The following is a 57,671-nucleotide window of genomic DNA, read 5'->3' as shown; positions in this document are numbered from 1 at the left end:
TTTACTGCCGGGATGGAGACCTGAAGCACATTGTCAAAACGCGGATGGCGGATACGGCGCCGTTTGTCCGACAAACCGTGCAGCCTGACCGCGGCAGGCAGCTGGAGAGCATTCTGATGGTTCTGGCAGTTGTGATATCGATTGTGCTGTCCGGAATTGTCTGTGTGTCCACCGGAGATGCCGGACGCCTGATCTATGTGCTGGCGGCGACGATGACCGGTGCATGCCAGGTCGCGCTGCTGTCGGCGGTGTCGATGGGGCGCTGCAATGCGGCACGCCATATGATGAAGGGCGGCACGGCACTGGATGGGATGCGCGGTGCGTCGGCACTGTCCGCTGCGGAGGCGGTCGTGCTGACAGATGATGACCTGTTCCCGGCGGGCTCAGTCGCACTGGAGCGGCTGGAGCTGCGCAGCCAGCTGAATGACGCGACTGCACTGGCGTATGCGGCAGCGCTTGCAGGCGATTCCTCCCTCGGGCATATGCTCGCAGAGGAGGTGCGCGCCCGCTATGGCGCACCGCTCGTGGCACACCATGTCGTGCGCTATACCGGCGGCGGGATCAGCGGCCAGATCGGCGGTCTGGAGATCCTGCTCGGCGGCGTGGACTTTATGGCGGAGCGCGGCATTCTGGCGGGCGAGGTGCCGGAAAATGGTCTGGTTCTCGCCGTGGAGGGCGAGGTCGCCGCAGTGCTGGCTGTGGACTATCAGGTTCCGGCGGTGCTGTTCAATGCCATGCAGGTGCTGACCGAACGCCATATCCGCATTCTGCTGCATACGCGCAACCATCAGGTTACGCCGCAGCTGGTGGAACGACTGTATGGTCTGCATGAGGGCACAGTCCTGCTGCCGGAGCTGGAGACCGACCGTGCGCTGCGCAGCCCGCGCTATGTGGCGGGCGGCACGCTGTGCGGCATCATGCTGCGCGACGGTCTGGTACCGTTTGCCGACTGCGTTTCGACCGCGCAGGGACAGAACCGGCTGTCGGCTGTCGGCGCAGTCATCGGCATCGGCGCGGCGCTCATCTGCATGCTGCTGATGGCGTATCTGTGCTATGTCTTTGTTCCGACTGATGCGCGTCCGATTCGCGTGCTGCTGTATACGATTTTGTGCTTTGTGCCCATTTTCTTCCTGGAAAGCGGCGTCGGGCGCGACTGAAAACGACACAAGGAGCGGAATTCCGGCAGGAATCTCCGCTCCCTGTTTTTTTGCCGTTTTTGATAGAAATGTGCAAAAAAAGCACAAATATATGATATAAAGAGAAACAATGTGAGAAAAATGCAGAAAATACGCACATAAACTGGGCAAAATATCCCATGCTCAGCGGCACGCTTAGAAAGATTTCACAATTTTTTGTTTGCAATAGCGGATAAAATAGTATATAATTACGAACAGAGGCGGTCGGATGACCGCTGGAAAACCCTTGTAAGGAGAGTGGAATCGTTGAACGTATATTCTGTAGATAAAATCCGCAATGTCTGCGTGATGGGGCATGGTGGAGATGGCAAGACCTCTCTGATTGAGAGCATGCTTTATATGACGAAGGCAACCGATCGCATGGGAAAGATTGCAGACGGAAACACTGTTTGTGATTACGATCCGGAGGAGATCCGCAGAAAATTCTCGATTTCCACCACCGTTGCGCCGGTTGAATATGGCGGCTGTAAGATCAACATGCTGGACACCCCGGGCTTCTTCGATTTCGAGGGCGAGGTGCTGAGCGCACTGCGCGTGTGTGAATCCGGTCTGATTGTTGTCCCGGGCAAATCCGGTCCGAGCGTCGGAACGGAAAAGGCATGGAAGCGTCTGGCGGACGCGGGCAAGCCGTGCATGTTCTACATTTCCAAGATTGATGAGGAGCATTCCGATTATTATACCTCGCTGCACAAGCTGCAAAAGGCGTTCGGCCCGAGTGTCTGCCCGATCGTTGTACCGATTTTTGAGGGCAACCGCGAGACCGTCGGCGTTGTCGACTGCGTTGTCCGCAAGGCATACCGCATGGAAGGCAATGAGCGCGTTGAAATTCCGATTCCGGAGAACATGGTTGAGCGCGTTGACCAGCACCGCGCCGCGCTGTGCGAGAACGTTGCAGAACTGTCCGAGGATCTGATGGAGCGCTATTTCGCAGGCGAGGAATTCTCTGACGAAGAGCTGATTGCAGGCCTGCGTCAGGGCGTGCTGGAGCGCGTTATCATTCCGACCTTCTGCGGCACCGTTGCCACTGGCATCGGTACGATTGCACTGCTCAAGGGCATCTGTGATTATATGCCGTCGCCTGACCAGGGCGCCGTTGAGGTCTGCGAGGAGGGCGACGATCTGGTAGAGATTGCCTGCAATCCGAACGGCACGCCGTGTGCCTTTGTATTTAAGACCACTGCGGATCAGTATGGCCGCTTCAGTTATTTCAAGGTCGTTGCCGGCTCGGTCAAGCAGGATATGACCCTGCTCAACCACCGCATGGACGGCATCGAGAAAATCGGTCATATCTATTCCATCTGCGGCAAGAAGAGCACAGAGGTCAAGGAAATCACCTGCGGCGATATCGGCGCGGTTTCCAAGCTCGCAACCACCAAGACGGGCGATACGCTCTCCATGAGCGTCCGCGCGGTCAATCTGGACGGCATTCCGTTTGCTCCGGCATGCTATTCGCAGGCCATTTCGCCGAAGACCAAGGGCGGCGAGGAAAAAATTGCCGCAGGTCTGGCCAGACTGGCGGATGAAGACCCGACCTTTACGTTTACCGTCAATAAGGAAACCCATCAGAGCATCCTGAGCGGTTCGGGCGATATCCATCTGGATGTCATCTGCTCCAAGCTCAAGAGCCGCTTCGGCGCGGAGGCAGTGCTGTCCGCACCGATCGTGCCGTACCGCGAGAAGATTCGCAAGAAGGTCACCGTCGAAGGCAAACATAAGAAACAGTCCGGCGGCCATGGTCAGTATGGACATGTCAAGATGGAGTTCTCCCCGTATCCGGACGGCGATTTCCTGTTTGAAGAGCATATCTTCGGCGGTTCCGTCCCGAAGAACTTCCATCCGGCCGTGGAAAAGGGCATCCGTGAAGCCATGGAGCACGGCGTTCTCGCCGGTTACCCGATGGTCGGCCTGAAGGCAGACCTGCTCGACGGTTCGTATCATGACGTCGATTCCAACGAGCTTTCGTTTAAGATGGCGGCAAAGCTGGCCTATAAGGCAGGCATCCCGCAGGCAAACCCGGTTATCATGGAGCCGATCTGCTCGATGAAGGTTTACATCCCGGATTCCTACATGGGCGATGTTATTGGCGATATCAACAAGCGCCGCGGCCGCATCATGGGCATGAACCCGACCGATGACGGTCAGGAAATTGTCGCAGAAGTGCCGATGGCGGAAATCAGCGATTACGCGATTACGCTGCGTTCCATGACGCAGGGCAGAGGCTCGTTTGTCTCCCAGTTTGAGCGCTACGAGGACGCACCTCCGGCGGTTCAGGAGAAGGTTATTGCCGCTGCGCAGGCAGACGCATAAAAAACATACAGACAGAGCAAGCCCCGCCGCAGACGGATTCTGCGGCGGGGCTTCTGGTTCGCACGGGTTTTTACTTGGAAAATGGGAAAAGGCACCTCAGACCGGCTGAGGTGCCTTTTCGCTGTATTTGGAATGGTATGGAATAATGGAACCTTACAGACCCTTGATGAGATTTGCCATCTCGATGCCGGAGCAGGCGACGTCATAACCCTTGTTGCCCGCCTTGGTGCCTGCGCGCTCGATAGCCTGCTCGATGGTGTCGGTGGTGACGACGCCGAACAGAACCGGAATGCCGGATGCGAGGGAAACCTGTGCTACGCCCTTGGCGCACTCGTTGCAGACGAGATCATAGTGGGACGTGGAGCCGCGGATGACAGCGCCGAGGCACAGAACCATGTCATATTTGCCGGACTGTGCCATCTTCTGTGCGATCAGCGGGATTTCAAATGCGCCCGGAACCCATGCGATCTCGATGTCGTCGGTGTCGACGCCATGGCGTACCAGTGCGTCCTGTGCGCCGGAAACCAGCTTGCCGACGATGAACTCATTAAAACGTGCCGCAACAATGCCGACCTTGAGGCCGGTGCCGATTACATTTCCTTCTAACAGCTTCATAGTAGTTTTTCCTCCTGTATCCTGTAAACCTGAAGTTACTTGTATTCTGTCATGTGATCCATGCGCTCCTGCTTGGTCTTGAGATAGAACGCATCGACCGGATTGGCAGCGATCTGAATCGGGACACGCTCTACAATTTCCAGACCGTAGCCGGACAGACCGTGGATCTTGGTCGGGTTGTTGGTCATCAGACGCAGCTTCTGTACGCCGAGGGCAACCAGCATCTGTGCACCCATGCCGTATTCGCGCATATCCGCCGGGAAACCGAGCTTGATGTTCGCGTCTACGGTGTCGTAGCCCTGCTCCTGAAGCTCATAGGCACGCAGCTTGTTAATCAGGCCGATGCCGCGTCCTTCCTGACGCAGATACAGCAGCAGGCCGCGGCCTTCTTTGTTGATGGCCTTGAGTGCTGCGGCCAGCTGTTCGCCGCAGTCACAGCGCGCCGAACCGAAGGTATCACCGGTCAGGCACTCAGAGTGTACACGGCAGAGCACCGGCTCACCATTTGCGATATCACCCATGGTCAGGGCGACATGGTGCTCACCGGACAGCTTATTGACAAAGCCGTGAATCTTAAAATGTCCGTATTTGGTCGGCATATCGGCGCAGGCAACTTCCTCAACCAGAGATTCTTCCTTGTCGCGCATGCGATAGGCGATCAGGTCAGCGATGGAAATCATGACCAGGTCGTGCTTTTTCGCAAACTGGATGAGTTCAGTGGTGCGCATCATGGTGCCGTCTTCGCGCATAATCTCACAGCACAGGCCAACCGGTGCCAGACCTGCCAGACGGCACAGATCAACCGTTGCTTCGGTGTGGCCTGAACGGATCAGGACACCGCCTTCCCGCGCGCGCAGCGGGAACATATGTCCCGGACGGCGGAAGTCGGTCGGCTTTGCCTCCGGATTGACGGTCATCATTGCGGTCAGCGAGCGCTCCACGGCGGAGATACCGGTGGTTGTCTTGACATGGTCGATGGAAACCGTAAATGCGGTTTCATGGTTGTCTGTATTTTTCTCGACCATCTGCGGCAGGCCGAGCTTGTCGCAGTAATCGCCGCTCATCGGCATGCAGATCAGGCCCTTGGCATGCGTTGCCATGAAATTGACATTTTCCGTGGTTGCGAACTGTGCGGCGCAGACAATATCGCCTTCGTTTTCACGGTCGGGGTCATCGATGACCAGAATATTCTTTCCGGCACGGAGCGCATCCAGTGCCTGTTCAATGGTTGCAAAATCAGCCATGTGTGTGTCCTCCTCTGTTATAGAAACCCGTTTCCGGCGAGAAAATCCACCGTGATGCCGCCGGACGGCGCTTCCTCCGCCGCCGGTGCGGGCTGCATGAGCTTTTCAATATATTTGCCGACAATGTCACATTCCAGATTGACGACATAGCCGGGCTTGCGGGTGAGCAGTGTGGTTTCCTGTCCCGTATGCGGGATGATAGAGACCTTGAAACAGGTGTTGTCGACATAAGCAACCGTCAGGCTGATGCCGTCAATGGTAATCGAACCCTTTTCAACGATATAGCGCAGGATATTCGGTGCGGCAGCGACGGTAACCCAGACCGCATTGCCCTCCGGCGACAGATCGGTAATTGTGCCGGTGCCGTCGACATGTCCGGCGACGATGTGCCCGCCGAAGCGCCCATCCGCTGCCATGGCGCGCTCCAGATTGACGCGCGATTTGGGACGCAGTGCGCCGAGATTGGTGCGGCGCATGGTCTCCGGCATGACATCACCTTCAAAGCCGTCGGCAGTCAGCCGCACGACAGTCAGGCATACACCGTTGACTGCGATGGAATCGCCCAGCTGGGTGCCGCCGAGCACGGTTTTGGCACGCACGCCGAGCACAGTGCTGGTTGCCGACTGGCGCAGGCCGGTGATTTCACCGACTTCTTCGACAATTCCGGTAAACATACGTTCAGTCCTTTCGGATACGGCCTTCGATGAGGATGTCGTCATCCAGCCGTGTAATGGTGAGATCGTCCAGCGTCAGCGCATCTGCCATGCGCGCAATGCCGGGACCTTCAACCGGACCGCGCGCTGTGGCGCCTCCGATCAGTTTGGGCGCAATATACGCCTGCACGCGGTCGACCAGACCGAGGCGCAGCGCTTCGCCGTTGAGAGTGCCGCCGCCCTCAAGGAGCACGCTGTCCACCTGCTCCTGTCCGAGATAATCCATTGCCGCCGCCAGATCGACGTGTGTGCCGCTTTCATCCGGCAGGGGGATGACTTTTACGCCTGCATCCTCCAGCGCTGTCTTGCGGCGCACATCGGCGTTTGCACAGAAGACCCACGTGGGGATGTCCTTTGCCGTGCGCACCAGCTGGCTGTCCAGAGGGATGCGCAGTGTGCTGTCACAGACAAGGCGGATCGGATCGACGCCGGGTTCGATGCGGCAGTTGAGCATCGGGTCATCCGCGAGCACGGTACCGATGCCGACCATGATCGAGCTGAGCCATTTGCGCGTCTGCTGTACCTGTGCGCGAGCTGTTTCACCGGTGATCCATTTGGAATCGCCGGTATAGGCGGCAATGTGCCCATCCAATGTCATTGCATATTTCATGACGACATACGGCTTTTTTGTTGTAATATAGTGGAAAAACACCTCATTGATGGCGTGGCATTCGTCCTCCAGCACGCCGGAGTCACATTCGATGCCGGCACCGCGCAGAATCTCCAGGCCCTTGCCCGCGACCAGTGGATTCGGGTCGAGACAGCCGACGACAACGCGCGCGATTTTATGCTCCAGAATCGCATCGGTGCACGGCGGGGTGCGTCCCCAGTGGCAGCACGGCTCCAGCGTCACATAGATAGTCGCTCCGGTACAGTCCTCCGTACAGTGTTTGAAGGCATTGCGTTCGGCATGCAGGCCGCCGATGTGCTCGTGCCAGCCCTCGCCGATGATGCGGCCATCCTTGACAATGACGGCGCCGACCATCGGATTGGGGGAGACATGTCCCATGCCGCGTTGCGCCAGCTCCAGTGCGCGGCGCATGCAGCGAATATCGGTTGTTGTAATTTCTGCCATTTGTATCAGCTCCAAAGCAGCAAAAAAGCCCCGTTTGTGCAGGCAAACAGGGCGCGGAAATAAAAATGCCTGCTTCACAATCCATGCGAAACAGGGCGACGAAAACAGGAGACATGAACCATGTCTCAAATAGTTTCTTCTTCCATCCAGACTGTAACTGTCGGCTCCGGAATCAAACCGGATCAGCCGCGGGGAAAGCTCCCAGCGGGTCGCGGGCTGTACCGCCGGTAGGGGGTTGCACCCTGCCCTGAAGAACTACATCTTTTGTTGACGAAAACAGTATACTACGGCGCGCGGGAAATTGCAAGAGTTTCGTCAAATGTTACAAAAAAATATGCGCACCGGGCGCGCGGTTTGACACCGTGTGGAAAATGTGGAAAAATATCACGGAATATACTATGAGTTCCGTGTTGTCACACCGAATCCGGCAACGGAGAGGAGGTGCGTGCATATGGAATGCGTGAGGCCGTTTGTTCCGTAATCAGCATAACACAAACGGTACACAGGCTGTGTGAACATACAAGCACGCTTTGGCGGAGCAGCGCTAGAAATTCCGCTCTGCACCACGCACACGCAGCAGCAGCTTGCGCGAAAAATCCACCGGAATGACAGTCAGCGCGAGCAGTGCCGCCGCACCCAATTCATACAGCGAAAGCGGTGTCGTGCGGAACAGAGCGCCGCCAAAATAAATCAGTGCGAGCTGCACGACCGTAACCGCGCCCATGATGAGCACAAACAGCGGATTTTTGCCGATGTGTGCAAACAGGTTGAGCCGATGTGTGCGCGCGTTAAACGCATGGAAAATGCCGCAGAAAATAAACAGCGCAAAAAATGCGGTCAGGAAACGCAGTGGATCATAACCATAGCGGAAAAACTGCCGCACCGGCTGTGACCACAGGAACAGCGTGCACAGCGCAATCGTGTAAGCACCGGTCGTGACGATTTGTCCGTTCATATAGTGGTTGAGCACCGGCTCGTCGCGCCGCTTGGGCGGCTCACGCATGTACTCCACGAGCGGCGGTTCACCGGAAAATGCCAGTCCCGCGAGGGTATCCATGATGAGATTGATCCACAACATCTGCATGACAGTCACCGGTGTGTCAATACCGATGAGCGGCCCGATGATGGATACACCAACGGCACACACATTCATGGTCAGCTGGAATACAAGGAACTTGCGGATGCTTTTGAAAATGGTGCGTCCATACAGCACGGCGCGCGCAATCGATGCGAGATTGTCGTCGGTAATGACGATATCACCCGCTTCGCGGGCGACTGCCGTGCCGCTGCCCATCGCAAAGCCGACATCCGCCAGCTTGAGCGCGGGCGCGTCATTGACGCCGTCGCCGGTCATACCGGCGACCATGCCGGCGCGTTGGGCTGCCTGTACGAGCCGGACTTTATCTGCCGGCATGGCCCGCGCGATCACGGCGAGCTGCGGCAGACGCTGCGTCAGTTCGGCATCACTCCATGCGGCAAGCTGTGCGCTGTCGATGACAAGGTCGGTGTCAGATGCCAGCAGCCCACACCGCCGGGCAACGGCCTTCGCCGTATCCGGATGGTCACCGGTCAGCATGACGGTGCGGATGCCTGCTGTGTGCAGCTGGCAGACGGCTTCCGGCGTTTCCGGCCGCACCGGGTCGCGCAGGACAATGAGTGCGGTCAGCGTCAGACCGGACGGAATGTGGTCGGCGGTCACTGTGCGGTCTGTTGCCGCCATGGCAATGACACGCCCACCTTCTGCGGCCTGTTCGCGCAGGATGCGCAGTGGAATGTCGCGCGACAGGCTGTGTACCCTGCCATCCGGGGAGAGGTACTGCGCGCAGCGGGGCAGCAAAATCTCCGGCGCACCGCGCACCAGTGTCAGCGCCCGCGCAGGCAGGCGGACTGCCGCATATTTGCGGCGGGAATCAAACGGGACTTTATCTCCGACCTGTTCCGGCGGCTCGACAGCTGCCATTGACAGCACTGCGCGCAGCAGGGCGCGGTCAGTTGTGTTGCCGCCGGAGACCGTACCTGCGGAAAGCGCCGCGCCGGTGTTGCAGCGGCAATCGGCAAAAATTCGGCTGTACAACGCGGGTGCACCTGCGCGCACAGCGGGAATGCCGTCAAATCGTGTCCCATCCCCTGCAAACACCATGTCAGCTGTCATGCGGCCACAGGTCAGTGTGCCGGTTTTGTCCGTGAACAGGATGTTCATACTGCCTGCGGTTTCAATACCGGTCAGACGGCGCACGAGCACATGGTCGCGCAGCATACGAACCATATTGGACGACAGCACGACGGTAATCATCATCGGCAGACCTTCCGGCACGGCGACAACCAGCACAGTGACCGCCAGCGTGACCGCATGCAAAATGTGCTGGAAAATTGCCGCCGGGCCCTGCATCAGTCCGCCCTGCACGAACAGAGACAGCGAGAGGTCGGATGCCGCGACGAGAATGGCGGCACCCATGCCGAGTCTGCTGATGGTGCTCGCAAGTGCCTCCAGCCGCACATGCAGTGGGCTTTCACGCGTGTCTTCCTGCATCTGCCGCGCCATGCTGCCATACATCGTCTTGCTGCCGACAGTGGTGACCTCCATCATGCCCTCACCGGACACGACGACACTGCCGCGAAACAACAATCCGGTCTGATCGGCTGCGGAATTTTCCGCCTGCGGACGCTTGCGGATTTCATGGCTCTCGCCGGTCAGTGCCGACTGGTCGACCTCGAGACTGCCTTCGCGCAGAAAACCATCTGCCGGGATGCGCTCACCTGCCTGCAATAACACCAGATCACCGCACACGATATCATCGGCCGGTATGGTGTACAGCTGTCCGCCGTCGCGGCGTACACGACAGGTGACAGCGGCGGCTTCCGCCTGCATGCGCCGAAAGGCCGCATCACTGCCGTATTCCGACAGCGCGGAGACAAAGGTCGCCAGAAAGACCGCAATGGCAATGCCTGCTGTTTCAAACCACGGCGCGCCGCGCAGCATAAAAATCACATTGATGGCAAGTGCGATCAGCAGAATACGAATAATCGGATCGGCAAACCCTTCCAGAAAACGCGACAGCAGGCTGCTGCCCGCCTGTTTTTCCAGACTGTTTGCGCCGTGCTGCTGCCGCGACAGGCGAACCTCGCCTGCACTCAGCCCGCCGCTTCCGGTCATAGACATCCCTCCCTTTGTCCCTACCATATGCGGACAACAGTCGGGAAAGACGCCGAAATAGGAAAAGAATGCAGGTGTGGAAAAATGTCCGGACAGTCAGGTTCTGCATTCCTTTTCCGTTTTTGAAATCATTATAAAAAGCAGAATCATAAAAAAAGCAAGATATACGGGCATGAGTTTCAGGCTGATATGAGTTGCAATCAGGCCAAAAAGCGGAGGCATACATGTTGAGCCGACATAGGCGCTTGCCATCTGAATACCGATAATACCTTGAGAATTTTCCGCTCCGAAGTTGTTTGGAGTGGAATGGATAATGCACGGATAGACAGGCGCACAGCCAAGCCCGATGATTACAAAGCCTGCTACAGATATGATATTGACTGGAATTGCAATCAGCAGCACACCGAATAGTGCGATCCCGACTCCGAGACGGATCATGGTATGATCCCCCAGCTTATCCGAAAGAAAGCCGGACAGGAATCTTCCTGCCGTAATACCGATAAAGAACAGAGCGCCGAATGCTGCGGCTTCGTCTTTGGCAGCGCCTCTTACGCCTTCGAGATAACTGCTTGCCCAAAGCATGGTTGTCGCTTCCGCTGCACAGTATGACATAAATCCGATCAGAAGATAAGGCACGCCTTTGATCTGCAATGCACCTGTTATCCCAAGCAGTTTGCCATTGTTTTCTCCGGAGGTCGATGGCTTATTGATTTTCCATAACGGCAGCGTCATCAACAGCACGGCGGCAATACCGAACTGGAGATACGAAACGATTCGATATCCATTGGTCCATACACTGTGCGTCAGTGCATAACTCATAATATATGGACTGATGATCGTTCCTACGCCCCAGAAACAATGAAGCCAATTCATATGTCTGGAATTATAATGCAGCGCAACATAGTTGTTCAATGCAGCGTCAATGGCACCCGCACCTAATCCATAGGGGATTGCCCACAAACACATCTGATAAAATGCTGTTGATGTAGAAAAACCAAATAAGGCAATCGCGGTAAGAAAAACACTGATTACAGTGACCGCTTTGGTTTCGATTTTTTTTGTAAGCCGTTCCGACATCAGACTGGATAGAATGGTGCCTCCTGAAATAATCATGGATATCAAGCCCATGTACGATAATGGCACTTCAAAGGCAGTTCGTATCGTAGGCCAGGCTGCGCCCAGCAGAGAATCAGGAAGTCCAAGGCTTATAAAAGCGAGATAGATAACAGCCAATAAGAATAAATACATGTTGCCGCTCCAGTCAATCCGAAATTTTCATGTGTTTTTTATAGAATATAAGAATATCAAAAACAGAGGAGAAAATCTACTGCTTTAAAAGAAGAAACACCCGAAAAATCAGTAGATCTTTCGGGTGCCTTAGTCATTTGAGCGCGCGATTGGATTGCGCGAACCGGGTTATCCTCGGATTTCCAGATATTCGTCGTAAGTGCACTGCTTGTCCCAGACGCCGGTTTCATTGATTTCAATGATGCGGTTGGCAATGGTCTGGGTAAATTCATGGTCGTGCGATGCAAACAGGACATTGCCCTTAAAGTCAATCAGACCGTTGTTGACTGCGGTAATGGATTCCAGATCGAGGTGGTTGGTCGGCTGGTCGACAACGAGGACATTTGAGCCGAACAGCATCATGCGCGCGAGCATGCAGCGCACCTTTTCGCCGCCGGACAGGACGTTGACCGGCTTGTATACATCATTGCCGGAGAACAGCATCTTGCCGAGGAACGAACGCAGTGTGGTTTCCAGCGTATCGGTCTGGGAATATGGTGCGAGCCAGTCGAGCATGCTCTCCGTATGGTCGTTGAAGAAAGCGGAATTGTCCTTCGGGAAATACGACTGGCTGGTGGATACGCCCCACTTGAACGAGCCTTCATCCGGCTCCAGTTCGCCCATGAGAATCTGGAACAGCGTGGTAGCTGCCTGTTCGGTCTTGCCGACGAAAGCGATTTTGTCGCCGCGTGCGACGCGGAATGACACGTTATTCAGAATTTTCTCGCCGTCGATGGTCTTGGAAATGCCCTTGACCTCAAGAATATCCTTGCCCGGCTCACGATCCATTGTGAAACCGACGAACGGATAGCGGCGGGAGGAAGCAGGCAGCTCGTCAACCGTCAGCTTGTCAATCAGCTTTTTGCGGCTGGTTGCCTGCTTGGACTTGGATTTGTTCGCAGAGAACCGGCGGATAAATTCCTGTAATTCCCTGATCTTTTCGTCCGCCTTTTTCTTCTGGTCGTTCAGCGTGCGCTGGACGAGCTGAGAAGACTCATACCAGAATTCATAGTTGCCGACATACAGCTTGACCTTGCCGTAATCGATGTCGACAATATGCGTGCAGACATTGTTGAGGAAATGACGGTCATGCGATACAACGATGACCGTGCCTTCATAATCTGCAAGGAAATCCTCCAGCCAGCTGATGGAATGAATGTCCAGATGGTTGGTCGGCTCATCGAGCAGCAGGATATCTGGATGGCCGAACAGCGCCTGTGCCAGCAGGATCTTGACCTTTTCCGCGTCGGTGCGGTAACGCATGCCGCTGTACAGGATGTCATCCGCCTTCAGGCCGAGACCCTGAAGCAGGCGGCCTGCTTCGGTATCGGAATTCCAGCCGTCCAGCTCGGCAAATTCTGCTTCCAGCTCAGCGGCACGATTGCCGTCTTCTTCCGTAAACGGGTCTTTGGCATACAGTGCGTCCTTTTCCTGCATGATCTCATACAGGCGCGGATTGCCCTGAATGATCGTGTCCAGAACAGTGAATTCATCAAAGGCAAAGTGATCCTGACGCAGAACAGACATGCGCAGGTTCGGGTTCATTTCAACGGTACCGGTGGACGGCTCAAGGTCACCGGACAGCATGCGCAGGAACGTCGATTTGCCTGCGCCGTTTGCACCGATGACACCATAGCAGTTGCCTTCGGTGAATTTCAGATTGACGTCGGAAAACAGGTTTTCGCCGTCGAAATTGATACTCAGATGGTTGACAGTAAGCATGAATCCTCCAGAAAATAAATGCGCGGGGTGGATAAGTGCGGATTAGGCGCTATCTGAAAACCAAGAAAATGACGAATATTTCGCAAAGGCGAGACTGGTTCAGGGCAAAAGCACGCTGGAATCCGTTCGGATTTCAAGTGTTTTTAACAAAGAAACAGTCCGTATTTGTAGAAATAGTCAAAATTTTCGACTTTTCAGATAGGCTCTAGAAAATCAAATCGATGACAATGCCTGCGGCAACGGCAGCGAGATAGGTGCAGCCGATGATTTTCAGGGCATCGCGGCGGCGCGGCGATTCGCGCACCAGCAGGACAAAGCCAAAGCCTGCGCCTGCGGACAGGCCTGCAATGGCAGCGCCAAAGCTGATCGTACCCGACAGGAACAGCTGCGTCAGCAGGACGGACACGGCACAGCCGGGGAACAGACCGATCAACGCGCACAGCGCGGGCTGAAGAATGGTACCGCCGAGCAGCAGGGAGGACACGGTATCCTCACCGATGAGATAGATAATCGTGTTCAAAATCAGCATGGTGGCAAGCAGGAATACCGTCGTGCTCACGGTGCGCGAGACAGCTGCACCAAAGATGGTCTGTCCGTTGCAGCAGGAGCAGCCCATATTGACCTCATCCATATCGACCTCATCATCCGGCAGCTCGTCCGGATTCCATTTTTTGCGGAACAGTGTAAAATAAAACAGATAGCCTGCGAGGATAGCGACAATCAGCTTGACGCCGATGAGCTCCAGCACGGTTTTCCAGTTCCCGCCGCCTGCGAGCAGCACCGGGATTGCCTCATCCGAGGTGGACAGGTAAACGGCAATCAGTGTCGCGGGGGGCAGGAAGCCGCGGCAGTACAGCGCCGAGCAGCCGACGGAAAAACCGCACTGCGGGATTGCGCCGACCAGCGCACCGATAATCGGTCCGGCGGGCTCCGTACTCGTGACGATACGTGTCACGGTGTCCATGCGCGTTTCCATCCAGCCAATGGCGAGATAGACGACAAATAAAATCGGGATGGTTTTGACCATATCCAGAATACAATCGAGCCATACTTCCAGCACAACAGGTCACTCCTTTCCTGTATGGATCCGACGTGCGGCAGCAGCCGCACGGATTGATTGTTAGTTGACAGTAAAAATCAGTATACCATAACCAAAAATAAAAAAACAGATGCAGGATACATAAGAAATCGCAAGTTTTCCGGCGGTTCTTTCATCTTTGCTGCAATGGGTGGTAATCTATGGCAGAACAGGGGCGGAAAAGAGGGTGAGAGGCGCGGCGGACAGACCGTCCCCACAGTTTGTGCAAGACACAAAAAGAGAGCCGCCGGAACCTGTCCGGCGGCTGCCTGCTGTGAAAAAATTACTGGTTGGCTGCCTGGCGCTGGCGCTCCATCAGCTCGCCAAACGCAAGCACGGTTTCCACTGCACCGTCAATGCCGATCGAGCTGGTGGAAACACACAGATCATAGCTGGATGCATCGCTCCAGCGCTTGCCCGTATAGTAGTTGAAATAGCTGGCACGCTTTTTGTCGCGCTTGAGGATGGCATCCTCAATGCGGCGTTCCTCCATGCCGAGGTCATTGACCGCGTGATGAATGCGGAAATCGATATCTGCCGTGCAGAACACACGGACGACATCCTTGCGCTCGCGCAGGACATAGCTGCCGCAGCGTCCGACCACAACGCACGGGCCTTTATCCGCTGCTTCGCGGATAATTTTTGCCTCTTCCATAAACAGCTTATCGCTCATGTTGAGGTCGGATGAATGGGTCAGCGAACCGGCAGCGGTATAGCTGCCCATGACGAGGGAATACAGGAAGCTGTTGGTCGGCTTCTCGTCGAAGCCTTCAAAAATCTTCCGGCTGACGCCTGCGTTTTTCGCCGCCATGTCGACGATCTGGGAGTCATAAAATGGAATGTTCAACAGCTGTGCGAGCTTTTCTCCGACGATGTGTCCGCCGGAGCCGAATTCACGTTCAATCGTGTAAATGGTAGAAGTTGTCATGGGAGTATCAGCCCTTTCTCCATTTCCGCCGGAACAAACCAGCCGGCGGAAGTTTTCTCTGTAACATTATAATATCGTATTATAACACATTTTTTTGGCTGTGAAAAGAACGGAAAACCGCACAGAACGTGCGGGAACGGTTTTGGATGTATTCGCGTGCATTCGTTCGACAGAAAAAACCACCAAATTATTGAACAAATGCATGGATAAAAAGTATCACGTTTCACGAAATGGGCGGAAAAACACACCGGTTCCCCGTTTTTTTATGCCGGAAATATTGAACAAAACAGGGCGTTGTGGTATAATGAAACCCGTCATAAAGCGTATATTATAGTTGCAGAAATTTACATATTTTCTGCTGCGAGACAAGGAGTGTCATGATGAAGCAGACATTTGATGAAGCCGCATGGTATACCATCGCGGCAAAAGTCGGAGGAAAGGTGATCGAGGTTGAGAACGCCTCCGCCGACAACGGCGCGCTTGTTTGCCTGGCAGATGTTACCGGCGCAGACCAGCAGCTGTGGTCGATCCGCCATATCGACGGCAAGTATTACAAGATCATCAACAAGAATTCCGGCAAGGCGCTCGACATCATCAGCATGGGTGTTGTCAACGGCGCAAACCTGCATCAGTGGGAGTTCGTTGACGGCGACAGCCAGATGTGGTTCTTCGAGGAGAAGGAAGACGGCGCGGTTGCAATCAAGTCCGCACTGTCCGCCAAGTGCATTGATGTTGTCGGCATGAATGCAGAGATCGCCGGCGCACGCCTGCAAATCTGGGTTGACGTCAACGGCGAGAACCAGAGCTGGATTCTGACGGCTGTCGAAGCACCGAAGGCAGAGGAACCGGCAGCTCCGGCCTCTGAGGAAGCGCCGAAGGCGGAAGAGGCTGCTCCGGCTGTTGAGGAGGCGCCGAAGGCAGAGGAAGCTGCTCCGGCAAAGAAGACCACCCGCAAGAGAACCACTTCCACCACGAAGAAGACCACGACCACCCGCAAGAAGGCAACGTCTGCTGCAAAGAAGACGACCACCAGAAAGACCGCTGCCAAGAAGACAGCTGCCGCTGCGGACGGCGCGGAAAAGCCGAAGCGCACCCGCAAGACCAAGGCACAGCGCGAGGCTGAGGTTGCTGCAAAGGCGGCAGAAGAGACCAAGTAAGTTTGGGTATCTGACAGATTCCCCGATGCACCCTGCGGGGCGTGCCGGGGAATTTTTTTGTCAGAAAGCTTGTAACCGCGCTGTCATTGTATTGCACCATGCGCTATGGTACAATACTATCATCAGGGAAAGGAGTGCTGTAAGATGATTTACAATGCATCTGCACGAAAACAGTATAAAGCACAGGCGCGGGAGGATATCCGTGCGCGGTTCTGGCCCACCATGCTGACCGTCGTGCTCGAAGTGGTTCCTGTTGTGCTCATTTCGATGATTTATGAAGTCGGAACACAGGCGATAAGCGGGGACATCAATTCGGCAAATATGGGGCTGTATTTCAACTGCATGCTGATTTATCTGCTTGCAACGGTATTGATTGCGGTACCGCTCGAGTTCGGCGCAAAGCATTATTTCGTCGCGCAGGCGCGCGGGCAGGAGGCATCGCCGATGCTGGTGGTGTCCTGCTTCATGAGCGGTAAAAAATATCTGACTTCTATCAAGCTGGCACTGGGCATTCTGCTGTATTCACTCGGCTGGGTCGTACTGCTGAGTGTTGCCATTGTTCTGATTGCTCTGTTTGCATTGATCGGTTCCGCACCGTTGGTCATGATCGGAGTTGTACTGCTTATCCCGCTCTCGATGCTCATCACGGTCAAGGTACGCCGCTATGACGGCGCGTATATCTGCATGATTGATACGCCGGATGCGAGCGTGATGCAGGCCATCCGTTCGTGCGCACCGATTTTCAAAAACCACAACTGGGAGCTGATGGTGTTTGACCTCAGTTTTATTCTGTGGCTGCTGTTCGGCGCCGTTACCTGCGGCATCGGCATGATCTATGTGGATGCGTACACTGAAATTGCCTTTGTGCACTATTTCGATGCGCTGTGCGGCAGAACAGCACAGCCGAATCCGCCGGATCTTTCACAGCTGACCGAATGAAAATAAAAGGAAAGGGCAGTCTGAACAAAATCGTTCAGACTGCCCGTTTTATTATGCCCAGAGAATCAACAGTCCAAGGGAGAGTACAAAGCTCACGGCCATACTCATCGAGCTGAGTGCGGCAATCATCGAGTGCCGGCATCCGCAGGCGAGACCATAGGCGACCGAAAGTGTCGTGACCGGTGCGACCAGGCACAGACACAGGGTTTGGCGTGTAATGAGGTCGAACGGTGTCAGCAGGTATACTGCCGCTGCCGCCAGCAGGCAGAGCACATAGCGGATGCTGAGAATGCGGAACACCTCGCGGATATCCTCACGCGGCAGATGCCATTCAAAAATCAGGCCGAGTGTGAACATGGCCAGGAAGGTATTGCCCTGTCCGAACAGCGCGCACATGTCGAAAAATGCATCTGGCAGGCGGATGCCGGGCAGATAGAGCACAAGCATGATGAAGTATGCCAGAAATGGCGGCGAATGGAACAGCTTGCGCAGGATATCGCGCAGGGATAAATGACCGTCACCGCCGGTCAGGGAAGCTGCGGCGGAATAGGTAATGCCTGCGCCCATCGGATTGTTGCCCGCATCGAACATGCACAGGCACAGCGTCGCGGAAGCGGGCAGAAAGCCCTGTACAAACGGCAGCGCAAAATTGCCGATATTGTATGACGGGACATTGAGCACATACAGGGCACGCGTGTCGCCGTCACGGCGGGCGGACAGCAGCCAGCCCGCAGCGAGCAGAAGCAGATTAAAGCCGAAGCCGATGAGAAGTGCAAATAACAGCGATGTGTCAAAGGAAAATGTGCGGAAGCCGGAGATCAGTGCCATCGGCATGGTGATATTGATGATAATTTTCATCAGAATCTGGCTGTCTTCCTGCTGCAACAGATGACTGGCCTTTGCAAAATAGCCGAGCGCAATCATCAGCACGAACGCCAGAACCTTAAACAACACGGTTGACATGGGGAGCGTCCCTCCCTAGGAGAAAAAGTATATTTTTTATTGTACTGCGCAAATGCACAGTCGGCAAGGGGGATTTGCAAAAGTTCGGGCAGTATTGGCAGCTGACTTTGTAAAGGGATTGTGACATTTGCGTGCGCAGGCTGTTCGTCTGCCGCCGGATGTGGTACGATGGAGAAAATACAGCAGGGAGGCGGCGTGCATTTGAACAGAAAGAAAATGCGGTGGATTGCCGCAGCAGTGCTTGCCGTGCTGGCAGTGGGCGTGCTGTACCGCTGCTGTGCAAAGCCGGGCTATACCGCGGAGCACTTCAATATTCCGACATACCGCAGTGAACATGACGAGGACGGTGACGGCGTGGACGATCAGACCGATGTGTTACAGGGCGCAAAGGATTATGTCAAAACAAAGCCGAAATACAAAAGCGAATATTATGAGGGCGGCTACCCGGATGATGGCTATGGCGTGTGCACGGATGTGGTCGGGCAGGCAATGCGCGCGGCAGGCTATGACCTGCGTGAGCTGGTGGATGCAGATATTCGGAAAAATCCGGCGGCATATGGCATTGACCGCCCGGATGACAACATCGATTTCCGGCGCGTGCCCAATCTGAATGTCTATTTTCAGCACACAGCCATTTCCCTGACGACGGATGTGTCCGACATTGCACAGTGGCAGGGCGGGGATATTGTTGTATTTCCCCGGCACATCGGCATTGTGTCCGACCGGCGCAATGCCGATGGCGTGCCATATGTCATCCATCATGCAAGTCCGGCACAGCGGCGGTATGAAGAAGATATCCTGTCGAACTGGGATACCGTCACCGGGCATTATCGGGTCAGCTGACCGGAAAAAACTTCCGGATATACTGTTTTCCGCTTTCTCTCGATTTTTTATTGTGTTAAATCGGCAGAAATGATATAATAGCATCAGAAAAAGCTCACGGGGCAGAAAAACAGCCCCGAAATCATCTGAAAGGGGCAATTTTTTATGCCGGGCAAAATTGTATTGGGCGCGCAGTGGGGCGACGAAGGAAAGGGAAAGTATATTGACATCTTTGCTTCACAGGCTGATCTTGTCGTGCGTTCTCAGGGCGGCAACAATGCTGGCCATACCGTCGTAGTCGGCGACGAATCATATAAATTACAGCTCATTCCGTCGGGCATCCTGTATCCGAACTGTGTCAACATCATCGGACCGGGTGTCGTTGTCAATCCGAAGTCCATTCTGGGTGAGATGGATGGCCTGAATGAGCGCGGGATTTCTACCGATAAGCTGTATATCGATGCTCGTGCACACTGCATCCTGCCGTGGCATCTGGAGCTGGACGCGCTGAGCGAAAAGGCGCGCGGCGGCGATGACATCGGCACCACTAAGAAGGGCATCGGCCCGACCTATATGGACAAGTCGGAGCGCATCGGCGTGCGCATGCACGACTTTGTCGATCCGGAGCGCTTTGAAGCGGTTATGACTGAGGCGTGCGAGCGCAAGAACAAGGTCATCACCGGCGTATACGGCGGCGAGCCGATTGACATCAAGGCAGTTCTCGAAGAGTACAAGGTCTATGCAGACCGCCTGAGAAGCCATGTCTGCGACACCTCTGTTCTGACCTACAATGCCATCAAGGAGGGCAAGGAGGTTCTGTTCGAGGGCGCACAGGGCACGCTGCTTGACCTTGATATGGGCACCTATCCGTATGTCACCTCGTCCCATCCGGTTTCCGGCGGCTGCTGTGTTGGCTCCGGCGTCGGCCCGACTGCAATTGACGAGATTGTCGGTATCTGCAAGAGCTATACCACTCGCGTCGGCAAGGGTCCGTTCCCGACCGAGCTGTTCGACGAGACCGGCGATTATATCCGCAATGCCGGCGGCGAATTCGGCACTGTTACCGGCCGTCCGAGACGTACCGGCTGGTTCGACGCAGTCATCGCGCGCTATGCGGTTCGCGTCAACGGCCTGACCGAGATGGTCATCAACAAGATTGACCCGCTGTGCGGCCTGCCGAAGCTGAAGGTCTGCGTTGCCTATGATTTCAAGGGCGAGCGCATCACCGAGTTCCCGGCAAACTTTGCAGATCTGGAGCACTGCACTCCGATCTATGAGGAGTTCGACGGCTTCACCGAGGACATCACCAAGTGCAAGACGTTTGACGAGCTTCCGGTCAATGTAAAGAACTATATCAAGGAGCTGGAGAAAATCATCGGCTGTCCGGTTCGCCTGCTCGGCGTAGGCCCCGGCCGCGATCAGGTCATTTCCATCGACAAGTAATTTTGCAGAATATGCAGGCAGATGCAGTTGCATCTGCCTGTTTTTTATACCTGTAACGGATGGCCTGAACTTGTGTCTGCACAGCGCAGACCCAACGTATATCCATGCCGGAGCATACCGCACGCTTCCTCCATCGATCCGTTTTGCCTATATGTGCAAGTAATGACACAAGACTTCTTGCAACTTAGAAAATCATGCTAAAAAGTTACACGATCCTTGTCTATTTATTTGCAAATGAGATGGTGAATTTTGGAAAGATACGGCAAGATAAAAATCAAACTGACAGAGTAGATTGAGAAAAACGGCATCAGCCAGAACAAGCTCAGCCACCGGGAGGAAAAACAGCGGACACAGATGAACCATAGGATTCTTCTTTCGGCAAGACCATGCTGATTTTGTGTTGTATAATAACATATAGGGCTGGGAGAATAAAGTGGCAAAACAGACAATTCGATATTCACAAAATGTGCGGAATTACCTGGCGAATCGCCTGAATGATATGCAAAATACGTCTTTTTGGATGAAAGTTCGCGGCAGAGGGGGAAATGGTTCATCAGGGCATACGATGTGAGAAATGAAAAAACAGAAAAGCTTTGTCATTTATGCCTGATTTATGGTATACTAAACCGAGAGCTGAGCTGGAGCGTACCGGCTTTGCTCTCTTTTGTTTTTGTGAAAGGATGGAATTTCTGTGAATCAACATACCTCGGAAGGCGCTTCGGCGCAGTACCGGCGCATGACGGAAACCCCGGTGTCGCGCCTGATTTTAAAGCTCGGCATTCCGACAACCATCAGCATGCTGGCAACCAGCATCTACAATATGGCGGATACCTATTTTGTCGGCACACTCGGCACAAGCGCGAGCGGTGCAGTCGGTGTTGTCTTTGGCCTGATGGCGATTTTACAGGCCGTTGGCTTTATGTTCGGCCACGGTGCGGGAAGTATCCTCTCGCGCAAGCTGGGTGCACAGGACAGGGAGAGCGCAACGCAGGCAGCTTCTACCGGCTTTTTCTGGTCCCTGCTCTCCGGCGTTGCCATTACGGTGTTCGGTCTGCTGTTTCTGACCCCGCTCATGCGGCTGCTCGGCAGTACGGAAACCATTCTGCCGTATGCGCGCACGTATTCGACGTTTATCTTGTTGGCGGCTCCGGTCATGACCAGCAGCTTTGTGTTCAACAATATCCTGCGCTATGAGGGCCGCGCGATGTTTTCCATGATCGGCATGACCACCGGCGGTCTGCTCAACATTTTCGGAGACTGGCTGCTGATCCGGAAATTTCATATGGGCATAGAAGGTGCCGGCATCTCGACAGCGGTTTCCCAGTGCATCGGCTTCTGTATTCTGCTCAGCCCATTCCTGCGCGGCAAGACACAGAGCAAGCTGTCTTTGCATGCAGCAAGGGACGGCATCCGGATGCTTCCGGATGTCTGTGCGACTGGATTTCCCAGCCTGATGCGGCAGGGACTGTCGAGTATTTCCACCATGGTGCTCAACGGGCAGGCAGGCGTCTACGGCGACGCAGCGGTCTCCGCGATGACGATTGTCGCGCGGATCTGTTTCTTTGTGTTTGCCGTCGGTCTCGGCATCGGACAGGGCTTCCAGCCGGTCAGCGGCTTCAATTACGGCGCAAAAAAATATTCCCGTGTGCGGCATGGCTTCCTGTTTACACTGGGCGTGGGGGAATTCTTCCTCGGCACACTTGCCGTGGTCGGTATGCTGCTGTCATCACATCTGATCGGCTTTTTCCGCGATGATCCGGCGGTCATTGAAATCGGCACGTTTGCCCTGCGCGTGCAGCTGATTGCGCTGTTTTTCCAGCCGTTGGCGCTGTGTGCAAACATGCTGTTCCAGAGCATCGGTGCGAATAAACAGGCGACATTTCTGGCAATTCTGCGCAGCGGTGTGTATTTTATCCCGCTCGTTGTGATCCTGCCGCATTTTATCGGGCTGACCGGCGTACAGATTGCACAGACGATTTCAGATGTCCTGACGTTTCTCACAGCGGTTCCGTTTGTCTTCCGATTTTTCCGCAGACTGCCGGAGGACGGTGAGCCGCCGGCTGTCGGGCGGACATAATATGGACAAAAAGGAGGCTGGATATGCCACAGAAAAGCAGACAGGTCTGGGGGACAGTTGGAAATCTTCTGCTGATTGCCGCACTGTTGGTTTTTATTTTTGGAAATTCCCTGCAAAATCGCGCGCAGTCCACCGAACAGAGCGTGGGCATGCTCAGCGTGCTGTCGGGATTGTTTCAATGGGTGTTTGGCTACAATGGCCTGACGGAACATGTGGTGCGCAAGCTGGCACATTTCTGTGAATTTGCCGCACTTGGATTTTTTACCCAACATCTCTGGGCAGTGCGCCGCCGGGTCAACCTGCATTATGTGCTGCATGGACTGTTTTTCGGTCTGCTGTGCGCGGTGACGGATGAAATGCTGCAAACACTGTCCGACCGCAGTGCACAGGTTTCGGATGTGGTGTTGGATTTTTCCGGTGTCGTATGCGGCAGTGCGGTTTTTCTGCTGTTGTATCTGCTGATTCGCAGGCACAGGCGTTGACATTTCACGGGAAATTTGTTACTCTGATTTCGTAATAGTAACAAAAACGGAGGAGGATAACGTGGGAAGACCTGTTAAAAAAGTACACAAAAGCCAGCAGCAGCGCTTGCAGGAAGCCAAGGTGCGCCGTGAGGAGCAGCAGAAGAAGGAAGACCGCAATACCTATATCATGCTCGGCGTGATTGCTGCGATTTTTGTTGTCGCTGCATTGGTGCTGATTTTCTGATGCACCACATCAATACTGACACGGCAAAAGGGGAAAACGGTTCTCTGTGCGGTGTCGATTTGCGTAAAACAGAAAAAGGGAGTGTGACGCATCACATGAAGAAGCTCATCGAAGAATTCAAAGAGTTTGCCCTGCGGGGTAACGTCATTGACCTGGCTGTCGGTGTCATCATCGGCGCCGCTTTCCAGAACATAGTCACATCACTGACTGACGACATCATTTCGCCGCTCATCGGTCTGGTTGCCAAGACGGATTTTAAGGATATGGCGGCGACGGTCTTTGGCGTATCCATCCGCTATGGCTCGTTTATCACCGCTGTCATCAATTTCTTTATCATGGCGGTTGTGCTGTTCGCCATCATCAAGCTGATGAACAAGGCCGCAAGCCTCGGCAAAAAGCCGGAGGAGCCCGCAGCGCCAACCACCAAAATCTGTCCGTTCTGTAAGTCGGAAATCGCCATCGAGGCGACCCGCTGCCCACACTGCACTTCTGAACTCCCGGAGGCCGCAGAGTAAAATAATAAAGCTGTTCGCCCGGACTTCGCGCACATATCGCCGTGTCCGGGCGCTTTTTTTGCATTTTTTCGGCGGAAACCTTTCATTCAATGTTTGTTTACAAATTTCCTCTTGCATTTTTCTGCCATATGGTTTATGCTATATTAGCACTCGATAGTTGAGAGTGCTAACACCCGCGCGGGATTCGCGCGCTGACCGTGTATTTTTAATTACCGAAAGGATTGACATACTATGGCTAAACAGCAGTTCAAGGCAGAGTCCAAGCGCCTGCTCGACATGATGATTAACTCGATCTATACGCACAAGGAAATTTTCCTGCGTGAGCTGATTTCCAATGCGAGTGACGCCATCGACAAACGCCATTTCCGTTCGCTGACCGATGCATCGCTTGTTCCGGAAAACGGCTATGAAATTCGCCTGACCGCAGACACCGATGCGCGCACGCTGACCATCTCGGACAACGGCATCGGCATGACGAAGGATGAGCTGGAAAACAATCTGGGCGTCATTGCACAGAGCGGTTCGCTGGCCTTCAAAAAGGAAAATCAGACCGAAGATACCGACATCATCGGTCAGTTTGGTGTCGGCTTCTATGCGTCGTTCATGGTTGCATCCAATGTCCGCGTCATTTCCAAGGCGTGCGGTGAAACGCAGGCCTATGTCTGGGAGTCGGACGGTGCGGACGGCTATACCATTGAGCCGGGCGAGAAGGACAGCTTCGGCACCGATATCATCCTGACCATCAAGCCGAATCAGGAGAATGAAAATGGCGACGTTGAGGAAGGCTATGACGAATTTCTCGAGACCTACCGCCTGGCAGGTCTGGTTCGCAAGTATTCCGATTATATCCGTTACCCGATTAAGATGCTGATGCCGCATTCCAAGGAGAAGCCGAAGCCGGAGGATGCACCGGAGGATTATCAGCCGGAGTATGAAACCGTCTATGAGGATGAAACCCTCAACTCCATGGTTCCGCTTTGGAAAAAGGACAAGAAGGACATCACGGAGGATGAGTACAACGAGTTCTATCGCTCCAAGTTCATGGACTATATGAAGCCGCTGCGCGTCATTCATTCGCATTCCGAGGGCCTGACTGCATCGTACACCTCCATGCTGTACATTCCGGCACAGGCACCGTATGACTATTATTCCAAGGACTATCAGAAGGGTCTCCAGCTGTATGCGTCCGGCGTGCTGATTATGGATAAATGCGCTGACCTGCTGCCGGATTACTTCGGCTTTGTCCGCGGCCTTGTCGATTCGTCCGACCTGTCGCTGAACATCTCCCGTGAGATGCTGCAGCATGACCGCCAGCTCAAGGCGATTGCCATCAGCCTCGAGAAGAAGATCAAGTCCGAACTGCTCAAGATGCAGAAGGATGACCGCGAGAATTATGAGAAGTTCTGGGAGGCATTCGGCTATACCATCAAGGCAGGTGCTTATGCAAATTATGGCGCAGACAAGGAAAAGCTGCGTGATCTGCTGATGTTCTACTCCGCAAAGGAGAAGAAGATGATTTCGCTGAAGGAATACCGCGAGGCTATGCCGGAAGGCCAGGAGGAAATCTATTACGCTGCGGGCACAAATGTCGATCTGCTGGATAAGCTGCCGCAGGCCGAGATGGTGCGCAAGCACGACTATGACATCCTGTACCTCACCGCAGACATCGATGAATTCGTCATCAACCTGCTGGCAGAGCAGGATGAAAAGAAGTTCCGTTCGATTACGGCAGGCGATCTGAATCTGTCTTCCGATGAGGAGAAGAAGGAAGCGGAAGAAAAGTCCACTGCTAACCGTGCGATGTTCGACCTCATGAAGGAATCGCTGGATGGCAAGGTCAAGGATGTCCGTGTTTCCTCCCGTCTGGTCAGCGATCCGGTCTGCCTGACCTCTGAGGGCAGCCTGTCCATCGAGATGGAGCGTGTGCTCAACGCGATGCCGAACGGACAGGGCCATGTCAACGCGGAGAAGATTCTGGAGATCAATGCGTCGCATCCGGTCTTCGAGACGCTGTGCAAGCTGTACAACGACGATCAGGATAAGCTGAAGCAGTATACCGAACTGCTGTACAATCAGGCACTGCTGATTGCAGGGATTCCGATTGCAGATCCGGCAGCATTCTCCAATGCAATCTGTGACCTGATGGCAAAATAATTTATCATACAACAGTCACTCATCATATTTTTACAGGGCTTCCCTGCTGCGGGCCGGATCTGTCCGGCTATGCGGCGGGAGGCCCGATTTTTTAGACGGGAACGCACTGCCTTTGCGTATTCCGGCAAAATATGCTATGATATCAGAAAAAATGGGCAGGAGGCAACCGGATGGCACAGGACAGAGAGCAGAAAAACTATCGCATTACATGCATTGAGGACGAAAACGGAAACCGACCCGGAGACATGCACGAACCGACGGAGCCGGAACAGAATCAGCTGGAGCATGATCCGCTCGACGAGCTGCCGGATCTCTCGGAACAGACCGGAGGCTTGCCGATTGTCACATTTGTGCTGATCTGTCTGGCGGCCAGCTCGGTCATGCTGATTGGCCGCATGCTGACGGCAGGCTCGGCACTGGTTGTGGCAGGCTGTGTGGGTCTTGAAGTCATCGTTGCATTCGGTGTGGTTGTTCTCATCCGCGGCATGTTTCGGAAGCTGCGCCGACAGGGAGAGGACGAAAAATGGTATCCCATCAGTACGGCAGTCATGGCGATTGGCATTGCCGTCGGGTTGGTGATCGGTGTTTTCTATTGCCTCTGACTGCGGAGTTTGTAACAAACCCGAAACAAATTCGTCAAAAAGAATTTATAAATTTGTCAAAGGAACGTCATATTCGGACGATATACTAAATACAATCAGAAAAACAGGTTTCGACTCTGTTTTTGTTGATTCATCTCCCTATTACCAGTTTGGATCTCTTCCCATCGATGCGTCAGGTACGAGACGCAGGGAAGCGGATCCGCTCTTTTCCAACTCAGCCCCCCTTTTTCATGTTTTAATACCAGAACCCCGGACAGCAGGCATGCCGTCCGGGGTTCTTTGATTGTGCGGACATACATAAAATGAGTGTGTGTATGCCAGTTTGTGTGCAGAAGCACGAATTGATGCCGCCAAACTTGTCATATTTTGAAGTATGGGGTATAATCGAAGAAAACCAGGAAGGCAAAAAGGGAGGAGACAGCATGTATTGTATCCGATGCGGAAGCCAGCTGAAAGACGGAACCCAATACTGTATTTTCTGCGGCGCGCCGACGGCAGCTGTGAAAAAAGAGCGCCCACGCCCGATAGAAGATGACACCGTTTCGATTCCGGTTGACTTTTTTTCCAGCCGCATGGCACAGGATGGGGAAGATGACTTTACCATTGCAATTCCGGATGATTTTGTCCGCACGGATACAATCCCGCAGGCGGAGAAACCGGATGACATAGGGGATATGGATTTCACGCGCATGGTGACAAAGGAGGATATCCGCGAGGCCATTGAAGAACAAATGCGTGGGAGTATGGAACTGCCGGACGAGGCGGGGGATGACGATTTCACACGCATGGTAGCGAAGGAACACATCCGCGAAGCGATGCAGGAACAGGCGAAGCCGGACGGCGCGGCGGATATGGAAACCACGCGCACAGTTGAGAAACAGGATATCCGCGCGGCGATGCAGGAGCAGGCGAAGCACGACGGCGCGGCGGATATGGAAACCACGCGCACAGTTGAGAAACAGGATATTCGCGCGGCGATGCAGGAGCAGGCGAAGCACGACGGCGCGGCGGATATGGAAACCACGCGCACAGTTGAGAAACAGGATATCCGCGCGGCGATGCAGGAGCAGGCGAAGCACGACGGCGCGGCGGATATGGAAACCACGCGCACAGTTGAGAAACAGGATATCCGCGCGGCGATGCAGGAGCAGGCGAAGCACGACGGCGCGGCGGATATGGAAACCACGCGCACAGTTGAGAAGCAGGATATTCGCGCGGCGATGCAGGAGCAGGCGAAGCCGGACAGTGCAGGCGCTCTGGACTACACGCGCGCTGTGGCAAAGGAGGAGATCCGCGCGGCGATGCAGGAGCAGCAGGAAGAGGAGCTGCCGCAGGTCGATGTTGCGGACATCCCGGATATTCCAATTCCATCGGACTTTATCGCGGATGCACCGGAATCCTTTACCGAAGCAGAACGGCAGGCTGCTGATGAAGACGAGGACGATGCGCCGGAGCAGCTGATGAGCAAGCGCGGCATGCTGTTTGTCATCCTTGTCGTTGTACTGCTGTTTGCGATTGCAGTTGGCGCTTGTGTGACTGTGCTGCGCGGCGATACTGCCCCGGCAGAGGACACCGGTTCCGGCTCGGCTGAGGTTGGATTCTGGTCGCCGGCGGACGGTGAATAAGCCGGATAAAACCGTATGCCATTGCGGTTCACAGGATAGGTAAATATAACACAAAACGATGAATATCATGCACTGCGACGTATATTTCCGGACAGAACCGCGAAAATGGGAGAAAAAAGAAGACACATTGCATCAAACTGGGGCAGGCGAGCCGGTTGACAAGCATGCGGACATGTTCTATAATTAGTCTGAATACAACGATGCAATTTTTGTACAAAGTTGCTATATTCTGGACGGCGGATTCCGCCGCAGGCTCACAGAGTGAGGACATAAGATGGAGGAGCTTAAAATATGAAGAACATATTGTTTGCCGCATCGGAATGCGTACCGTTTGTCAAGACCGGAGGTTTGGCGGATGTTGTCGGCGCGCTTCCTAAATCCCTGGATAAGGAAAAATACGATGTGCGTGTCGTCATTCCGGACTATACCTGTATCCCGCAGAAGTATCGCAGTCGCTTTTCTTATATCGGAAATTTCTATATGGATCTGGGCGGGCTGGGCAATTTCTATGTCGGCATTATGACATGCGAGCTGGACGGTATCCGCTATTATTATATCGACAACGAGCATTTCTTCCACGGCGAAAAGCTGTACAGCGATATCCTGTGGGATATCCAGAAGTTCAGCTTCTTCTCCAAGGCTGTGCTGTCTATGCTGCCGTTCATCGGCTTCCGTCCGGATATCATCCACTGCCATGACTGGCAGGCCGCACTGATCCCGGTTTATCTGCACGAGATGTTCCAGAACAACCCGTTCTATCGCGGCATCCGCACAGTCATGACCATCCATAACCTGAAGTTCCAGGGCGTCTGGGATATCAAGACCATGCGCCGTTTTACCGGCCTGCCGGGACATGTCTTCGTCCTCGGCCGCATGGAATACAAGAAGGATGCCAACATGCTCAAGGGCGGACTGGTTTACGCCGACCGCATTACGACAGTCAGTGAGTCGTATGCCAACGAGATTCGCATGCCGTATTACGGCGAGGGTCTGGACGGCCTGCTCAACGCGAAGGCGGACACCCTCAGCGGTATCCTGAACGGCATCGATTATGACGCTTACAACCCGGCAACCGATCCGCTGATTGCGAAGAATTACGATGTTGCAAGCTTTAAGGAAGGCAAAAAGGCATGTAAGCTGGCCATCCAGCGCGAGCTGGGCATGCCGGAGGATCCGGATGTCATGATGCTCGCTATGATTACCCGCCTGACCGATCAGAAGGGTCTGGATCTGGTCGAGTGGGTTATGGAGCGCCTGGTTGCATCCCATATCCAGCTGGTTATCATCGGCACAGGCGATCCGCGCTATGAAAACCTGTTCCGCCATTACGAGTGGACGCATAAGGGACAGGTTTCTGCGAACATTCTCTTTAACGAGGAGCGTGCGCACCACCTGTATGCGGCAGCGGACGCAATGCTGATGCCGTCCCGCTTTGAGCCGTGCGGCCTGACGCAGCTGATTTCCCTGCGCTATGGCACGGTGCCGATTGTCCGTGAGACCGGCGGTCTGCGTGACACCGTTCAGCCGTACAACTGGTATGAGCAGACGGGCACCGGCTTCTCGTTCGCAAATTACAATGCGGATGAAATGCTCAACACCATCTTCTATGCGGAGCAGATTTTCTATGATGAGCCGGATGCATGGGCAGATATGGTGGAGCGCGGCATGAAGAAGGACTTTTCGTGGAATGCTTCCGCGAAGAAGTACGAAGCGCTGTACGATTCCCTCTGAGAAACAGAATAGCACGAAGCGGCAGACCGTCCGGTCTGCCGCTTTTTTGCGCGAAACAATGGATAAACAATGCCATATCTGCACATACTACCCTCCAAACGAACGGAGGGAACGCAAAATGGATGTTACACCGCAGGAATATGAACAGATGGTGCGTGAACAGTCCAGGCCATCACCGCTGCTGCGCGATATGGTGTGGGCATTTGCCATTGGCGGGGCCATCTGCACGCTCGGACAGGCAATTCTGGAGTTTTGGAAAAAGACCGGGCTGAATGAGAAGGATGCCGCAGCCGCGACCTCCATCACGCTGATTGGTCTTGCTGCCCTGCTGACAGGACTGCATCTGTACGAAAAAATTGCAAAGCATGCCGGGGCAGGCACGCTGGTGCCGATTACCGGATTCAGCAATTCGGTTGCCTCTCCGGCGCTGGAATTTAAGAGTGAAGGGCTGATTCTGGGCACAGCGGCCAAGATGTTTACCATTGCGGGCCCGGTGCTGGTATATGGCATCGGTGCATCCATCGTGTACGGCATCATCCTCGTGTTCCTCGGTGTGTGAGGGAGGTGCGGAGATGAACGGAAAACGGATGGGCATGGCAACAATTCGGCTGGAACGCCCACCGCGCGTGCGCGCCTGGGCGGCGGTCGGCGGCAAAAAGGAAAAGGATGGCCCGCTCGGCGCGGAATTTGACCATGTATTTTCGGATACCATGTGCGGGGAAAAGACATGGGAACAGGCGGAGGTGCATTTGCAGAAGGTCGCTGTCGGCATGGCGGCCAATAAATGCAAGCTGCCGGTTTCTGCCCTAGATATGATCCTGGCGGGCGACCTGCTGGGGCAGTGCGTTGCGTCAAGCTATGCCGCGCGCGGCACACAGGTGCCGTATCTCGGATTATACGGCGCATGCTCGACGATGGCGGAGAGCCTTGCAATCGGAGCATGTATGGTGGACGGCGGCTTTGCCCAGCGCGTCTGTGCCGTGGCCTCCTCCCATTTCTGCACGGCGGAGCGGCAGTATCGATTCCCGCTCGCCTATGGCGGACAACGCACGCCGACCGCACAGTGGACGGCAACTGCGGCAGGTGCCTGCATCCTGACTGCGGCGGCAGATGACTGCGCACCGGTGCGCATCACGCATGTCTGCTTTGGCAAGGTGTGTGATCTCGGTATTACCGATGCGAACAACATGGGCGCGGCAATGGCACCTGCGGCCTATGACACGCTGCGCACGCTGTTCAGCGATACGGGCACATATCCGGAGGATTACGACGGCATTTTTACCGGTGATCTCGGACAGGTCGGCTCGCGCCTGCTGTGCGAGCTGTTTTCCCGCGATCATATCGATATCAGCCCGGTGCACGATGACTGCGGCAAGCTGCTGTTCGACAGCAAACAGGATGTGCATGCGGGCGGCTCAGGATGCGGCTGTGCGGCATCTGTATTGTGTGCGCATCTGCTGCCCCGGCTTGCCGATGGGCGCATGAAGCGCATGATTCTCGCCGCAACCGGCGCGCTGATGAGTCCGACCAGCGTGCAGCAGGGCGAGAGCATTCCGGCGGTGTGCCATGCTGTGGTGCTGGAATCCGGCGGGAAGAGGTGATTGGAAGATGCAATATATCAATGCGTTTGTCGTGGGCGGCATCATCTGCGCACTCAGCCAGATTCTGATTGACAAGACAAAGCTGACGCCGGCGCGCATTCTGACGGCATATGTCGTGCTCGGTGTCATCCTGACTGCCATCGGCATGTATAAGCCACTGGTCGATTTTGCGGGAGCAGGTGCAACGGTTCCGCTGCTCGGCTTTGGTTATACGCTTGCGGAAGGTGTCAAAACCGCAGTGGCGGAGAGCGGGCTGCTCGGCGCCTTTACCGGCGGTGCAAAGGCGGCGGCAGGCGGCATTTCTGCGGCAGTATTTTTTGGGCTGTTGACGGCGCTGCTGTTCCGCCCGGCGGACAAGAGCTGAGGGCTGTTCCGCCCGCGGCGTACTGTTTGGATCGTACTGCCCGGTGTATGGCGCAGGTGTCCTGCTGTTTCTGCTGTGCTTCGGCAGGCTGATACGCAGCCGCTGTTTGAACGTCTGGTGGGAAAGCTCAGCCCGAAGGTGCGCGATGTGCTCGCGACTGTGTGCACATACATCGCCGGACAGCGAACCGCTTGACAGATCGCCGGGATGATGCTATTCTGAGAATAGAAAAAGAGAGACAGACCGGTAACGGTTCGTCCCTAGACTACTGTTACAGTAACCCGTCTGAGGCGAAGCAGGCGGGTTACTTCTTTATCTGAATCATCAGAGCAATCACAGCTACAACGAACAAACCGAACTGAAAGAGGTCGGAGTATGTAACGTAAGCCATGCAATCACCCCCTATTCATCGGGAATTGGGAGCGAAAGAAGAAGTGCCGCTCCCGAAAAAGAGGAGCGAACCGCCACCGTTATGGTATGTCTCTCTCAGGTGTCATTGTAACAGACCCGACAGAATGCGTCAATTGCAGGCAATAGAGAATCCATCCACAAAAAAAGCCGCGAAGTGTTTTGCTTCGCGGCTTTTGCTGACAGGGATCAATATACGCGGATGACCGATGCAATATCGCGCACCATGCTCATGCTGCGCAGGATGGTCAGTGCGTCGCGGATGTGGCGCTCACGCACGGTGTCCGTGATAACAACCAGGTCGGACGAGCCGCCCTTGGATGCTTTCTGGATGACCTGTGAGATGCTGACACCGTTGTTGCCGAGCACACCGGAAACACCGGCGAGTACGCCCGGGCGGTCTTCCACACGCAGGCGGATGAAATATTTGCTCTTGATGTCGTCAATTGCCTTGACCGGCAGTTCTTTATAACAGGTACAGCCAATGCGTCCGGTGCAGCCCATCAGGAGATTGCGCGCAGTGTCGATGATATCACCGGTGACGGCGGAAGCGGTCGGCATTTCACCCGCGCCGCGCCCCATGAACATCGCATCGTCCAGTGCATCGCCGTGGACAAAGACCGCGTTAAATGCATCGTTGACTGTCGCGAGCGGATGGGAATCCGGGATGAGCATCGGATGTACGCGGACTTCAATGCCTTCCGGCGTGTTGCAGGCGACGCCGAGCAGCTTGATTGCTTTGCCCATTTCTTTGGCATACCGGATGTCTGTTGCGTGGATATTGGTGATGCCTTCGGTATAGACCTGCTCAAAGGTCACGCGCGAATGGAAGGCAATCGATGCCATGATTGCCATTTTGCGCCCTGCGTCATAGCCCTCAATGTCGGCGGTCGGATCGGCTTCGGCATAACCCAGTTCCGTCGCCATGGCGAGCGCATCATCAAATTCCATGCCGTCCTGTGTCATACGGGTCAGGATATAGTTGGTTGTGCCGTTGACAATACCCATGATTTCGGAAATTTCATTTCCGGCGAGACACTGCTTGAGCGGGCGGATGATCGGGATAGCACCCGCAACTGCGGCTTCAAACTGCAAATCGCAGTGGTGCTGTTCCGCAAGATCGAGCAGCTCGCCGCCATGTACCGCCATCAGGTCTTTGTTGGCTGTGACGACGTTTTTGCCTGCGGCAAGTGCTTCGGAAATATACGTATGTGCCGGTTCCATGCCGCCCATCAGCTCGACGACAATGGAAACCTCCGGGTCAGACACAATGTCCTGCCAGTTGTCGGTGAGCAGTGCGGCATCCACACCGGGACGCTCTTTGTTGGCATTGCGCACAAGGATATGGGAAATTTCAATCGGTGCGCCTGCAATCTGCGGCATTTCCTGTGCGCGCATGGAGAGTAATTTGTATACGCCGCCGCCGACCGTGCCGAGGCCGAGCAGCGCGATGCGAATGGGTTTGTTCATATGCTTCCATCCCTGCTTTCACGGTTCTGTATGGTACTATTTATGTGCCTCTTTATCATATCGTATTTTTTGTCGCTTTGCAACGGATTTGCTTTGCATCGTGTAGATTCCTGCGGTATCATATCGGTATAGGATGGTGAGAACAGTGAAAACAATTGTTTGTTATGGAGATTCCAATACGTATGGCTATGACCCGACGGACAGCGGACGGTATGCGTATGCTGTGCGTTGGCCGGGCAGGCTGCAACTGCTGCTCGGACGCGAAGCATATTATGTCGTAGAGGAAGGTCTGAATTGCCGCACGACCGTGCACAGTGACCCGTGTTACGATGATGACAAAAGCGGTGTGGCACTGCTGCCCGCGATTATTAAGACACATATGCCGATTGACCTGCTCGTTGTCATGCTCGGATCGAATGACATGAAGCTGCGGTTTCATATGCAGGCGGCGGATATCGCGCGCGGCGCGGCATTGCTCATACAGACAGCAAAGCAGGTGTCTGCTGCCAAGAGCCCCGATGGTATGCCGTGTGAAATCCTGCTGGTTGCACCGCCGCTGATTACCGAAGACCTGCGGGACGGCGCATGTTATGATGAATTTGGAGACCGTGCGATCAGCCTTTCGCGGGAGCTTTCCAATTGGTATGCCACAGTCGCACAGAACAGCGGCGTACATTTCCTCGATGCCGCAAAGCTCGTCACGCCATCTCCTGTCGATGGCCTGCATCTGACACCGGATGGACATGAAGTGCTCGCACAGGCGATGGCGCAAACGTGCCGCGCTATCCTTACGCATTGTTAACAGCCCCTTTCTTGACAGTATCCGGACAAACAGATACAATAAAGAACATATAGGGGGGATCATGCGCGAGGTGATTGGATGGCATATATTTCGTTTGAAAACGTGACGAAAAACTACAAAATGGGTGAAGTGACGATACCGGCATTGTCCGGCGCCAGCTTTGCGGTTGAAAAGGGACAGCTTGCTGTCATCCTCGGCGCCAGCGGTGCAGGCAAGACCACTGCGCTCAATATTTTGGGTGGTATGGAAACCGCCACAGACGGTGCGGTGTATGTCGATGGACGCGATACCACACGGCTGCGCGGGAAACAGCTCATCCGATATCGCCGCGAGGAGATTGGGTTTGTGTTCCAGTTTTACAACCTTGTTCCCAATCTGACCGCACAGGAAAATGTCGAGCTGGCGGCACAAATCTGTCCGGACAGCCTGTCCGCATCGGAAATGCTTGACCGCGTCGGTCTGTCCGACCGCAAGAACAATTTCCCGGCACAGTTGTCCGGCGGTGAACAGCAGCGCGTGGCGATTGCGCGTGCCATTGCGAAAAATCCCAAGCTGCTGCTGTGCGATGAACCGACCGGTGCGCTGGATTACCGCACAGGCAAACAGATTTTGCAGTTATTACAGGACACCTGCCGCCGGGACGGCATGACAGTGCTCGTCATCACGCACAACTCTGCGCTTGCGCCGATGGCGGATGTCGTCATCCGCATGGCGAGCGGCCGCGTGACCGAGATCACACACAATCCCAGCCCGACGCCGATTGCGGAGATTGAGTGGTGAGATTCATGACAAAATCCCTGCGCAAAAATATCGTGCGTGAGATTCGCGGCACGTGGAAGCGGTTTGTTTCGATTGCATTGATGGCATTTCTCGGTGCAGGCTTTTTTGCGGGCATCAATGCAGCGAGCCTTGATATGCAGCTGTCGTGTGACCGGTATCTCGACGAGCAGAACTGCTTTGATCTCGAAGTGCTGTCCACAATGGGACTGACGGAAGACGATGTGGATGCTGTACAGGAGGTGCGCGGTATCCGGGATGCGGTCGGCGTATATTCGGAAAACGTCCTCGTCAGCATCCGGGACGGCGACGAAAAGGTAAAGCTGTTGTCCATCCCTTCGGGGAGCGGGATCAATGCTTTGCGCGTGGTTGACGGCGAGATGGCGGAGCAGGCGGATGAATGCGTCGTCCCCCAGTCACTGCTGGATATCACGGGCAAACAGATCGGCGACACGCTGACCATTACCGAAACACGGGAAAAAGATGAGGGTTCATCGTTTTATCACACCGAACTGACGATCACAGGTGTAATTGAAAGTCCGCTGTATATTTATGGCAGCTCGGGGACAAATGAACGCAGTACCGGTGCGGTGGCGGATTATATGTACGTCCCGCAGTCGAATATTACAGAAGACTACTATACCGAGCTGTACCTGACCGTGGACGGCGCGGCGAAGCTGGATGCGTTCGGCGATGAATATGAATCGCTCATGGAAGCGGAAGAGGTACTCGTCAAGGCAATCGCAGACGAACGCGAGGCGGCGCGGTATGACCAGCTGACCGGTGAGGCGAATGCGGAAATTGATGACGCACAGGCAGAGCTGGATGAAGAAGCTGCCGATGCGCGCAAAAAGCTCGATGACGCGCAAAAGGAACTGGATGATGCGCAGAAGGAACTGGATGACGGCCGTCGTGAGCTGGATGTATCGCGTGCGAAAGCAGAGCGCGAATTTGCAGCTGCACAGAAAAAGATCGACAGTGCCGAGCAGCAGCTCCGCGAAGGCCGCCTTGCGTTCGAGCAGCAATCCAAAGCGGCACAGCGGCAGCGCGCCACACTGGTGGACAAACAGAAGGAAGTCGCTGCACAGCTGGAAGAGCTGCGCAAAACGCGCACAGAGACCGCACAGACAATAGCGGAACTGGAGACCCAGCGCACCCAGCTGGCAGATGCAATCACCCAGCTGAAAGCGGGAATCGAAGCGCTGACCGCGCAGCTGGAGCAGGCAAAGGCGATACGCGAACAAATGATTGCGGCGGGCATGGATATCACAGAGCTGGACGCACAGATTGACCAGATGGAGGTCAGGCTGAATGAGCTTGCGGAATCGTGTTCCGGCTATGAATTACAGCTGGAACAGCTGGATATGGGTCTTGCACAGGCAAAGGACGGCCTTGCACAGATTGACAGCGGCATTCAGCAGGCAGAGGACGGTCTGGCACAGATCAAAAGCGGCATTCAGCAGATCGATGATGCGCTGGCTGCCGGGCGCGCACAGCTCGCCTCCGCACAGGCACAGCTGACGGCAGCCAAACGCCAGCTTGCCAATGCGAAAAAGGAAGCGTATGCGCAAATGAACGAAGCGGCGCGCAAGCTGGTGGACGGACAGGCGGAAATCGATGATGGCAAAATCGAGCTGGCAGCACAGAAGGCGGATTTTGACCGCGAGATTGCCGATGCACAGAAGGAAATTGACGAAGCGCGCGAAAAGGTCGGGGACATCAACAAGCCGACGTGGTATGTGCTGACGCGCGACGGCAATACCGGATTGTCCGGCTTCGATCAGGATTCCAGCAATCTCAAGCGCATTGGATTTACCTTCCCGCTGATTTTCTTCCTCGTCGCCGTCCTCATCAGCCTCAGCTCGATGACGCGCATGGTTGAGGAACAGCGCGGCCTGATCGGTACACTGGGTGCACTCGGCTACAGCACCGGGCAGATTGCGGCAAAATATTTGCTGTATGCAGCGGCTGCATCGATTTCCGGCGCAATTCTCGGCGAACTGGTGTGCTTCCGTGTCCTGCCGGTCATTGTCTGGGCGATTTATGACACATTCTATACGCTCCCGGCATTTTATACGCCGATTGACCCGCTGTATGCAGCCATTGGCATTATAGTCTGTGCAGGCAGCATTGTCGCAGCGACAGCGGCGGCATGCTGGAAGGAGGTTCGCCAGACACCGGCACACCTCATGCGCCCCAAAGCGCCCAATCCGGGCAAGCGTGTGCTGCTCGAACGCATCACACCGCTCTGGAGTCGACTGACTTTCTCACACAAGGTCACGCTGCGCAATCTGTTCCGCTATAAGAAGCGGTTTATTATGACCATCTGCGGCATTGCAGGCTGTTCCATGCTGGTCACAGCGGGATTGGGTCTGCGCGATTCCATTGAACAGCTGTTGCCGCTGCAATATGGACAGGTCATGCATTATGACCTGATTGCCGTGGCAGGCGATGTGGCACCGGACGAATTTTCCAAAATGGCAGACGATATGCAGACGGACAATGCGGTCAGGGACAGCATTGCCGTGCATGCGGAGAGCGTCAAGCTGGTCGCGGACAGTGGAAAGTCATATGAGCTTGAGCTGTTTGCCCCGTCAGACGCCGGAAAATTCCAGCAGTATATCTCACTCATCGACACGCAGAGCGGGGAAACGCTTTCCTGCGGCAATGATATTATGCTGACCGAGCAGATTGCGGAAACGCTGGGTGTCGAGGCGGGCGATACGGTTTCTGTCCGCCGCGAGGATGGTACCAAGGCAGACATTCGGGTGGGTGCTGTCGTGCACAACTATCTGAGTCATTACGCCTTTCTCTCGGCAGAGGGGTACGCGGCGGCCTATGGTGAGACACCGGAGGACAACGCATTTCTCGTCCATACAGCTGAGCTGGACGAGACAGAAACCGATGCTTTTGTCAAAAAGCTGAACAGCGACACGCGCTATACTGCGGTGTCGTCCACAGCGGACGCGCGCAGCGCGACAGATGACAGGCTCGGGCTGATTAACGAGGTCGTCATCATTCTTGTGGGCGCGGCGGCGGCATTGGCAATTGTCGTGCTGTACAACCTGTCCAATATCAACATCAGCGAGCGCATCCGCGAGCTGGCAACCATCAAGGTACTCGGCTTCTATGATCGTGAGGTATACCAGTACAATACGCGCGAAACAGTGATTTTGACACTCCTCGGCACACTGATCGGGCTTTTCGGCGGGCGATGGTTGGTATCGTTTATCCTGCTGACGATGGAAATGCGCGGTATTGTGATTGTGCCGACGGTCGCGCCGCTCAGCTATGCGGCGGCCGCCGTGCTCACGATTCTATTTGCAACGATTGTCAATTTTTCCACCTATTTTTCGCTGAAGAAAATCAACATGGTCGAAGCGCTCAAGAGCGTGGAATAACCCGCTTTTCTTTCCAGAAAGAAAAGCTTGGCAAAAGAAATGTCTGGTGCGCTTCCGCGCACAGCGAACAGCCGGACGGAGAGTTCGGCTGTTCGCCCCGACGAGGGTGAAAAGGGAGGACGCTTGCCGATGTACAGTTCAGGATGTGTGGACTGCAAAAAAGCGCCGTACCCGAAAGGGCACGGCGCTTTGCTGTATTTGTAGATCGTTCGGATAAGCGGGCGCTTACTTGCACTTTGCGAGCAGCTTTTCCCACTGTTCATCGACGTACTTCTGAGCTTCTTCGATCATCCATTCGTTGCCCGGCTTGAAGCAGTGCTTGAAACGGCCCTGCTTGACCATGAATTCTTCAACCGGGAGCTTCTTGCTCGGCATGTAGGTCAGGTGCCATTCGCCTTCCATGACCTCGTAGAGCGGCCAGACACAGGTCTCGACTGCCAGACGGCAGATCTGAGCCATATCCTGCGCCTGGAACCGCCAGCCGCGCGGGCACGGCGCCATGACATTCAGGAAGCAGGCACCCGGGGTGTAAATCGCCTTGTGTGCCTTTTCATGCAGGTCGCGGAAGTTGCCGAGGAAGGTCGTCTGCGCCGCATACGGAATGTTGTGCGCCGCCATAATCTCCGTCAGGTTCTTCTTATTCTGCTTTTTGCCGTAGGATGCCGTGCCGACCGGAGTCGTCGTCGCGTCGGCAAAACGCGGGGTGGAAGAGGAACGCTGGATGCCGGTGTTCATGTATGCTTCGTTGTCGTAGCAGACATAAACCATGTCATGGCCGCGCTCCATCGCGCCGGACAGGGACTGGAAGCCGATATCATAGGTGCCACCGTCGCCGCCGAACGTGATAAACTTGTAATTGTCCTGAATCTTGCCCTTCTTTTTCAGGACATTGTATGCGGCTTCTACGCCGCCGCAGGTGGCTGCCGCGTTTTCAAATGCACAGTGAATATAGCTGTCCTGCCATGCGGTATACGGATACAGGAAGGAGGAAACCTCCAGACAGCCGGTTGCATTGGTGATAACAGCCTTGTCCTCCGGCTCGAGCGCGCGCAGTACGCCGCGCACGGCAATGCCTGCGCCGCAGCCTGCGCACAGGCGATGGCCTGCGACAAAGCGTTCTTCTTTCGATAACTGTTCTTTCAAACTATATGCCATGGTGTTCTTACTCCCTCTGTCCGATGTGGCGGTAAACCTCGCCGGTCTTGCCGGTCTTTACGATTTCGTCCAGCTCGTCGAAGATTTCGGTGCAGTCCTCTACGCGGAAGTCACGGCCGCCCAGACCATAGACAAAGTTGACTGCCTTCGGACGGTTGTCCAGATCGTACATTGCACTGCGGGTCTCCGCGAACAGCGGGCCGCCTGCTGCGGAGAAGCTCTCCGCCTTGTCGAGGATGGCAACTGCCTTGCAGCCGGACAGTGCCTGTGCGATTTCGTCAAACGGGAACGGACGGAATACACGAACCTTTACCATGCCGACCTTGCGGCCTTCGGCACGCAGTTTGTCAACGGTTGCGCGTGCGGTACCGGCGGACGAACCGATGAGGACAACTGCGGTGTCAGCATCCTCCATGCGGTATGCTTCAAAGAAGCCGTAATAGCGTCCGGTTTTGTCGCCGAACTTCTTGCCGACCTCAAGAATGACCTTTTTGGCACGCTTCATTGCTTCGGCCTGTGCCTTCTTGGCCTCCATGTAGTACGGGGAAACGCCATAAGGGCCGACTGCCAGCGGATTTTCATGCTTCAGCAGATAGTTCTCCGGGTTGTATTCGCCGACAAATTCCTTGACCATGGCATCTTCTTCCAACTCGATGTTCTCGACGGCATGGGAGGTGATGAAGCCGTCCTGGCAGACCATGATCGGCAGGCGGACTTCCGGATTTTCACTGATCGGCATCGCCTGAATATAGTTGTCATAGGCTTCCTGGTTGTTTTCGGCAAAAATCTGAATCCAGCCTGCATCGCGTGCGCCCATTGCATCCGAATGGTCGTTGTTGATGTTGATCGGGCCGGTCAGGGCACGGGTGACCAGTGCCAGCGTGATCGGCAGGCGGGAGGACGATGCGACATACAGCAGCTCCCACATCAGTGCGAGACCGCAGGAAGAGGTCGCGGTGATCGCGCGCGCGCCGGCAGCGGCAGCGCCAATACAGGTGGACATCGAGGAGTGCTCGGACTCAACGGTAACAAATTCGGTGTCAACCTCGCCGTTTGCAACATACTGTGCAAAATACTGCGGGATCTCTGTGGACGGGGTGATCGGGAACGCACCCATGACGTCCGGGTTGATCTGCTTCATTGCATAGGCAACCGCCTCGTTGCCGGAAAGTCTTTCACGGATCGACATGGCTTATTCGTCCTCCTTTCCGAACGAAATGGCATGGAACGGGCATACTTTATAGCAGATGCCGCAGCCCTTGCAGTGGTCGAAATCAAAATCAGAGCGCTTGCCATCCTTGACCGGAATGGACGAATCCGGACAGTACGGTGCGCACAGCAGGCACTGCTTGCACTTTGCCGGATCCCAGTGCGGGGTCATGGTGCGCCATTCGCCGGTCTTGGTCAGGACCGCCGTACCCGGCTCATAAATTTCACAGCCCGGAGTCAGATCCTGCCACTTGGACTGTTCGTTGATATCTTTTGCGTGAATCATCCTACTTGTACCTCTTGCATAGACTTGGTCAGAACGGTCATGTTGCCCGCGATGACCTGCGGCTTGGTTGCGAACTTGTGCTTGAACGATGCTTCCATGTTGGAGACGAACTGGTCGGCATCGACAACGCCGGAGACCTTGACGGCAGCGGCGAGCATCGGAGTGTTCGGGAAGTTCTTGCCCAGGATCTCCTCGGAGATGCGGCGCGCATCGATGGTACATACGCGGCCGGGATAGTTGCCCAGCTCCTTGCGTACCTCAGCCGGAGATTTCGGGGTGTTGACAATAATGGCACCCTCCGGGTTCAGACCCTTGGTGACGTCGACGGTTTCAATCAGGCTCTCATCGACGACAACGACATAATCCGGGTCATAAATGTTGGAATGCACTGTGCAGCGCTCATCACTGATGCGGTTATAGGCGGTGATCGGTGCGCCCATGCGTTCCGGGCCGTATTCCGGGAAGCCCTGTACATACTTGCCCGAGCTGAAGGCTGCGTCCGCGAGCAGCAGGCAGGCGGTCTTTGCGCCCTGTCCGCCGCGGCCGTGCCAGCGGATTTCCACTGTGTTCTGCATGAAAAATCTCCTCCATCCAATTCTATTCAATCTTCAATCAAAAAACAAACGTCGAAAAAACAAATAAAAAAAAGCTCCCATCCGTAAAAGGACGAGAGCATAATTGCTTCGTTTCACCACCTGTTACTGCATACCATCATATGAGCTTCCGATAACGGGGAAAACCGGCACGACCTACTTGCCGGGAAATCGGTTTCGGCCTGCGACTCAGGAGTGATTTTCGGACTGTATGTACTGCTGCCGGGCTTGCACTGTCCCCGGTTCGCTGGGAGGTTCCACACAGACGTACTGTCTCCGTCGCTGTCTTTTCAGCGGGATGTTCAGTTGATTGCTTCTAAGTATAGGCGCATTTTGTGTCGAATGCAATGGGGATTCTGCACAAAAAGCAGTTGGAAATTATGGCTAAGGTGTGGGAATGTTTTTGGCAGATTCTGGACTGGGGAAATTTTTTGTTAAATTAGCGTTTTTTCCTCACCGTCCTGTAAGAAATCTGTTACAATAGAATTCAATGTAATGCAATTGACGAAAGGGGAGCCTTCCCGTGAAAGAGAGTATGAAAAAATATTTCGGCTGGGGTGCGATGGTTGTCGTTGTCGGCGCGCTGACGCTGTTGATATTTTTTTGCATTTATAAGTTTGAGGAGCTGGCAGAGGGCATCTCCCGGCTGATTTCCATTCTGATGCCGGTCATCCTCGGCATTGGCATCGCCTATGTGCTTTCGCCCGCCTATAACTGGCTGCGGGGAAAGCTGCGCCGTCTGTTGCATCGGACGTTTCGCTGGCGCGGGCGCCGGGCGCTGTATTGTGCGGATATCCTTGCGATGGCAGGAACCTTCCTCGGCGCGGGCGCACTGATTGTCGGTCTGCTGGCGCTGCTGATCCCGCAGATTATCACCAGCGTCACGAGCTTTGCCTCCTCTTTGCCGACCAATCTCATGCAGGTCTCCCAGACGCTCCAGTCGCTGCTGGCGAGCAATCCGACCCTGGAGCAGAATGCGATGTCGCTGTACGCGCAGGCGGTCAGCTACGTCGAAGAATGGATTCAGACATCGCTTGCGCCGTCCATGCAGGAGACTCTGAGCTATGTGTCCGTCGGCGTCATGAGTACGGTCACCTTTGTAAAAAACCTGTTTATCGGTATTATTGTCGCCATTTACCTGATGGCGGGCAAGGAAAAATTTCTGCGCCAGCTGACGCGCTGCCTGTATGCCGTGCTTGGTGCGCATTGGGGCAATATCGTCATGGATTATGCGCGCTATGCACATCAGATGTTCAGCGGATTTATCGGCGGCAAGCTGATCGATTCGTTCCTCATTTTCCTGATCTGCTGTGTGGCGCTGCCGATCATGAATATGCCGTATGCGATGCTCGTCAGTGTGATTATCGGTGTAACCAATATTATCCCGTTTTTCGGGCCGTTTATCGGCGCGATTCCGTCTTTTGTCATCATCCTGATCGACAACCCGATCAAATCGCTTTATTTTCTCATCTATGTACTCGTATTGCAGCAGTTTGACGGCAACATTCTGGGGCCGAAGATTCTGGGCAACTCCACCGGACTGTCCAGCTTCTGGGTGCTGTTTTCCATCCTGCTGTTCGGCGGCCTGTTCGGTTTTGTCGGCATGATTGTTGGTGTGCCGCTGTTTGCCATTTTGTACCGCATTCTGACGGACATCATTTCCCGCCTGCTGGCGCGCAAGCATTTGCCGCTCGCCACGGCGGAATATGCGGGCGTGGATCATATCGATGAGCAGACCGGCCAGCCCGTGCGGCGTGTCCGCGTCCGCACAGACGGTATGGGAGATACCGTCGGCGGGGAAGACGATTCCGGCGGCGGAGAGGAGTAAACGACAGCTGTGAATCCATCGATCCAGGGAACGCGGGATGCTGCGCTGGACAATCTCAAAGGCCTGCTCATCATCAGCGTGGTGTATGTGCATATGTACGACATGCTGGGGCAGAAGACGCCGCTGCTGTATACAATCCGGCTGGTGGTTCTGTCGGTACAGATGCCGCTGTTCCTGTTTTTGTCCGGTTATTTCGGAAAGCATGCGGAAAAACGCCGGCGCGCTGCGCTGGGAGAGTATCTGGTTCCGTTCCTGCTGTTCAATACATTGTATTATATGGTACGTGTCGGGCAGTCGCCGGAGCTGAACTATGGCCTGCTCCGGCCGCTCAACATGTATTGGTTTCTGCTGACGCTGCTGCTCATCCGGCTGCTGCTGCCCGAGCTGCTGCGCATCCGCAGGCTGCTGCCGCTCTCCATCGTGCTGGCGCTGCTCGCGGGCGGGGATCGTTATTTCGGACGCACACTGTCGCTTTCGCGCACTGTGTGCTTTTTCCCGTTTTACCTGCTCGGCTACTATTGTACAGAGGCGCATATGAAGCGCATTCGGCGTCTGCCGATACCCGTCGCGCTGCTGTGCGGCGGAACAGGCGCGTTTCTGGCGCTGTGGCTGACCGACACGCTGCATCCGGACGGTTCCGCGAGCCATCCGTTCCAGCTGGTCAATTCCTATGAGACACAGGGGCTGGAGCCGCTGGAGGGCGTTGTATTCCGCCTGTCCATTTATCTGATTGCGCCGCTGCTCGGCGTGATGCTGCTGCGGCTGATTCCGGCGGGCAGAGGCGTGCTCACGCGCATAGGGCGCGGCAGCATGACGGTGTATCTGCTGCACGCCTTCCCGATGCTGTGGGTTGTCGGGCACTGGGAGTGGCTGTGTGGGCTGCTGGCACGGCTGGTTCCGGCGCTGGAGGGATACAAATACCCGGGGCGGCTGGATTACGGCATCCCGCAGCTCGCCCTGCTGCTGGCATATGCGCTTGTCGTGTCACTGGTGCTGAGCAGTCCGATTGTCACGCGCGCCTATAACCGGATGATGGATGCGGTGCAGCGCATGCTGTTTCGACCGGTACATAGCGCGGAAAAGTGAAAGAATGGTCAAAAGATGCAGGAAATCGCGCAGATTTCCTGCATTTGTGCGCAAAAATGCTTGTCAGCCGCGCATGGGTTTGCTATAATGCATAATGTATCGGTGGCCGTATGTGCCGCCGCGGTTTCCCGGCTGGATGCGGAAACCGGAGAGGGGGCAATTTCGCTTTGGATAAGCGGTTGAGCAAAATTTTGGAACCGGGCTTCGGTATGTATTTTGTTATTTTCCTGCTGTTCGCCTGCGTCAGCGCCTTTTTTTCGCTGTATCTGGCGGTGTTTGAACTGATCGTATGCGGTGTGCTGTACGGCTATTATAATGTCACCATGCGCCGCCGCAAGCGGGAAATGCTGCAATATCTGGAAACGGTATCCGGCAACATCGATGCGGAATCGCAGCAGACGATGAGTACCTTTCCGCTGCCGATTACGGTGTGCATGATCGGAACCAGCCAGATTGTCTGGTGCAATGACCGGTTCAACGAGGTCTATGATATGACCGACAGCCTGTTTGAACAGACGGTGGGCGACATCGTCCCGGGCTTCGATACCACATGGCTACTGGAGAAAAAGACGCGGTATCCGTCCGAGGTCAAGGTCGGAGACCGGTATTATACCGTGCTCGGCTCGCTGGTACAGCCGGCGGACGGCAGCACGAGCGTGCTGATGACGCTGTACTGGATTGATTCCACAGAGCTGGTTTCCCTGCGCAGGGAGTTTGAGGAGAGCCGCCCGGTGGTGTCCATCATTTCCATTGACAATTACGAGGAGCTGGTCAAAAATGTCAGCGACTCGGAGAAGGCGACGCTGCTCGCCGCGATTGACAACCGCATCGGCGAATGGGCGAAGGATGTACACGGTGTGCTGCGCAAATTCGACCGCGACCGGTATATTTTCATCATTGAGGAGCGCGATCTCGCCGCGATTGCGCAGGACAAATTCTCCGTGCTCGATTCGGTTCGCTCCATTATCTCGCGCGAGGGCATCAACGCGACGCTGTCCATCGGCATCGGCCGCGACGGGCGCACGCTGGAGGAGAAATACGAATTTGCCGCGCTTGCGCTGGAAATGGCGCTCTCGCGCGGCGGCGATCAGACGGTTATCAAAAACCGGTTTGCCTTCGAGTTCTTTGGCGGCGTGACCAAGGAAGTGGAAAAGCGCACAAAGGTCAAATCGCGCGTCATGGCGAACGCGCTCGGCCAGCTGATGCGCGACTCGTCGCAGGTATTTGTCATGGGTCACCGCAATTCGGATATTGACGCTGTCGGCGCCGCTGTCGGCGTCGTATGTGCCGCGCGCAGCCGCGGCAAGCAGGTGCATATTGTCCTGCGCCGTGCGCAGACGCTGGCACAGCCGCTGCTGGATAAAATCGACGCAAGCGGCGAATACAACGGTATCTTTATCGAGCCGGAGCAGGCAGAGGAGATGATCGACGCGGGCAGCCTGATGGTTGTCGTCGATACCAACCGCCCGGACTTTGTCGAAGCGCCGGAGCTGCTCCAGCGCTGCCGCCGTGTGGCGGTCATTGACCACCACCGCCGTGCCGCGGATTATATCGAAAACTGTGCGGTCAACATGCACGAGCCGTCGGCATCGTCTGCCAGCGAGCTGGTGAGCGAGCTGTTGCAGTACATGGTGCCCAACCAGACCATCAGCCGCCTGGAGGCGGAGGCGCTTCTGGCGGGCATCCATCTGGACACCAAGGGCTTTTCCATCAAGGCCGGTGTGCGCACGTTCGAGGCGGCAGCTTATCTGCGCCGCGCCGGTGCGGACATGACGTCAGTCAAGCGTATGTTCCAGAATTCGTTTGACGAATACATGCAGCGCGAGCGCGTGATCTCGTGCGCGCGTTCGACCGCAGGCGGCATTGTCATTGCTGTCGCGGATTTTCAGACCTCCCGCCCGATCGCGGCACAGGCTGCGGACGAGCTTTTGAATATCATCGGTGTGCGTGCGAGCATCGTCGCGTTCCCGCTCGGGGACGATATCGTGGTTTCCGCGCGCTCGATGGGCAGCGTCAATGTACAGATCATTACGGAGATGCTGGGCGGCGGCGGCAGCCTGACGGCTGCGGGCGCACAGATGAAGAACACCGACAGCCGCACGGCGACGGAGCGCATTTATCACGCCGTCGAAACGTATCTGGAATGCCAGAGTGCGCAGGAGGACGAGGAGACACAATAAGATTTCAGCTACCCAGGAGGGATTCGTTATGAAGGTAATTTTACAGCAGGACGTCAAGGGCAAGGGCAAGAAGGGCCAGCTCGTCGAGGTATCTGAGGGCTATGGCAGAAACTACCTGCTGCCCAGAGGTTTGGCAGTTGCCGCAACCGCGGACAACATGAACCAGATGAAGCAGGCGGAGGAGGCACGCGCACACCGTGAGGCTGTGGAGCGCGCAGAGGCCGAGGCCAACGCAAAGAAGTTTGAATCCATCATCGTGCATATGACCGCCAAGGGCGGCACGAGCGGACGCATCTTCGGCTCGGTCACGAGCAAGGAGATTGCGGCGCAGCTCAAGAAGGAGCATGGCATCGAGATCAACAAACAGAAGATTGTTCTGGATGAGGCAATTAAGACGTTCGGCACGTTCGAGCTGAAGGTCAAGCTGTATCCGGAGGTTGTCGGCAAGCTGAAGGTTCAGGTAACGGAGGCGGAGTAATTCCGCGCGGTCAGGAGGGAAATCAGCATGGCAATGGATGAACTGCTGGCGCGGCAGATGCCGCAGGCGCTGGAAGCGGAACAGGCAGTGATCGGCTCCATGCTGATCGATCCGTCCTGTATTCCGGAGGTCATTGAGCTGCTGCGCCCGGAGGACTTTTATGCGGAGGAAAACCGCCGCATTTTTGAGACCATTTTTGAGATGTTCACCGGCTCGGTGCGCATCGATGCCGTGACCGTGCTCAATGAGCTGAAGATCAACGGCACATATGACGACGCGGGCGGCCGCGCCTACCTGTCCCAGCTGATGGATGTCACGCCGACCGCAGCGGGCGTGCGCGAATATGCACGCATCATCCGCGACAAAAGCATGCTGCGCGAAATCGCGTCGGCCGGCGCGGATATCCAGGCAATGGCGTATGAGGGCGCCGGTGAGGCGGGCGATATCGCGGAGTCGGCGGAGCAGAAAATTTATGCGGTGCGCCATGGGCGTGAGGTACAGGGACTGACTCCGATCAAGAGCGTCATTCTGGACGTCTACAACCGCCTGGATGAGCTGGCGCAGAGCGAGAGCGGGCTGCCCGGCCTGCCGACCGGCTTCCATGAGCTAGACCGAAGGCTGACCGGTCTGAACAAATCCGACCTCATTCTCATTGCGGCGCGTCCGGGTATGGGCAAGACCGCCTTTGCCCTCAATGTCGCGCTGTATGCCGCCAAGCATACGTCCAAGGACGTCGTCCTGTTCCAGCTCGAGATGAGCAAGGATCAGCTGGCGTCCCGTCTGCTGGCACAGGAGGCGGTCATCGATTCACAGAAGCTCAAGACCGGTGAGCTCGACCCGGATGACTGGGCGAAAATCGCGCGTGCGTCCAACACGCTTGCAAAGACGCATATTTATGTCGATGACAACCCCGCGATTACCGTTGCCGAAATCAAGGCGAAATGCCGCCGCCTCGGCGACAATCTCGGCCTGATCGTCATTGACTATTTGCAGCTGATGCAGTCGGGCAAGCGCACAGAAAGCCGTGTCAACGAGATCGGCGAGATCTCCCGCGCTATGAAAATCATGGCAAAGGAGCTGAATGTACCGGTCATCTGCTTGTCACAGCTGTCGCGTGCGGTCGAAAAGCGCGAGGACAAAAAGCCGATGCTGTCTGACCTGCGTGAATCCGGCGCCATCGAGCAGGACGCCGATATCGTCCTGTTTATCTACCGCGACGATTATTACGACAGCGACAGCGATGAAAAAAACAACGCGGAAATTATTATCGCAAAAAACCGCCATGGTGCGACCGGTTCGGTCATGCTCCAGTGGCTCGGTCAGTATACAACCTTTTATAATCAGGATCGGATGCACGAATGAAGCAGCTGGTACACCGTACAATTGAACAGTACGCTATGATTCCGGACGGCGCGCGCGTGCTGTGCGGCCTGTCGGGTGGTGCGGATTCGGTCAGCCTGCTACTGTGCCTGCACGAGCTGGGCTATGATGTGTGCGCCTGCCACTTAAACCACGGGCTGCGCGGCGCGCAGGCGGATGCGGACGAAGCCTTTTGCCGCGCACTGTGCGAACGCCTTGCCATCCCGTTTTACGCGGAAGTATGCGATGCGGGTGCCGCCGCCGCGCAGCAAAAGCAGTCGGTGGAGACCGCGGCGCGTGCGCTGCGGTATGCGTTTTTTGACCGCTGTGCGCAGAAATGCGGCGCGGCGCGCATTGCGACGGCACACACGGCGGATGACAATCTGGAAACCATGCTGTTTCACCTCATCCGCGGGACAGGCAGCGCCGGGCTGGCGGGCATTCCGCCGGTGCGGGGCACTATCATCCGTCCGTTGATCGCGGTCGAGCGGCGGCAGGTGGAGGAGTATCTCGTGCAGCGCGGGCAGGACTGGCGCACGGATGCGACCAATCTGGATAACAGCTGTACGCGCAACCGCATCCGGCACACCGTCATTCCCGCCCTGCGGGATATTGAACCGGCTGCCGCGCGCCATGCGGCGCAGGCGGCGGCGCTGCTGCGGCAGGACAACGACTGCCTCGATGCGCTGGTACAGGTCGGCGGGACCTCAGTTTCGGCAGCACGGCTGCGTGACATGCCGGAGGCGCTGGCATCGCGCGCGGTGCGCGACATGCTCGTGCATGCGGGCACGCCGATGGGCGAGGTTGGGCAGCGGCAGATTGCCGCCGTGCTGGCACTCGCGCGGAAAAAGTCCGGCACGGCAAGCCTGCCGGGACGGCGGCGCGCCTTGCGGCGCGGCAATGAAATCCGCATTGAACCGATGCCGCCCGAGACCGGTCAGGTCGAACTGGTTCCGGAGAAGCCGGTGCGGTTTGGTGCATATCTCGTGTGTATCACGAGAAAAATACAGGATATTCACAGTTCGTTCAAATTTTATCCGATTGCATATGATACAATCAACACAGTCTGCCTGTCTGTACGGCGCTGGAGGCCGGACGATCGCATGACCCTGCCGGGTGCGCGCGGTGCCCGCTCGCTCAAACGGCTGTATGCCGAGCGCGGGATTGCGCCGGAGCAGCGCGATGCGCTGCCGGTGCTGTGCTGCGGCGGGGAGATTGTGGCGGCTGCCGGAATCGGTGTCGACAGCAGGTATTGCGGTACGACCGGGGCGTTTGCTGTCGCGCACGATGCGGACGGCAGAAAAAAGAGAGGAGCAAAGGTATGAATCAGGATATCGAGAGAGTACTTCTGTCTGAAGAAGAAATTGCAGCCAAGGTAAAGGAGATCGGCGCAAAAATTTCGGAGGATTATGCGGGCAGAGATCCGATTATTATCAGCGTGCTCAAGGGTTCGTTTATGTTTATGGCGGATCTGGTGCGCGCGATCACCATTCCATGTACGGTCGACTTTATGTCGGTATCCAGCTATGGTTCCGGCACAAGTTCCTCCGGTGAGGTGAAAATTGTCAAGGATTTTGACAACAGCATTGAGAACCGCCACGTTATCATTGTCGAGGACATTCTCGACAGCGGGCGCACGCTCAGCTATCTGATGAAGACACTAAAGGCGCGCGGCGCGGCATCGATTGCGCTGTGCACGTTTTTAGATAAACCGGAGCGCCGGGTTGTACCGGTGGAGGTTGCCTACAGCGGCTTCCGTGTTCCGGATTCGTTTATTGTGGGCTATGGTCTGGATTATGACCAGCAGTACCGCAACCTGCCGTATGTCGGCGTGCTCAAGCCGTCGGTATATGGAGAATAACACTTCCGGCAACGGAGAGGAGTGACATATACTTTTGAATCAAAACACCAACAAAATGAAGGGTCTGGGGTTCTATGCCATCATCCTTGTCCTTCTCGTCATTACAGTTTCCGTGCTGTTGCAGCAGGATACGACGCCGGCGGTGACTTATGCGCAGGTGATTGAATCGTTTGAAGACGAACAGGTCACGAGCTTCGTCATTGACGGCAGCACGCTCAAGGCGACACTCAAGGACGATACGACACTGGAATACCGTCTGCCCAGCGTTGAGCTGTTCTTCAATGACCTCGGTGACACCATCCGCCAGCAGAAGGCGGACGGCATCCTCAAGGACTACGACTGGAAGACACAGGAAATCCCATGGTGGGCGAGCATCGTGCCGTATATTATCCTGTTCGCCATCTTCGGCCTGTTCTGGTATTTTATGTTCAGCAAACAGGATGGTGGCGGACGCGGCGCCATGCAGTTCGGCAAGGCGCGCGCCAAGCTCGCAACCGATGACAAGCGCCATGTGACGTTCCAGGATGTCGCGGGTGCGGATGAGGAAAAGACGGAGTTGGAGGAAATTGTCGAATTCCTCAAGAACCCGCAGAAATTTACCACCATCGGCGCGCGCATCCCAAAGGGTGTGCTGCTTGTCGGCCCTCCGGGTACCGGCAAGACGCTGCTCGCACGTGCGGTTGCAGGTGAGGCAGGTGTACCGTTTCTGTCGATTTCCGGCTCAGATTTCGTCGAGCTGTATGTCGGTGTCGGTGCATCGCGTGTCCGCGACCTGTTTGAACAGGCAAAGAAAAATTCCCCGGCGATTGTCTTTATCGATGAGATTGATGCCGTTGGCCGACACAGAGGCGCGGGTCTCGGCGGCGGACATGATGAGCGCGAGCAGACGCTCAATCAGCTGCTCGTCGAGATGGACGGCTTCGGCGCAAATGAAGGCGTTATTGTCATCGCTGCGACCAACCGTCAGGATATTCTTGACCCGGCACTGCTGCGTCCGGGACGCTTTGACCGTCAGGTCTATGTGGGCGCACCGGATATGAAGGGTCGCGAGGACATCCTCAAGGTACACGCGCGCGGCAAACAGTTCGATCCGGATGTCCGGTTTGACTCGATTGCAAAATCCACCGCAGGCTTCACCGGCGCTGATCTGGAAAACCTGCTGAACGAAGCTGCTCTGCTGGCGGCACGCCGCAACAAGCGCCTCATCAGCATGGAGGATATCGAGGATTCGTTCCTCAAGGTCATCATGGGCACCGAGAAGAAGAGCCGTGTCATGAGCGAAAAGGAGAAGCGCCTGACTGCCTATCATGAGGCAGGTCATGCAGTTGTCACACGCCTGCTTCCGACACAGGATCCGGTGCATCAGATTTCCATCGTGCCGCGCGGACGCGCGGGCGGCTTTACCATGAGCCTGCCGCAGGAGGATAAGTTCTATGCCTCCAAGAACGAAATGCTGGAACAGATCGTGACGCTGCTCGGCGGCCGTGTCGCGGAAAAGCTGACGATGGATGACATTTCCACCGGCGCCTCCAACGACATCGAGCGCGCAACCCAGATGGCACGCAGTATGGTTACCAAGTATGGTATGAGTGACCGCATTGGCCCGATCAATTATGGCGCAGGTCAGGAAGAGGTGTTCCTCGGTCGTGACTTTGCCACCTCCAAAAACTTCTCCGAGGAAATCGCTTCGGAAATTGATGCGGAAATCCGCCGCATCATCACGGAAGCATATGAGAAGTGCGAAGAAATGCTGAAGAGCCATATGGAGCAGCTGACCAGGGTTGCTGAGTATCTGATCCGCAATGAGACCATGGACGGCGAGGCATTCGAGAAGCTGTTCAACGGCGAGGATGTACCGGATCATCAGCGCGGCGAGCAGATGTTCCATCTCGAGCGCGGCGCAGCACATACGGCGGCAGACGACAAAAAGTCTGAAAAATCGGAGGATGACGCGGCGACACAGGTCTTTGAGACAAAGGATGCCGCAGACGATGCCGACCAGACGCAGAAGCTGCTGGATGACGCAGTTACGCAGGTGTTCGGCGCGAATGCTGCGGAACAGCCAGAGGATTCCGACAGCGAAAAGCCGGAGGAATAATCCACCACAGAAACAGAAAATGACGTTCTCGACCGACGCAGCTGCGCCGGGAGAACGTCATTTTTTTATGCGGTTGTCAGGGAGCGGCATCAGGCCTTTGGGGATTGCGTATCCTCCTGCACCTCCGGCCGTGCATCCGGTTCGGCTTCGGGGAGTGTCTGCTGGGCGGGGATGTTCTTTTCATTCGGCAGAGAAGCCAGATTGAATGTGACAGCACCCGGCATGATATCCGCCTGAGAATAGCAGAAGCTGCCGCCCGCTTCGCCGTCCAGCGTCCATGGCAACGGTATTTCCGAAATAACCGTGACCGATTTGGCACGGCGGAAATAAATATACGGGGACTCTTCTACCTTCTGGAACATCAGGCTGGAAATAATGGCATTGAGTTCGATGACATTGGACGGCATGCGGACAACAAGCACCTCAAACAGACCGTCATCCAGCTGGACACCTGTGCGGCTGATATCCATGATGCCTGCAATTGAGGTGGAATTGGAAATTTGTCCATAGATATAATCGCCCTCGACTTCCTCGCCGTCACAGGTGATTTTCAGGTGATAGCTCTGGATTGAGGCAAGCGATTTGACACCTTCCAGAATATAGGCGGCATGGCCGAGTGCATTTTTGAGCGGCTGTGGTGTCTCGTAGGATACTTCGGTAAACAGGCCGAATGCCGCGACATACGTGAAGTATTTGCCGTTAAACCGCCCGATGTCACAGCGGAAAGCATCGCCGTTGCAGAATTGTTCGGCGGACTGCGCCATTTCACCGCTGATACCGAGTGTATTGGCAAAATCGTTGGTGGTTCCGGCGGGGATATAGCCAAGGCGCGGACGGTCTTCCGGATCGCAGAACATCAGGCCGGTGACCGCTTCGTTCAGTGTGCCGTCGCCGCCGACACAGACCAGTGCGTCATACTGCGGCGCAAATTCCGCGACATACCGGCAGGCATCACCCTTCGCCTGTGTGGGGAAGACCGTGACCTGGTAACCGTGGGTAAAGAAATAATCGATGAGCATAAAAACATTATCCCGTGCGCGATTTTTGCCCGCAGTCGGGTTGATGACCAGCATCAGGCTCTGCTTGCGTCCGCTGAGCATGACGACGCCTCCTTAACAGCAAAAAATGTAACCTTACTTATAATAATGCTTTTTTTCGCACATTGCAATGATATATTTGTAACAGAAATGTAACGAAATAAAGCGTGCTCTTTGAGCAGAAGGGCGGGACAGGCGGCGTATATCGATGCTTGCAATTCCCTGCGCAATCGGGTATACTATATTTGTTGTCTGCGGCGCAAAAATCCGCAGGCAAAACCTGTCTCTGTAGCTCAGTTGGATAGAGCGACCGCCTCCTAAGAGAACGAGGAGCGGACACCTTTTGGGGAGGACCCCACCTTAAAACTTCATATACGTCTCCGTAGCTCAGCAGGATAGAGCATCCGCCTCCTAAGGTTACGTTACAACGGCCACCGGAGAAAAATTGAATATGGGATTGCAGTTCGACTTTCGTCGGGCTATAATCATAGATGGCCATACGTCGCTATAGCTCAGTTGGATAGAGCGACCGCCTCCTAAGCGGTAGGCCGGAGGTTCAAATCCTCTTAGCGACGCCAGCAAACAACGCCGAAAGCCTTTGTTTTCAAGGACTTTCGGCTTTTTTTAACAAATTCCTGTGTGATTGCGGAGACGAAATAATGTTTTCAAATTTTACTTCAAATTCCGATTTTTGACAAGCCCTAAAAAATCGAACTGCTGTGATAAGACAAAAATTTCTGCTAATCATTAGCAGAAAAAGGGCCGATTTTGCTAATGAAAATGCCCTTCCAGCTAATTAGGCGAAAAATCGTGCTAAAAACCTTGCTAATACAAAAGGCGGATGTTCCGAGTGCTAAGCCGTTATAAGAAATAAAATTGAATACTACCATGTACATAGAGCGTCTATTTGCCCCTGTATCGGGGATGGATAGACGCTCTTTTTTTATGCCCAAATTCATGGGTAAATCTGAAAGATTGGAGGTTTGATTTTTGAGTAAGATCGTCTACTCCCCAGACAAGCCAAACGACTGCCGTTACTGCCATTTCTGGAAAAACAATAAAAAGGGCTGCTGTCTGGGCGAAGAAAATTGTTACTACTTAATCTCCGTACCCCCAAAGCCGAAGTCGGAATGTGAAGGTTGTCCTTATGGGCGGGATCATCCCTGCATCGGCTGGTGTACCAGGAAGATTATGAAGGAAGTGGGGGTGCGTTGATATGTATGAGTATAAACGCAATCGCCGTAGTAAGCCAAAATGCTGCAAAGACTGCGAGTATTATCAACCCCGATGGAAGTACCGCTTCTGCTTTTTTGTCCGATGTCCGTACAAGCTGAAGAATACGACTTTCCGCAGAACCCCTCTGAAAAAAGAATATTTCCCGCAGAAAGAGGTGGTGAGGATGAGTGACGTATGATTATTTCTATGGTCAGCAAGCGGAGATGTTCACATTCTACCGTGTTCCAAAGGTGTTGTTCACCGAAGATTGCTTTTGGAATGTATCAACCGATGCCAAGCTGCTTTACGGTATTCTGCTTGACCGCATGAACCTTTCAGCCAGGAACGGTTGGCTGGACGAGGAAGGTCGTGTCTATATCATCTTCACCATTGAAGAAATCAAAGGTGCGTTAGGCTGTGCCGAAAAGAAAGCGGTGAAGCTGCTGGATGAGCTGGAAAAGAAATGCGGTTTGATAGAACGCAAGCGACAGGGACTGGGGAAACCGAACCTGATCTATGTAAAGAACTTCATTTCCGGTTCTGTGGAAAGACAATTCTTGAATTGTCAAAAGGACAATTCTGGAGTTGTCAAAAACACAATTCAGGAACTGTCAAAAGCACAAGGTAATAATACTGATACTAAATATATTGATTTGAGTGATACTGATCCTTTCTTTCCTTCCGGTTTTTGTGGAAAGGAAGCCGATGGGACTGACGAATTTACCCGATATTATCAGTATTTTTATGAACAGCTTCCATGGACTATCTGAAACAGGATTATCCGTATGACCATGAGATACTCGATCTGATACTGCATCTGATTGTTGAGGTCATGTGCAGTAACCGCAAGCAAATCCGGATTGCCAGTGATGATAAGCCAATTGAAATTGTCAAAAGCAGTTTTATGAAGCTGGATTCTGAACATATCAGATTTGTATTGAGTTCTTTCAAAGAGAACACAACCGATGTTCGCAATATCAAGCAGTATCTACTTGCTTCGATATACAACGCCCCCTACACCATAAGCGCCCACTATGACGCAAAGGTCAGGCATGATATGGCCTCGGGGAAACTTGGAGGGAGGTGGTAATCAATGCAGTATACACAGAATAGAAAGCGAGGTGAAGATATTTGTCGAAAAAAGCAACCGTCATTGCCGTAGTCAACCAGAAAGGCGGCACAGGCAAGACCACAACCACGGAAAATTTGGGTGTGGGACTGGCAATGGAGGGCAAAAAGGTTTTGTTGGTAGACACAGATCCACAGGCTTCTTTAACAGTCAGTCTGGGAAATCCGTACCCGGATACCTTATCTCCCACCCTTTCCGACATGATGGGAAAGATTATGATGGAAAAGCCGATTGTCCCCGGCGAAGGCATTCTTCATCACCCGGAAGGTGTGGACTTGATGCCTGCCAATATTGAACTGTCAGGCTTAGAGGTTTCCCTGGTCAATGCCATGAGCCGGGAGACCATTCTCCGTCAGTACCTGGATACGGTCAAGCAGAATTATGACTACATTCTTCTGGACTGTATGCCCTCTTTGGGTATGCTGACAGTCAATGCGTTGGCAGCTGCCGACAATGTGCTGATCCCTGTTCAGGCGGCATATCTTCCTGCAAAGGGCTTGGAACAGCTGCTGGAAACCATCAACAAGGTCAGACGACAAATCAACCCAAAATTGAAAATCGAGGGTATTCTTCTGACGATGGTGGACAGCAGAACCAATTATTCCAAGGACATCAGCAATCTGATCCGGGAAAGTTATGGAGGAAAGCTGAAAGTCTACAAGACAGACATTCCACGTTCTGTTCGTGCAGAGGAAATCAGTGCCGAAGGAGCCAGTATCTTTAAGCACGATCCCAAAGGCAAAGTCGCTGATGCCTACCGGGTTCTGACAAAGGAGGTGTTAAAAAATGCAGAAAAAAGGCGCAAACATCAGCTTGAAGGGGTACGATGATATTTTCTCTACCGACCAGTCACGAGCTGAAGCCCAGCAGGAACGAGTGCAGGAAATCCCGCTTTCCGATTTACACCCCTTTGAAGGACATCCCTTCCGGGTGGTAGATGATGAGGAAATGTTGAAAACAGCTGAGAGTGTTCGAGAATTTGGGGTTCTTACACCTGCTATTGTTCGTCCTGACCCTGATGGTGGTTATGAGATCATTTCCGGTCACAGGAGACATCGTGCATCTGAGCTTGCCGGGAAAGAAACCATGCCTGCTATTGTCCGTGATATGGACGATGATGCAGCCATCATCTTGATGGTTGATTCCAACTTGCAGAGAGAAACCCTTTTACCGAGTGAACGTGCATTTGCCTACCGAATGAAATTAGATGCAATAAAGCATCAAGGGCAAACTTGTGGACAAGTTGGCCACAAGTCAAGAGATGCACTGTCTGATTCGG

At 54.9% G+C, this 57,671-nt stretch carries 49 protein-coding genes, 1 tRNA gene and 1 riboswitch (2 of these 51 only partly in view); of the genes, 33 read left to right on the top strand and 17 right to left on the bottom strand.

What is annotated here, in order from left to right:
• Positions 1 to 1,157, top strand: the 3' end of a protein-coding gene (locus CBW42_RS00855) for a hypothetical protein (RefSeq protein ID WP_087016809.1). 3,802 nt of this gene lie to the left of the window's left edge; the window shows 1,157 of its 4,959 coding nt (coding positions 3,803–4,959); its start codon lies off the left edge, out of view; its stop codon occupies positions 1,155 to 1,157.
• Positions 1,158 to 1,442: 285 nt separating this feature from the next.
• The gene (locus tag CBW42_RS00850; RefSeq protein ID WP_087016807.1) at positions 1,443 to 3,503 is read left to right on the top strand and encodes an elongation factor G; all 2,061 of its coding nucleotides are present in this window, start codon (positions 1,443 to 1,445) and stop codon (positions 3,501 to 3,503) included.
• A gap of 153 nt (positions 3,504 to 3,656) precedes the next feature.
• Here CBW42_RS00850 and ribH read toward each other — a convergent pair whose 3' ends face one another.
• From ribH to CBW42_RS00805, 9 genes are all read right to left on the bottom strand, one after another.
• On the bottom strand, positions 3,657 to 4,118 hold the full coding sequence (gene ribH, locus CBW42_RS00845) for a 6,7-dimethyl-8-ribityllumazine synthase (protein ID WP_087016805.1): 462 nt from the start codon (positions 4,116 to 4,118) through the stop codon (positions 3,657 to 3,659).
• A gap of 35 nt (positions 4,119 to 4,153) precedes the next feature.
• Positions 4,154 to 5,362 carry a bifunctional 3,4-dihydroxy-2-butanone-4-phosphate synthase/GTP cyclohydrolase II gene (locus CBW42_RS00840; protein WP_087016803.1) on the bottom strand — a complete coding sequence of 403 codons (1,209 nt, stop codon included), beginning with the start codon at positions 5,360 to 5,362 and terminating at the stop codon, positions 4,154 to 4,156.
• Between the two features lie 17 nt (positions 5,363 to 5,379).
• Entirely contained in the window at positions 5,380 to 6,036 is a 657-nt protein-coding gene (locus CBW42_RS00835; protein ID WP_087016801.1) for a riboflavin synthase, read from the bottom strand.
• A 4-nt stretch (positions 6,037 to 6,040) separates the two neighbouring features.
• Positions 6,041 to 7,150 carry a bifunctional diaminohydroxyphosphoribosylaminopyrimidine deaminase/5-amino-6-(5-phosphoribosylamino)uracil reductase RibD gene (gene ribD / locus CBW42_RS00830; RefSeq protein WP_242969748.1) on the bottom strand — a complete coding sequence of 370 codons (1,110 nt, stop codon included), beginning with the start codon at positions 7,148 to 7,150 and terminating at the stop codon, positions 6,041 to 6,043.
• Positions 7,151 to 7,280: 130 nt separating this feature from the next.
• Positions 7,281 to 7,409, bottom strand: a riboswitch (FMN riboswitch).
• A gap of 285 nt (positions 7,410 to 7,694) precedes the next feature.
• Complete coding sequence (locus CBW42_RS00825; RefSeq protein ID WP_165760993.1) at positions 7,695 to 10,304, bottom strand: calcium-translocating P-type ATPase, PMCA-type; 2,610 nt, start codon at positions 10,302 to 10,304, stop codon at positions 7,695 to 7,697.
• Positions 10,305 to 10,400: 96 nt separating this feature from the next.
• Positions 10,401 to 11,552, bottom strand: coding sequence for an MFS transporter (locus CBW42_RS00820; RefSeq protein WP_087016797.1), 1,152 nt, complete (start codon positions 11,550 to 11,552; stop codon positions 10,401 to 10,403).
• A gap of 168 nt (positions 11,553 to 11,720) precedes the next feature.
• Complete coding sequence (locus CBW42_RS00815) at positions 11,721 to 13,313, bottom strand: ABC-F family ATP-binding cassette domain-containing protein (protein ID WP_087016795.1); 1,593 nt, start codon at positions 13,311 to 13,313, stop codon at positions 11,721 to 11,723.
• A 205-nt stretch (positions 13,314 to 13,518) separates the two neighbouring features.
• Entirely contained in the window at positions 13,519 to 14,373 is an 855-nt protein-coding gene (locus CBW42_RS00810; RefSeq protein ID WP_087016793.1) for a putative manganese transporter, read from the bottom strand.
• Positions 14,374 to 14,674: 301 nt separating this feature from the next.
• Positions 14,675 to 15,319 (bottom strand): cytidylate kinase-like family protein, encoded by a 645-nt coding sequence (locus tag CBW42_RS00805; RefSeq protein WP_087016791.1) that lies wholly within the window; start codon positions 15,317 to 15,319, stop codon positions 14,675 to 14,677.
• Positions 15,320 to 15,699: 380 nt separating this feature from the next.
• Here CBW42_RS00805 and CBW42_RS00800 point away from each other — a divergent pair, with 380 nt between their 5' ends.
• Both CBW42_RS00800 and CBW42_RS00795 read left to right on the top strand, forming a co-directional pair.
• Positions 15,700 to 16,476 carry an RICIN domain-containing protein gene (locus CBW42_RS00800; protein ID WP_165760992.1) on the top strand — a complete coding sequence of 259 codons (777 nt, stop codon included), beginning with the start codon at positions 15,700 to 15,702 and terminating at the stop codon, positions 16,474 to 16,476.
• 144 nt (positions 16,477 to 16,620) lie between these two features.
• Positions 16,621 to 17,415: a DUF975 family protein gene (locus CBW42_RS00795; RefSeq protein WP_165760991.1), complete on the top strand. Its 795-nt coding sequence runs from the start codon at positions 16,621 to 16,623 to the stop codon at positions 17,413 to 17,415.
• Positions 17,416 to 17,466: 51 nt separating this feature from the next.
• On the opposite strand, the gene CBW42_RS00790 is transcribed toward CBW42_RS00795, so the two are convergent.
• The gene (locus CBW42_RS00790) at positions 17,467 to 18,378 is read right to left on the bottom strand and encodes an AEC family transporter (RefSeq protein WP_087016785.1); all 912 of its coding nucleotides are present in this window, start codon (positions 18,376 to 18,378) and stop codon (positions 17,467 to 17,469) included.
• Positions 18,379 to 18,579: 201 nt separating this feature from the next.
• Between CBW42_RS00790 and CBW42_RS00785 the strand changes: the two genes are divergently transcribed.
• The 13 genes from CBW42_RS00785 (at position 18,580) to spoVAE (ending at position 32,020) form a co-directional block, all read left to right on the top strand.
• The gene (locus CBW42_RS00785) at positions 18,580 to 19,221 is read left to right on the top strand and encodes a DUF1287 domain-containing protein (protein WP_242969747.1); all 642 of its coding nucleotides are present in this window, start codon (positions 18,580 to 18,582) and stop codon (positions 19,219 to 19,221) included.
• Between the two features lie 144 nt (positions 19,222 to 19,365).
• On the top strand, positions 19,366 to 20,643 hold the full coding sequence (locus CBW42_RS00780) for an adenylosuccinate synthase (RefSeq protein WP_087016781.1): 1,278 nt from the start codon (positions 19,366 to 19,368) through the stop codon (positions 20,641 to 20,643).
• A 691-nt stretch (positions 20,644 to 21,334) separates the two neighbouring features.
• A complete protein-coding gene (locus tag CBW42_RS00775; RefSeq protein WP_330395829.1) occupies positions 21,335 to 22,720 on the top strand; it encodes an MATE family efflux transporter in 1,386 nt (461 codons plus the stop codon).
• Between the two features lie 23 nt (positions 22,721 to 22,743).
• Complete coding sequence (locus CBW42_RS00770) at positions 22,744 to 23,202, top strand: VanZ family protein (protein WP_087016779.1); 459 nt, start codon at positions 22,744 to 22,746, stop codon at positions 23,200 to 23,202.
• A 61-nt stretch (positions 23,203 to 23,263) separates the two neighbouring features.
• Entirely contained in the window at positions 23,264 to 23,428 is a 165-nt protein-coding gene (locus CBW42_RS14570) for a G-protein coupled receptor (RefSeq protein WP_165760990.1), read from the top strand.
• Between the two features lie 95 nt (positions 23,429 to 23,523).
• On the top strand, positions 23,524 to 23,943 hold the full coding sequence (gene mscL / locus CBW42_RS00765; RefSeq protein WP_087016985.1) for a large conductance mechanosensitive channel protein MscL: 420 nt from the start codon (positions 23,524 to 23,526) through the stop codon (positions 23,941 to 23,943).
• 231 nt (positions 23,944 to 24,174) lie between these two features.
• Complete coding sequence (gene htpG, locus CBW42_RS00760) at positions 24,175 to 26,097, top strand: molecular chaperone HtpG (protein ID WP_087016777.1); 1,923 nt, start codon at positions 24,175 to 24,177, stop codon at positions 26,095 to 26,097.
• 170 nt (positions 26,098 to 26,267) lie between these two features.
• Positions 26,268 to 26,699 (top strand): hypothetical protein, encoded by a 432-nt coding sequence (locus CBW42_RS00755; protein ID WP_087016775.1) that lies wholly within the window; start codon positions 26,268 to 26,270, stop codon positions 26,697 to 26,699.
• Positions 26,700 to 27,121: 422 nt separating this feature from the next.
• Complete coding sequence (locus CBW42_RS00750) at positions 27,122 to 28,324, top strand: zinc ribbon domain-containing protein (protein WP_087016773.1); 1,203 nt, start codon at positions 27,122 to 27,124, stop codon at positions 28,322 to 28,324.
• A 291-nt stretch (positions 28,325 to 28,615) separates the two neighbouring features.
• The gene (gene glgA, locus CBW42_RS00745) at positions 28,616 to 30,055 is read left to right on the top strand and encodes a glycogen synthase GlgA (protein ID WP_087016770.1); all 1,440 of its coding nucleotides are present in this window, start codon (positions 28,616 to 28,618) and stop codon (positions 30,053 to 30,055) included.
• A gap of 118 nt (positions 30,056 to 30,173) precedes the next feature.
• A complete protein-coding gene (gene spoVAC, locus CBW42_RS00740; protein ID WP_087016768.1) occupies positions 30,174 to 30,614 on the top strand; it encodes a stage V sporulation protein AC in 441 nt (146 codons plus the stop codon).
• A gap of 13 nt (positions 30,615 to 30,627) precedes the next feature.
• Positions 30,628 to 31,656: a stage V sporulation protein AD gene (gene spoVAD, locus CBW42_RS00735; protein ID WP_087016766.1), complete on the top strand. Its 1,029-nt coding sequence runs from the start codon at positions 30,628 to 30,630 to the stop codon at positions 31,654 to 31,656.
• A 7-nt stretch (positions 31,657 to 31,663) separates the two neighbouring features.
• A complete protein-coding gene (spoVAE, locus tag CBW42_RS00730; RefSeq protein ID WP_087016764.1) occupies positions 31,664 to 32,020 on the top strand; it encodes a stage V sporulation protein AE in 357 nt (118 codons plus the stop codon).
• 304 nt (positions 32,021 to 32,324) lie between these two features.
• Here the strand turns inward: spoVAE and CBW42_RS15220 are convergent, their stop codons facing one another.
• The gene (locus tag CBW42_RS15220) at positions 32,325 to 32,411 is read right to left on the bottom strand and encodes a putative holin-like toxin (RefSeq protein WP_330395832.1); all 87 of its coding nucleotides are present in this window, start codon (positions 32,409 to 32,411) and stop codon (positions 32,325 to 32,327) included.
• A gap of 206 nt (positions 32,412 to 32,617) precedes the next feature.
• A complete protein-coding gene (locus tag CBW42_RS00725) occupies positions 32,618 to 33,898 on the bottom strand; it encodes a homoserine dehydrogenase (RefSeq protein WP_087016762.1) in 1,281 nt (426 codons plus the stop codon).
• 145 nt (positions 33,899 to 34,043) lie between these two features.
• Here CBW42_RS00725 and CBW42_RS00720 point away from each other — a divergent pair, with 145 nt between their 5' ends.
• The 3 genes from CBW42_RS00720 (at position 34,044) to CBW42_RS00710 (ending at position 38,878) form a co-directional block, all read left to right on the top strand.
• Positions 34,044 to 34,700, top strand: a complete 657-nt coding sequence (locus tag CBW42_RS00720; RefSeq protein ID WP_165760989.1) for an SGNH/GDSL hydrolase family protein — start codon at positions 34,044 to 34,046, stop codon at positions 34,698 to 34,700.
• Positions 34,701 to 34,778: 78 nt separating this feature from the next.
• Complete coding sequence (locus CBW42_RS00715; RefSeq protein ID WP_087016758.1) at positions 34,779 to 35,480, top strand: ABC transporter ATP-binding protein; 702 nt, start codon at positions 34,779 to 34,781, stop codon at positions 35,478 to 35,480.
• 5 nt (positions 35,481 to 35,485) lie between these two features.
• Positions 35,486 to 38,878, top strand: coding sequence for an FtsX-like permease family protein (locus CBW42_RS00710; protein WP_330395831.1), 3,393 nt, complete (start codon positions 35,486 to 35,488; stop codon positions 38,876 to 38,878).
• 225 nt (positions 38,879 to 39,103) lie between these two features.
• Here the strand turns inward: CBW42_RS00710 and CBW42_RS00705 are convergent, their stop codons facing one another.
• From CBW42_RS00705 to CBW42_RS00690, 4 genes are read right to left on the bottom strand one after another with little or no spacing between them, the layout of a single operon-like run.
• Complete coding sequence (locus CBW42_RS00705; protein WP_087016753.1) at positions 39,104 to 40,033, bottom strand: thiamine pyrophosphate-dependent enzyme; 930 nt, start codon at positions 40,031 to 40,033, stop codon at positions 39,104 to 39,106.
• Between the two features lie 7 nt (positions 40,034 to 40,040).
• Positions 40,041 to 41,222 carry a pyruvate ferredoxin oxidoreductase gene (gene porA / locus CBW42_RS00700; protein WP_087016751.1) on the bottom strand — a complete coding sequence of 394 codons (1,182 nt, stop codon included), beginning with the start codon at positions 41,220 to 41,222 and terminating at the stop codon, positions 40,041 to 40,043.
• A gap of 3 nt (positions 41,223 to 41,225) precedes the next feature.
• Complete coding sequence (locus tag CBW42_RS00695; RefSeq protein ID WP_087016749.1) at positions 41,226 to 41,528, bottom strand: 4Fe-4S binding protein; 303 nt, start codon at positions 41,526 to 41,528, stop codon at positions 41,226 to 41,228.
• Entirely contained in the window at positions 41,525 to 42,103 is a 579-nt protein-coding gene (locus tag CBW42_RS00690; RefSeq protein ID WP_087016747.1) for a 2-oxoacid:acceptor oxidoreductase family protein, read from the bottom strand. The genes CBW42_RS00695 and CBW42_RS00690 overlap by 4 nt, the downstream gene beginning before the upstream one ends.
• A 541-nt stretch (positions 42,104 to 42,644) precedes the next feature.
• Between CBW42_RS00690 and CBW42_RS00685 the strand changes: the two genes are divergently transcribed.
• From CBW42_RS00685 to ftsH, 8 genes are all read left to right on the top strand, one after another.
• The gene (locus CBW42_RS00685; RefSeq protein ID WP_133058238.1) at positions 42,645 to 43,949 is read left to right on the top strand and encodes an AI-2E family transporter; all 1,305 of its coding nucleotides are present in this window, start codon (positions 42,645 to 42,647) and stop codon (positions 43,947 to 43,949) included.
• A 9-nt stretch (positions 43,950 to 43,958) separates the two neighbouring features.
• Positions 43,959 to 45,035: an acyltransferase family protein gene (locus tag CBW42_RS00680; protein WP_087016743.1), complete on the top strand. Its 1,077-nt coding sequence runs from the start codon at positions 43,959 to 43,961 to the stop codon at positions 45,033 to 45,035.
• A gap of 167 nt (positions 45,036 to 45,202) precedes the next feature.
• On the top strand, positions 45,203 to 47,215 hold the full coding sequence (locus tag CBW42_RS00675; protein WP_165760988.1) for a DHH family phosphoesterase: 2,013 nt from the start codon (positions 45,203 to 45,205) through the stop codon (positions 47,213 to 47,215).
• Positions 47,216 to 47,243: 28 nt separating this feature from the next.
• Positions 47,244 to 47,693 (top strand): 50S ribosomal protein L9, encoded by a 450-nt coding sequence (rplI, locus tag CBW42_RS00670; protein ID WP_087016740.1) that lies wholly within the window; start codon positions 47,244 to 47,246, stop codon positions 47,691 to 47,693.
• A 27-nt stretch (positions 47,694 to 47,720) separates the two neighbouring features.
• Positions 47,721 to 49,055, top strand: coding sequence for a replicative DNA helicase (gene dnaB / locus CBW42_RS00665; protein ID WP_087016738.1), 1,335 nt, complete (start codon positions 47,721 to 47,723; stop codon positions 49,053 to 49,055).
• The gene (gene tilS, locus CBW42_RS00660; RefSeq protein WP_087016736.1) at positions 49,052 to 50,377 is read left to right on the top strand and encodes a tRNA lysidine(34) synthetase TilS; all 1,326 of its coding nucleotides are present in this window, start codon (positions 49,052 to 49,054) and stop codon (positions 50,375 to 50,377) included. Before dnaB ends, tilS begins: the two co-directional genes overlap by 4 nt.
• A complete protein-coding gene (gene hpt / locus CBW42_RS00655) occupies positions 50,374 to 50,913 on the top strand; it encodes a hypoxanthine phosphoribosyltransferase (protein WP_087016734.1) in 540 nt (179 codons plus the stop codon). The genes tilS and hpt overlap by 4 nt, the downstream gene beginning before the upstream one ends.
• 55 nt (positions 50,914 to 50,968) lie before the next feature.
• Positions 50,969 to 53,011 (top strand): ATP-dependent zinc metalloprotease FtsH, encoded by a 2,043-nt coding sequence (gene ftsH / locus CBW42_RS00650; protein ID WP_087016983.1) that lies wholly within the window; start codon positions 50,969 to 50,971, stop codon positions 53,009 to 53,011.
• Between the two features lie 89 nt (positions 53,012 to 53,100).
• Here ftsH and CBW42_RS00645 read toward each other — a convergent pair whose 3' ends face one another.
• A complete protein-coding gene (locus CBW42_RS00645) occupies positions 53,101 to 54,111 on the bottom strand; it encodes a diacylglycerol/lipid kinase family protein (protein WP_087016732.1) in 1,011 nt (336 codons plus the stop codon).
• Positions 54,112 to 54,549: 438 nt separating this feature from the next.
• Here CBW42_RS00645 and CBW42_RS00640 point away from each other — a divergent pair.
• From CBW42_RS00640 to CBW42_RS00615, 5 genes are all read left to right on the top strand, one after another.
• Positions 54,550 to 54,626: transfer RNA gene (locus tag CBW42_RS00640), tRNA-Arg, on the top strand.
• Positions 54,627 to 55,451: 825 nt separating this feature from the next.
• Complete coding sequence (locus CBW42_RS15300; RefSeq protein WP_407922944.1) at positions 55,452 to 56,033, top strand: replication initiator protein A; 582 nt, start codon at positions 55,452 to 55,454, stop codon at positions 56,031 to 56,033.
• Positions 56,021 to 56,353 (top strand): DUF6017 domain-containing protein, encoded by a 333-nt coding sequence (locus tag CBW42_RS15295; protein ID WP_407922943.1) that lies wholly within the window; start codon positions 56,021 to 56,023, stop codon positions 56,351 to 56,353. The genes CBW42_RS15300 and CBW42_RS15295 overlap by 13 nt, the downstream gene beginning before the upstream one ends.
• A 41-nt stretch (positions 56,354 to 56,394) precedes the next feature.
• Positions 56,395 to 57,222: a ParA family protein gene (locus CBW42_RS00620; protein ID WP_087016727.1), complete on the top strand. Its 828-nt coding sequence runs from the start codon at positions 56,395 to 56,397 to the stop codon at positions 57,220 to 57,222.
• A protein-coding gene (locus CBW42_RS00615) for a ParB/RepB/Spo0J family partition protein (protein ID WP_087016725.1) crosses the window boundary here: on the top strand, positions 57,179 to 57,671 show its 5' portion. It continues 410 nt past the right edge of the window; 493 of the gene's 903 nt are visible here — the first part of the coding sequence; it begins with the start codon at positions 57,179 to 57,181; the stop codon falls past the right edge of the window. The genes CBW42_RS00620 and CBW42_RS00615 overlap by 44 nt, the downstream gene beginning before the upstream one ends.

This window comes from Butyricicoccus porcorum (assembly GCF_002157465.1).
Taxonomy (GTDB): Bacteria; Bacillota; Clostridia; order Oscillospirales; family Butyricicoccaceae; genus Butyricicoccus_A; species Butyricicoccus_A porcorum.
This window is presented reverse-complemented; position numbering and strand designations above follow the sequence as displayed.

Bases quoted from the DNA above. Each gene is read 5' to 3' on its own strand.
- ribH (WP_087016805.1), bottom strand. From the start codon at position 4,118: ATGAAGCTGTTAGAAGGAAATGTAATCGGCACCGGCCTCAAGGTCGGC.
- CBW42_RS00840 (WP_087016803.1), bottom strand. From the start codon at position 5,362: ATGGCTGATTTTGCAACCATTGAACAGGCACTGGATGCGCTCCGTGCC.
- CBW42_RS00835 (WP_087016801.1), bottom strand. From the start codon at position 6,036: ATGTTTACCGGAATTGTCGAAGAAGTCGGTGAAATCACCGGCCTGCGC.
- ribD (WP_242969748.1), bottom strand. From the start codon at position 7,150: ATGGCAGAAATTACAACAACCGATATTCGCTGCATGCGCCGCGCACTG.
- CBW42_RS00825 (WP_165760993.1), bottom strand. From the start codon at position 10,304: ATGACCGGAAGCGGCGGGCTGAGTGCAGGCGAGGTTCGCCTGTCGCGG.
- CBW42_RS00820 (WP_087016797.1), bottom strand. From the start codon at position 11,552: ATGTATTTATTCTTATTGGCTGTTATCTATCTCGCTTTTATAAGCCTT.
- CBW42_RS00815 (WP_087016795.1), bottom strand. From the start codon at position 13,313: ATGCTTACTGTCAACCATCTGAGTATCAATTTCGACGGCGAAAACCTG.
- CBW42_RS00805 (WP_087016791.1), bottom strand. From the start codon at position 15,319: ATGACAACTTCTACCATTTACACGATTGAACGTGAATTCGGCTCCGGC.
- CBW42_RS00800 (WP_165760992.1), top strand. From the start codon at position 15,700: ATGAAGCAGACATTTGATGAAGCCGCATGGTATACCATCGCGGCAAAA.
- CBW42_RS00795 (WP_165760991.1), top strand. From the start codon at position 16,621: ATGATTTACAATGCATCTGCACGAAAACAGTATAAAGCACAGGCGCGG.
- CBW42_RS00790 (WP_087016785.1), bottom strand. From the start codon at position 18,378: ATGTCAACCGTGTTGTTTAAGGTTCTGGCGTTCGTGCTGATGATTGCG.
- CBW42_RS00780 (WP_087016781.1), top strand. From the start codon at position 19,366: ATGCCGGGCAAAATTGTATTGGGCGCGCAGTGGGGCGACGAAGGAAAG.
- CBW42_RS00770 (WP_087016779.1), top strand. From the start codon at position 22,744: ATGCCACAGAAAAGCAGACAGGTCTGGGGGACAGTTGGAAATCTTCTG.
- mscL (WP_087016985.1), top strand. From the start codon at position 23,524: ATGAAGAAGCTCATCGAAGAATTCAAAGAGTTTGCCCTGCGGGGTAAC.
- htpG (WP_087016777.1), top strand. From the start codon at position 24,175: ATGGCTAAACAGCAGTTCAAGGCAGAGTCCAAGCGCCTGCTCGACATG.
- CBW42_RS00755 (WP_087016775.1), top strand. From the start codon at position 26,268: ATGGCACAGGACAGAGAGCAGAAAAACTATCGCATTACATGCATTGAG.
- CBW42_RS00750 (WP_087016773.1), top strand. From the start codon at position 27,122: ATGTATTGTATCCGATGCGGAAGCCAGCTGAAAGACGGAACCCAATAC.
- glgA (WP_087016770.1), top strand. From the start codon at position 28,616: ATGAAGAACATATTGTTTGCCGCATCGGAATGCGTACCGTTTGTCAAG.
- spoVAC (WP_087016768.1), top strand. From the start codon at position 30,174: ATGGATGTTACACCGCAGGAATATGAACAGATGGTGCGTGAACAGTCC.
- spoVAD (WP_087016766.1), top strand. From the start codon at position 30,628: ATGAACGGAAAACGGATGGGCATGGCAACAATTCGGCTGGAACGCCCA.
- spoVAE (WP_087016764.1), top strand. From the start codon at position 31,664: ATGCAATATATCAATGCGTTTGTCGTGGGCGGCATCATCTGCGCACTC.
- CBW42_RS15220 (WP_330395832.1), bottom strand. From the start codon at position 32,411: ATGGCTTACGTTACATACTCCGACCTCTTTCAGTTCGGTTTGTTCGTT.
- CBW42_RS00725 (WP_087016762.1), bottom strand. From the start codon at position 33,898: ATGAACAAACCCATTCGCATCGCGCTGCTCGGCCTCGGCACGGTCGGC.
- CBW42_RS00715 (WP_087016758.1), top strand. From the start codon at position 34,779: ATGGCATATATTTCGTTTGAAAACGTGACGAAAAACTACAAAATGGGT.
- CBW42_RS00710 (WP_330395831.1), top strand. From the start codon at position 35,486: ATGACAAAATCCCTGCGCAAAAATATCGTGCGTGAGATTCGCGGCACG.
- CBW42_RS00705 (WP_087016753.1), bottom strand. From the start codon at position 40,033: ATGGCATATAGTTTGAAAGAACAGTTATCGAAAGAAGAACGCTTTGTC.
- porA (WP_087016751.1), bottom strand. From the start codon at position 41,222: ATGTCGATCCGTGAAAGACTTTCCGGCAACGAGGCGGTTGCCTATGCA.
- CBW42_RS00695 (WP_087016749.1), bottom strand. From the start codon at position 41,528: ATGATTCACGCAAAAGATATCAACGAACAGTCCAAGTGGCAGGATCTG.
- CBW42_RS00690 (WP_087016747.1), bottom strand. From the start codon at position 42,103: ATGCAGAACACAGTGGAAATCCGCTGGCACGGCCGCGGCGGACAGGGC.
- rplI (WP_087016740.1), top strand. From the start codon at position 47,244: ATGAAGGTAATTTTACAGCAGGACGTCAAGGGCAAGGGCAAGAAGGGC.
- dnaB (WP_087016738.1), top strand. From the start codon at position 47,721: ATGGCAATGGATGAACTGCTGGCGCGGCAGATGCCGCAGGCGCTGGAA.
- tilS (WP_087016736.1), top strand. From the start codon at position 49,052: ATGAAGCAGCTGGTACACCGTACAATTGAACAGTACGCTATGATTCCG.
- hpt (WP_087016734.1), top strand. From the start codon at position 50,374: ATGAATCAGGATATCGAGAGAGTACTTCTGTCTGAAGAAGAAATTGCA.
- ftsH (WP_087016983.1), top strand. From the start codon at position 50,969: ATGAAGGGTCTGGGGTTCTATGCCATCATCCTTGTCCTTCTCGTCATT.
- CBW42_RS00645 (WP_087016732.1), bottom strand. From the start codon at position 54,111: ATGCTCAGCGGACGCAAGCAGAGCCTGATGCTGGTCATCAACCCGACT.
- CBW42_RS15295 (WP_407922943.1), top strand. From the start codon at position 56,021: ATGGACTATCTGAAACAGGATTATCCGTATGACCATGAGATACTCGAT.